Origin of the sequence: Arthrobacter sp. ISL-69 (genome assembly GCF_018613775.1) — a bacterium.
Classification (GTDB): domain Bacteria; phylum Actinomycetota; class Actinomycetes; order Actinomycetales; family Micrococcaceae; genus Arthrobacter.
Genome location: NZ_JAGGPO010000060.1, coordinates 1 through 44,079 on the forward strand (window position 1 = coordinate 1; position 44,079 = coordinate 44,079).

The 44,079-nt window shown below is 63.7% G+C and carries 37 protein-coding genes and 2 pseudogenes; 20 read left to right on the forward strand and 19 right to left on the reverse strand.

The window, feature by feature from the left end:
- Positions 1-189: 189 nt before the first annotated feature.
- Both J7I79_RS23760 and J7I79_RS23765 read left to right on the forward strand, forming a co-directional pair.
- Positions 190-1,011 carry an alpha/beta fold hydrolase gene (locus tag J7I79_RS23760; RefSeq protein ID WP_251043233.1) on the forward strand — a complete coding sequence of 274 codons (822 nt, stop codon included), beginning with the start codon at positions 190-192 and terminating at the stop codon, positions 1,009-1,011.
- Between the two features lie 160 nt (positions 1,012-1,171).
- Positions 1,172-1,606, forward strand: coding sequence for a DUF309 domain-containing protein (locus J7I79_RS23765; RefSeq protein ID WP_214957694.1), 435 nt, complete (start codon positions 1,172-1,174; stop codon positions 1,604-1,606).
- Between the two features lie 62 nt (positions 1,607-1,668).
- Here the strand turns inward: J7I79_RS23765 and J7I79_RS23770 are convergent, their stop codons facing one another.
- Positions 1,669-7,710, reverse strand: coding sequence for an Ig-like domain-containing protein (locus J7I79_RS23770; protein ID WP_214957696.1), 6,042 nt, complete (start codon positions 7,708-7,710; stop codon positions 1,669-1,671).
- Between the two features lie 209 nt (positions 7,711-7,919).
- On the opposite strand from J7I79_RS23770, the gene J7I79_RS23775 reads away from it, so the two are divergent.
- Positions 7,920-9,212: a cation:proton antiporter gene (locus tag J7I79_RS23775; RefSeq protein WP_251043224.1), complete on the forward strand. Its 1,293-nt coding sequence runs from the start codon at positions 7,920-7,922 to the stop codon at positions 9,210-9,212.
- Between the two features lie 79 nt (positions 9,213-9,291).
- On the opposite strand, the gene J7I79_RS23780 is transcribed toward J7I79_RS23775, so the two are convergent.
- Positions 9,292-9,549 (reverse strand): hypothetical protein, encoded by a 258-nt coding sequence (locus J7I79_RS23780; protein ID WP_214957698.1) that lies wholly within the window; start codon positions 9,547-9,549, stop codon positions 9,292-9,294.
- Between the two features lie 157 nt (positions 9,550-9,706).
- On the opposite strand from J7I79_RS23780, the gene J7I79_RS23785 reads away from it, so the two are divergent.
- The 3 genes from J7I79_RS23785 to J7I79_RS23795 all read left to right on the forward strand — a co-directional run bounded on the left by J7I79_RS23785 (position 9,707) and on the right by J7I79_RS23795 (position 10,877).
- Entirely contained in the window at positions 9,707-9,949 is a 243-nt protein-coding gene (locus tag J7I79_RS23785) for a three-helix bundle dimerization domain-containing protein (protein ID WP_214957699.1), read from the forward strand.
- 482 nt (positions 9,950-10,431) lie between these two features.
- Entirely contained in the window at positions 10,432-10,614 is a 183-nt protein-coding gene (locus J7I79_RS23790) for a hypothetical protein (protein ID WP_214957701.1), read from the forward strand.
- A 68-nt stretch (positions 10,615-10,682) separates the two neighbouring features.
- On the forward strand, positions 10,683-10,877 hold the full coding sequence (locus tag J7I79_RS23795; protein WP_214957704.1) for a hypothetical protein: 195 nt from the start codon (positions 10,683-10,685) through the stop codon (positions 10,875-10,877).
- 113 nt (positions 10,878-10,990) lie between these two features.
- Here J7I79_RS23795 and J7I79_RS23800 read toward each other — a convergent pair whose 3' ends face one another.
- Positions 10,991-11,167, reverse strand: a complete 177-nt coding sequence (locus J7I79_RS23800) for a hypothetical protein (RefSeq protein WP_214957705.1) — start codon at positions 11,165-11,167, stop codon at positions 10,991-10,993.
- A gap of 11 nt (positions 11,168-11,178) precedes the next feature.
- Between J7I79_RS23800 and J7I79_RS23805 the strand changes: the two genes are divergently transcribed.
- Positions 11,179-11,544 (forward strand): hypothetical protein, encoded by a 366-nt coding sequence (locus J7I79_RS23805; RefSeq protein ID WP_214957707.1) that lies wholly within the window; start codon positions 11,179-11,181, stop codon positions 11,542-11,544.
- A gap of 148 nt (positions 11,545-11,692) precedes the next feature.
- On the opposite strand, the gene J7I79_RS23810 is transcribed toward J7I79_RS23805, so the two are convergent.
- The gene (locus J7I79_RS23810; protein WP_214957764.1) at positions 11,693-12,748 is read right to left on the reverse strand and encodes a DNA polymerase IV; all 1,056 of its coding nucleotides are present in this window, start codon (positions 12,746-12,748) and stop codon (positions 11,693-11,695) included.
- Positions 12,749-12,947: 199 nt separating this feature from the next.
- Between J7I79_RS23810 and J7I79_RS23815 the strand changes: the two genes are divergently transcribed.
- Positions 12,948-13,760, forward strand: a complete 813-nt coding sequence (locus J7I79_RS23815) for an MBL fold metallo-hydrolase (protein WP_214957709.1) — start codon at positions 12,948-12,950, stop codon at positions 13,758-13,760.
- A gap of 72 nt (positions 13,761-13,832) precedes the next feature.
- Here J7I79_RS23815 and J7I79_RS23820 read toward each other — a convergent pair whose 3' ends face one another.
- Positions 13,833-15,809, reverse strand: a complete 1,977-nt coding sequence (locus tag J7I79_RS23820; RefSeq protein ID WP_214957711.1) for an amino acid transporter — start codon at positions 15,807-15,809, stop codon at positions 13,833-13,835.
- A gap of 323 nt (positions 15,810-16,132) precedes the next feature.
- Between J7I79_RS23820 and J7I79_RS23825 the strand changes: the two genes are divergently transcribed.
- From J7I79_RS23825 to J7I79_RS23840, 4 genes are all read left to right on the forward strand, one after another.
- Positions 16,133-18,112, forward strand: a complete 1,980-nt coding sequence (locus J7I79_RS23825) for an amino acid transporter (protein WP_214957713.1) — start codon at positions 16,133-16,135, stop codon at positions 18,110-18,112.
- 82 nt (positions 18,113-18,194) lie between these two features.
- Positions 18,195-19,547 carry a TrkH family potassium uptake protein gene (locus J7I79_RS23830; RefSeq protein ID WP_214957715.1) on the forward strand — a complete coding sequence of 451 codons (1,353 nt, stop codon included), beginning with the start codon at positions 18,195-18,197 and terminating at the stop codon, positions 19,545-19,547.
- 45 nt (positions 19,548-19,592) lie between these two features.
- Positions 19,593-20,285: a DUF998 domain-containing protein gene (locus J7I79_RS23835; RefSeq protein WP_214957723.1), complete on the forward strand. Its 693-nt coding sequence runs from the start codon at positions 19,593-19,595 to the stop codon at positions 20,283-20,285.
- Positions 20,286-20,538: 253 nt separating this feature from the next.
- On the forward strand, positions 20,539-21,921 hold the full coding sequence (locus J7I79_RS23840) for an MFS transporter (RefSeq protein WP_251043226.1): 1,383 nt from the start codon (positions 20,539-20,541) through the stop codon (positions 21,919-21,921).
- 103 nt (positions 21,922-22,024) lie between these two features.
- On the opposite strand, the gene J7I79_RS23845 is transcribed toward J7I79_RS23840, so the two are convergent.
- Positions 22,025-22,252: a CGNR zinc finger domain-containing protein gene (locus J7I79_RS23845; RefSeq protein ID WP_214957725.1), complete on the reverse strand. Its 228-nt coding sequence runs from the start codon at positions 22,250-22,252 to the stop codon at positions 22,025-22,027.
- 199 nt (positions 22,253-22,451) lie between these two features.
- On the opposite strand from J7I79_RS23845, the gene J7I79_RS23850 reads away from it, so the two are divergent.
- Positions 22,452-25,082: an AMP-binding protein gene (locus J7I79_RS23850; RefSeq protein ID WP_214957727.1), complete on the forward strand. Its 2,631-nt coding sequence runs from the start codon at positions 22,452-22,454 to the stop codon at positions 25,080-25,082.
- A 37-nt stretch (positions 25,083-25,119) separates the two neighbouring features.
- Here the strand turns inward: J7I79_RS23850 and J7I79_RS23855 are convergent, their stop codons facing one another.
- On the reverse strand, positions 25,120-26,025 hold the full coding sequence (locus J7I79_RS23855; protein ID WP_251043238.1) for a LysR family transcriptional regulator: 906 nt from the start codon (positions 26,023-26,025) through the stop codon (positions 25,120-25,122).
- A 273-nt stretch (positions 26,026-26,298) separates the two neighbouring features.
- Here J7I79_RS23855 and J7I79_RS23860 point away from each other — a divergent pair, with 273 nt between their 5' ends.
- Together J7I79_RS23860 and J7I79_RS23865 are read left to right on the forward strand one after the other, a co-directional pair.
- Complete coding sequence (locus J7I79_RS23860) at positions 26,299-27,417, forward strand: PrpF domain-containing protein (RefSeq protein WP_214957730.1); 1,119 nt, start codon at positions 26,299-26,301, stop codon at positions 27,415-27,417.
- A gap of 12 nt (positions 27,418-27,429) precedes the next feature.
- A complete protein-coding gene (locus J7I79_RS23865; protein ID WP_214957732.1) occupies positions 27,430-28,878 on the forward strand; it encodes an SLC13 family permease in 1,449 nt (482 codons plus the stop codon).
- Positions 28,879-29,554: 676 nt separating this feature from the next.
- On the opposite strand, the gene J7I79_RS23870 is transcribed toward J7I79_RS23865, so the two are convergent.
- The 4 genes from J7I79_RS23870 to J7I79_RS24520 all read right to left on the reverse strand — a co-directional run bounded on the left by J7I79_RS23870 (position 29,555) and on the right by J7I79_RS24520 (position 31,999).
- On the reverse strand, positions 29,555-30,568 hold the full coding sequence (locus J7I79_RS23870) for an isopenicillin N synthase family oxygenase (RefSeq protein ID WP_214957734.1): 1,014 nt from the start codon (positions 30,566-30,568) through the stop codon (positions 29,555-29,557).
- Between the two features lie 597 nt (positions 30,569-31,165).
- Positions 31,166-31,558 carry a hypothetical protein gene (locus J7I79_RS24510; RefSeq protein WP_251043227.1) on the reverse strand — a complete coding sequence of 131 codons (393 nt, stop codon included), beginning with the start codon at positions 31,556-31,558 and terminating at the stop codon, positions 31,166-31,168.
- Between the two features lie 13 nt (positions 31,559-31,571).
- Positions 31,572-31,811, reverse strand: coding sequence for a hypothetical protein (locus J7I79_RS24515; protein WP_251043228.1), 240 nt, complete (start codon positions 31,809-31,811; stop codon positions 31,572-31,574).
- Positions 31,808-31,999 carry a hypothetical protein gene (locus J7I79_RS24520; protein WP_251043229.1) on the reverse strand — a complete coding sequence of 64 codons (192 nt, stop codon included), beginning with the start codon at positions 31,997-31,999 and terminating at the stop codon, positions 31,808-31,810. Before J7I79_RS24520 ends, J7I79_RS24515 begins: the two co-directional genes overlap by 4 nt.
- Between J7I79_RS24520 and J7I79_RS24525 the strand changes: the two genes are divergently transcribed.
- From J7I79_RS24525 to J7I79_RS23885, 3 genes and pseudogenes are all read left to right on the forward strand, one after another.
- Positions 31,979-32,614 (forward strand): hypothetical protein, encoded by a 636-nt coding sequence (locus tag J7I79_RS24525; protein WP_251043230.1) that lies wholly within the window; start codon positions 31,979-31,981, stop codon positions 32,612-32,614. The two genes, J7I79_RS24520 and J7I79_RS24525, sit on opposite strands and share 21 nt — an antisense overlap.
- Positions 32,614-32,868 carry a hypothetical protein gene (locus J7I79_RS25080; RefSeq protein ID WP_396020248.1) on the forward strand — a complete coding sequence of 85 codons (255 nt, stop codon included), beginning with the start codon at positions 32,614-32,616 and terminating at the stop codon, positions 32,866-32,868. Before J7I79_RS24525 ends, J7I79_RS25080 begins: the two co-directional genes overlap by 1 nt.
- Positions 32,869-32,874: 6 nt before the next feature.
- Positions 32,875-34,558 (forward strand): annotated as a pseudogene (locus tag J7I79_RS23885) (purine-cytosine permease family protein).
- 18 nt (positions 34,559-34,576) lie between these two features.
- Here the strand turns inward: J7I79_RS23885 and J7I79_RS25085 are convergent.
- From J7I79_RS25085 to J7I79_RS23925, 8 genes and pseudogenes are all read right to left on the reverse strand, one after another.
- Positions 34,577-34,912: pseudogene (locus J7I79_RS25085) on the reverse strand (substrate-binding domain-containing protein); the annotation flags it as partial.
- Positions 34,913-35,044: 132 nt separating this feature from the next.
- A complete protein-coding gene (locus J7I79_RS23895; RefSeq protein WP_214957737.1) occupies positions 35,045-35,269 on the reverse strand; it encodes a hypothetical protein in 225 nt (74 codons plus the stop codon).
- A 38-nt stretch (positions 35,270-35,307) separates the two neighbouring features.
- Positions 35,308-36,351, reverse strand: a complete 1,044-nt coding sequence (locus J7I79_RS23900; RefSeq protein ID WP_214957739.1) for an NAD(P)-dependent alcohol dehydrogenase — start codon at positions 36,349-36,351, stop codon at positions 35,308-35,310.
- 23 nt (positions 36,352-36,374) lie between these two features.
- The gene (locus tag J7I79_RS23905) at positions 36,375-37,358 is read right to left on the reverse strand and encodes a D-2-hydroxyacid dehydrogenase (protein ID WP_214957741.1); all 984 of its coding nucleotides are present in this window, start codon (positions 37,356-37,358) and stop codon (positions 36,375-36,377) included.
- Positions 37,355-38,452 carry a tartrate dehydrogenase gene (locus J7I79_RS23910; protein WP_214957743.1) on the reverse strand — a complete coding sequence of 366 codons (1,098 nt, stop codon included), beginning with the start codon at positions 38,450-38,452 and terminating at the stop codon, positions 37,355-37,357. Before J7I79_RS23910 ends, J7I79_RS23905 begins: the two co-directional genes overlap by 4 nt.
- Positions 38,449-39,873, reverse strand: a complete 1,425-nt coding sequence (locus tag J7I79_RS23915; protein WP_251043231.1) for an aldehyde dehydrogenase family protein — start codon at positions 39,871-39,873, stop codon at positions 38,449-38,451. Before J7I79_RS23915 ends, J7I79_RS23910 begins: the two co-directional genes overlap by 4 nt.
- Before the next feature lie 143 nt (positions 39,874-40,016).
- Complete coding sequence (locus J7I79_RS23920; protein WP_214957747.1) at positions 40,017-41,294, reverse strand: FAD-binding oxidoreductase; 1,278 nt, start codon at positions 41,292-41,294, stop codon at positions 40,017-40,019.
- A 26-nt stretch (positions 41,295-41,320) separates the two neighbouring features.
- Positions 41,321-41,995: a haloacid dehalogenase type II gene (locus J7I79_RS23925; protein WP_214957756.1), complete on the reverse strand. Its 675-nt coding sequence runs from the start codon at positions 41,993-41,995 to the stop codon at positions 41,321-41,323.
- A gap of 406 nt (positions 41,996-42,401) precedes the next feature.
- On the opposite strand from J7I79_RS23925, the gene J7I79_RS23930 reads away from it, so the two are divergent.
- On the forward strand, positions 42,402-43,328 hold the full coding sequence (locus J7I79_RS23930; RefSeq protein WP_214957758.1) for an ABC transporter substrate-binding protein: 927 nt from the start codon (positions 42,402-42,404) through the stop codon (positions 43,326-43,328).
- A 57-nt stretch (positions 43,329-43,385) separates the two neighbouring features.
- Positions 43,386-44,079 (forward strand): amino acid ABC transporter permease (locus J7I79_RS23935; RefSeq protein ID WP_251043232.1); only part of this gene is annotated, 694 nt, incomplete at its 3' end.

Consider the following 44,079-nt stretch of genomic DNA (forward strand, 5'->3'; position numbering starts at 1 on the left):
GTGCGCGCCCTCGCAGCCCGGGAGGAAGAGACAACCCATGTCGCTGAACCAACGGATCCCGGAAGCTAGACGCTGGTGTAGAGAATTCGTTGACCGCCGCTCCCATGGTGGGGCTCGAGACCCTCACCGGGGGGTTGGACAGTGAGCAAGACTCGAGTGATCCACACACGGCTAGGTCCTGTGGAAGTCATGTACCGGCCCGGGGACAAGCCGGCCGTACTGTTCTTTCCCGGTGGACATTGCTCTGCCGCCAGCGATTGCGGTTGGAGCCTTTACACGTCAGAAGGGTACGGGGTGCTGGCGTTCTCGCGGCCCGGCTATGGGAACACGGACGTGGGAACCCTGAATGCCGCGGAGTTTGTTCCCGCGGTGGCTGAGTGTTGCCAGGAACTGGGCATCGACCAGACCGCAGCGGCCGTTGGCGTCTCCTTCGGTGGCATGCAGGCCCTTCACGCCGCATTGTCCCTGCCGGAATTGGTGCCGCGACTGGTCCTGCACAGCTGCGCCCCTTCGACGCTCGCGTACCCAGACACCCGCCTCGAATCACTCTTCGGCCCATTGGCTTTCTCTCCGGCCCTGCAGGGCCTTACCTGGGCGATGGTGGCATGTTTCGTCAGGTCCGATGCCGGGCTGCGTCGGATGGTTGGCGCACTATCAAAGACACCAGTGAACAATTGGTGGCATACCTGGTCCATGGAGGACAAACGTCGGGCACGGGACCTGTTCAGCAGGATGCGCTCCGGTCGCGGGTTCGTCAATGATCTGCAGCAGGCCCGACCCGATCGTGCCTCATACCGCCGGCTGGTCCAAACACGGACCGCCTGCCCGACTTTGGTGACCGGCTCACGCCAGGATGCCGGTGTCGCTTTCGCCCACGCTGAGGACTACGCGGACACCATCCCCGGTGCCGTGCTCGTCGAACTGTCGGTGCCTAGCCACCTGTTCTGGCTCGGACCGGCAGGCGAAGAAGCCCAAGCCGCCGTCAATGCCTTCATGGCTTCCCACGCCTAAACGTCTCCTTTGACTTCGGAGCAGCAGGTGTCTTTGATCCGGCGGGGTCGGAGACCTCCGCTGACATGGCCGAGGAGTGACGGATGTTCGAAGGGCCGGGTCGTAGCATTGGGCGTATGAAGGTTCGTAAAGTCCAGGGACGCTCAGGGCGGAAACTGCAATGACCACCGGTGACAGGGATCGGGACGCTTCAAGGCGTCCGCGACAGGCCCGGCCGCGTGACGCGCTGGGCCGGCCGCTGCCGTACGGAAGCGCTGGCGTCGAACCGGTCTCGGAAGAGCCGCTGCCGCCGGCGCAGACTTTGGTCTCAGCCCGGAGTCTGGTGGAAGCCGGCCGGCCCTTCGCCGCCCATGAGGTACTCGAGGCCCGCTGGAAAGCCGGGCCGGCCGAAGAACGCAACCTCTGGCAAGGACTCGCCCAAATCTGCGTCGGGCTGACACACGCCGCCCGGGGTAACAGCGTTGGCGCGCTCCGGCTTTTCGAACGCGGTGCGGCCCGCCTCGAGGAGTACGGTTCCGGGGAAGGGCCGACCTACGGGCTCGACTTGTCCGCCGTTGTGAATTGCGCACGCGATCGGATGCACACCGGCCACTGAGATGCCGACCAACACCCTCGCGGCCGGCCTGTGTGACATATTCGGCAGATCCGGAAACTGCATCAGCAGGCCGGGACCCCCGAATCCACGGGCCCGTCGGTCGGACGGATCCAGAGGTTGTTGATCACCTTGTACCAAACATTGCTAGTGGCCCCCGTGGGCCGGCCGGTGGCTCCGTCGTAGATGGTGTACGCGGCACCGGTGGTTACGCACTGGACCTGCACGCGGGAGCCCTGGGCCACGAACGTTCCGCCTCCGGCGGCGCAGTTCGCCGGCGTGTCTGACGCTGAAGTGCCGTTTGTGGGCCATTCGCAGGTGCCGGGGCTGGCCGAACCGTTATCCACCGTGAGGTACTTCGCGGGCGCTGTCCTTCCGGTCGCCGACACAGCCGTGCGCTGTCCGAGGTCGTCTACGACAGTGACTGTGATGGAGATGGACTGGTCGTACCCGTTCCCTGTGGTGACAGATCCTCCTCCTGCCCCCAACGCGCCCGACTTCCCGTCGGACGACTGGTATTCCAGCGCCACGACCTGGCGCCCGTTGTTGACCACGGCACCGACATCGAACCTCACCGTCGTGGTGACCGTAACGGGGTTGATGCTCGCGGCGTGCGGCTGGCCATACGGCGCCACCTGATTGGAGTTGGTGACCGGGCCTTCGTAGGTTGCGCCATCCATGCTGTTCACGGCCCGCACGCCAATGGTGTAATTGCCGTTATTGGGCACGCCCGTGCGGATGACCCTGTCCGAGGGCACGGTTTGGAAGGCGCTTCCGTTGACCTGGTACTGGTAGCTCGGGGTTGCGCCGTTGCCCGCGGCCGCCCCAAAGGAAAGCTGCACCGCGTTGTCGAGCGGATCGGCACGGACACTGGGAACGGCGCCGGGAGTGCCGAATGCGCGGCGGGGGTCCGAGGGCGGGCTGGCCGCCGAAGTGCCTGCCTTGTTCTTGGCCACCACCGTGAAGGAGTAATCGCTGGTGGAGTTGCTGACTGTCACGGGCACGCTCAACTGGCTGCCGGACACCGTTCTGCTTGTAACGGTGGATCCTCCCTGAACGGCATTCACGGTGTACGTGTCGATGGAGGCTCCGTTGTCTGCCGCGGGAGCCCATGACACCACCATGATCGATTCCGAGCCGCCCGAAGTGGAACGGGTAACGGTCGGCTTGCCCGGGGCGCCGGGTACACCGGCGGGGATGACCGTCTCTGAATAGGGGCTCCATTCCGAGGGGTCCGGCGCCTTGTTGGAGGCTTGGATCCTGACTTGGTAGGGCGTCCCGTTCTGCAGGCCCGACCATTGGTAGGACGTGCCCGTGAGGTTGCTTGCCCTGATGTTTCCGGCGGGTGGCGCCGGGGAGATCTCCAGGTTGTAGCTCTCCACCGGTGAACCGGGGCTGTTCGGCGGAACCCAGTTCACCGTGAGGGACCGATCGCCAAAAACGAGCGTCGGAGCTGCCGGGGTGTCCGGCTTGGCATCCGGGCGGGCAGGCGCGGAAGCAGGAGACGGCGCGGAGTCGCCAACTTCGTTCGTGGCCACCACCGTGAAGGTGTATTCGACATTGTTGGTCAGGCCCGTGAGGGTGCAGGTGGTGGCGGGACACTGCTGGGAGAACCCTCGGCTGCCGCTGACCTTGTACGCGGTGATCGCTGCACCGTTGTTGGCGGGAGGCGACCAGTTGAGGACAACAGTGCGGTCACGCACCTCGCCGACCGTCGGCGTCGACGGAGCATCCGGTTTGTCCTTGACTGTGAGCCGGATGCGGCCGTCGATTTCGCGTTCGGCGTCCTGGGTCTTGTCCTGGACCCGGTAGCGGACCACCATGGTGCCCACGAACTTCTCTGCGGGCGTGACGATGACTGCATCGCCGTCCACAGCGGCCGTACCGGTTCCGGTTTCGACGGCGGCGCTGAGGATTTTCAGCGGTTCCTCCGGGAACGGGTTGATATCGTTGTCCAGCACCTGCACCCGCTGGGACTGTCCGGCCCGGGCGCCGGCGATGACGTCGTCGTTGGCCGACGCCAGAGGACGTTTGGACGCAACCACGCGGACGTCCACGGCACCCGCAACAGGTGCGCTGCGCCCGTCCGACACGGTGACCGGGACCGAGAGTGTACTGCCCTTGGCTGCGCCATCGACGGTGGCTTTGAAGAGGCTGCCGTCCAGTGCGACCTTGATCCCGGCTGGCGGCGTGCCTTGCAGCGCGAAGGTGAGTTTGTCCTTGTCTCCTTCGTCGATGTCAGAGGCAACGTCGCGCAGCTCCAGGCTGGAGTCCTCGCCCACTGCAGCCTCGAGGGTGCTCGAGGGGATCGTTGGAGGATGGTTGCGGGTGGGGTCGGGCAGGACCGTGATGCCGATCGTGAGTACCGACGTGCGCCCGTCAGGGTCGTCGACGCTGGCGCCGTCGGTAACCTCGAGGGAAACAGCCGCCGGGCCGGTGTAGTCGTCGGCAGAGGTGAACACGATGGTGGTCGCGTCCTTCACCAGCGGCGCTCCGTTGGAAGCGACAGCTTGCACCTTCGAGTCCTGGGTGATGCGGGGACTCTTGCCGGGCCGGACAACCACCAGGTCCTGCAGGTTCAGGGTCAGCTGCTGGCCGCTGAGAACTTCCAGCGGGGCAGTGCTCCGCAGCGCGGGTGCCTGCCCGTCGAGGCCGGGAACAAGGATGAACGCCGTCGAGCTGAGATTGTCGATGTCGGTGACGGTATACGCGATGATTTGCGGTTGGTCCGCGAGCCGCACGGAAACTTTGCCCGGGCCGGAGATGCCCGCCGTCGGTGCGCCCTCCGGGAAAGTTATCCGCAGTTCGCTTGCCACCCCGTCCGGGTCTTCGTCGTTCTTCAGAATGGGAACTTCGATGACCGTCTTGCCCAGGGTCTCGGCGAACGTCACGCGGTCGTCCCGGGCGATGGGCGCCAGAGCAGCAGCATCGCTGCGCACCTGGACCTTAAGGGTGCCGACGGCGGTGCCGCCTCGGCCATCGCTGATCTCGTACCTGACGATCGCCGTCGCGGAGGTCCCGGCAGGCGACGGGGCAGTGAGCTGCACCCGTCCGTCGATGACGTCGGCCTTCAATTCCGCGGCAGCTTCCAGCCGGTTGGCTGCGAGGGTGACGTTGTCGCCGTCGGGATCAGAGTCATTGGCCAGCACGTCCACTGCCACGTGGCGGCCCGGGAGAACGGTGATGCTGTCCTCAACGGCCGTCGGACTCTGGTTGGATCCAGGCGCGGGGGCGATGCCCACCGCCACCAGCGCTGTGGATCGTGCCCCGTACCGGTCCTCAACAACATAGGAGAAGCTGTCCTGCCCTGAGGCGTTAGTCGGCGCCGTGTATTCCACGTAGCTGGCACCCACCACCGCTGTTCCCTTGCGCGGCGCCTGCTCCAGTCCCACCAAGGTGACCGAGTCGCCGTCGGGATCAATGCCGTCCAAGGGAATGGCGATCCTCGTCGTGTTGCCGGCGACAACACGACCGGTGACATGCTGGGGAAGCGGCCTGGAGTTCGTGCCCTCTCCCCGAATGTGGATGGTGACCTGCGCCGAGTCTTCCTGCCCGTCCGGGCCGGTGACTGCGTAGATGGCGTGTACCGTTCCTCCTGCTCCGCCTGCCTTAAAGCGCAGCACGTCCCCCGATACGGCAAGGAGGCCCTGGGCGGGGTCGATTCCCTGCACGAGGACCGGCTTGAGCTGAAGCTTGGCGCCATTGGGGTGGGAGTCATTGGCGAGGACGGCGATGGTGGAGACGTCGTTCGCCCGGACGGTGATTTCATCCGGGGCTGCGACGGGCGGGACCAGTTTGGCGGGCGCCGGAATGGGCAGGATGGTGACTTCGCCGGTGGCGGAGGCAATGCCGTTGGACACTGTGTAGGTCAGGCTGGTGGGCGCGCTGAGACCCCGGACGTCGGTGATGCGCAGGATGTGGTGGTCCAGGACGGCAACCGAGACCGCCGAGTTCCCGGGCAGGCCCACGGATTGGATGACAAGGACGCCGCCGGCCGGGTCGGAGTCGTTGGCGAGCGCGTCCAGCAGCACTTCGCCGCCCACCGGCAGCAGCGCCAGATCCGCGACCGCCACGGGCTCACCCTCCTCTCCGGCTGCGTTGACGTCGATCCTCACGAGCCCTTCAGAGCTGTCCGGTCCGTTCGTTACCAGGTACGTCACGTAGTAGGTTCCAGGGTTTTTCGCACGGAAGGTGAAGGTCCCGGCCTGGTAATCAGGGGTGACTGCCTGCTCCGGAGGTCCTGCCACGCGGGTCAACCGGAGTCCTTCTCCGGTCGGATCCGTGTCATTTTTCAACGGAGAGACCAGGATGTCCTGCCCTGCGACGCCCGAAACGTGGTCTGCGTTTGCCTTCGGCGGAAGGTTGCCCTTGGCACGGACGTCCACAACCACCGTGCCCTCGGACTGGTCACGGCCGTCGGAGACAGTGACTGCTACTTCCTTCTTGCCCAGGCTTGCCCCCACGTCCTGGAACGTCAGGAGGCCGTCGGCCCGGGTCCGCACCTGGTCGCCGTCGCTCGTGGCGCGGGCACCCAGCAGCAGCAGGTCGTCGCCGTCGGGGTCCATCCAGTCGGTGAGGACGTTCTGGGAGATGCTTTTGCCCTGTTCCAGGATGATCGTGGGCACCCGTTTTTGCTTCGGCGCCTCGTTGCTGGCAGGGTCCTTGACGGTCAAGGTGACCTTGGCGCCACCGGTGCCGCCGCGGCCGTCACTGGCTTGGTATTGGAACTGCGACGTGCCGGTGGCGTCGGCCGGAACCTTCACTTGCAGGCCGGTTCCGTTATAGACAGCCTGCACGGTACCGACGGCGGGGTTGTTGCCTTGGACCTGCGCGGTGAGGACGTCGCCGTCGGGGTCGGAGTCGTTGTCCAGGACCGGCAGGAGGGTGGTCCGGCCGGGGCGGACTCCGAACTGGTCGTCAACGGCGGAGGGCGGCCGGTTCTCTTTGGTGCGGTCCGGGAGGGTATTCACCGGGTTGTCATCAGCAGCCGGTTCGTCCTGGTCCTCGGTCTTGTCCGGCGGCGGAATGATGTCGTCCCAGTTGGCTACAAGCCTCATGTTCTCGGTGACCAGCCAGATGTTGCCCGTGGTGACATCGTTGAGGACCACGAGGTCCCGGTTCACCCGGAAAACGAGGTTGGACCGGGCGCTCGCGCCAGGGATATCGGCGTTGCTGTTATCAGCGGGGTTCGTGCATTCGCGGAGGTATTTGCCTGCGCCGGACCAGGCCGCATAGACGCAATCGTTGACGTGGACGGGAGTGGCGGGGGTTCCGGAGGCTCCGAGTTCCACAATGGTTGCGGCTGAGCCGTCCAGAGGCTGCTTGATCAGGCCGGTCTTGGTGGAGACGGCAACGAAGTCGGAGGAGGGCCCGCTCTGCTGCAGTTTTGCATCCTTGGCGTCGGGCAACTGCGCCTGGCGACCGCCGGGAAGGTGGAGTGTTCCGTTCCCGGGCTCGAATAGGACCGGCTTGTCCCCCACTGCGGCGATCTGCAGGTCTTCGACGTCGCGGATGGCCTCAAACTGGACGGTGTCCCGGGAGTCCACCCCGCCGGTCGCGTTCACGCGGAGGGAGGTCACCTCCCCGCGTGCGGGATCCGCGGCGTGGACGACGTCGTCAGTTCCTACCGTCGCGACGATTCCCTCGGCGTCGGTAACCACGGGTTCCTGGGTGTCGTAGTCGATGGAACCCAGCATGTTGCTCTGCGTCACCCAGAGACGGCCCGAGCTCGGATCAGCCACGGCAACCGCTTTTTCCCCGAAGGCCGGGACCGCGGTTCCCGGAAGCTGCTGGGGCTGCTCAAGAGTGACGCTGGAGACCTTGACCCTGCCCAACGAGGCATTGCCGCGATCCGAGACGAGCACACTGCTGCTGTGTTGGAGGACATCGAAGTCGCCACTGGCTGCCATGAGGCCGCCGTCCAGGGTTTTCGACTGGAAGTTCAGGTGGCCCACAAGGTTCTTGCCAGAATTGGTCACCCACACACCGCCGTCGTTCAGGTCTACGTGCGTGGTGGTGAACCCTGGGTGGATAACTGCCGTTGCAACAAGCAGTCCAACTGCGGAAAACGTTGTTGCCGCTGCCAGTGCCCGTTGTTTTGCGCGCACCCATGAACGAAGCCGCATCTGTCCCCCAGTCTCATTATTAGCCCGAAGCCAATATACGCGGGTCGGACCCCACGTTGGCGCCGAGGACGGCAATAGTACGGTCATGGGGTAATCCAGCCTTGGCTACATACAGTTCCAATGCTGAGTGGTCCTGCTGGGGCATTTGGCGGTTGGCTGTTATGGCGCCACCGCTTAGGGTGGCGGTAGCTTTGGATTACCTTTCCAAGGAAGCAGCCGAGGTGCCGGAGGTACCGCTGATGCAAGGGTTGTCCACATCATTGGTTCTGATCGCCTTGCTGGCTGTCGCAGCGCCCCTTGCGGCCCGCTTTCTTGACCGTGTGGTTAAGGTGCCGATCGTGGTGTTCGAGATTGTCCTCGGAATCCTGCTCGGCCCCAGCCTGTTGGGGTGGATACAATCCACCGAGTTCACGGATACGCTGGCCGAATTCGGGCTGGCCATGCTCTTCTTCGTTGCCGGCAACGAGATTGATTTCGCCCTGATCCGCGGCCGGCCCGCCAACCGTGCGTCTGCTGGCTGGGTAATCTCCTTGGCGGCAGGCATTGGCGCCGGCGTCGTCCTGGCCCCCACACCGGAGGCTGCCGTGATCATCGGCGTCGCATTGTGCTCCACAGCTTTGGGCGCGCTGCTGCCTATCCTTCGCGACGCCGGCGAATCGAAATCGCCGATCGGCATCGCGGTCACCGCACTGGGTGCGGCTGGTGAGTTTGGTCCTCTGGTTGCGATCTCACTGTTCTTTAGTGGCAGGCAGTTGGGACCGGCAACAGCAGTACTTCTCGGGTTTGTTCTCCTGACCGGCCTGGCGATTTATCTCGCCTCCCGCGCACGGCACTCACTGCTCCACTCCCAGGTCACCAGGACCCTCCACACCAGCGGCCAGTTCGCCGTCCGGTCCATCATGTTTATCCTCAGCGTGCTCGTTGTGCTGAGCATGGTTCTGGGACTCGACATGCTGCTGGGTGCATTCGCCGCCGGAGTCCTCTGGAAGGTTGCCATCGCGCGCGCTCCCGAACAGGACCGGAAGGTCATCGAGACGAAAATCGACGCCATCGCGTTCGGATTCCTGGTGCCGATCTTCTTTATCGACACCGGAATAGACTTCGACCTACGCGCCCTCACCGCAAGCCCAGCCGCTCTCGCACTGGTGCCCCTGTTCCTGCTCCTCCTGCTCATCATCCGTGGCCTGCCGTCGCTGCTCGCGGCTCCCCCCAACTCCATCCCCGCCAATAAACGGGCCGTCATGCTGTTTGGGGCAACAGGATTGCCGATTATCGTGGCGGTGACAGGCATCGGCCGGGACGAGGGGCTGATCACAGGCGGAATCGCGTCGGCGCTCGTTGGAGCAGGAATGCTCTCGGTACTCCTGTTTCCCCTGCTCGCACTCCGCCAGCATCAACGCAGACCATCGGGACGCCAACGCGGCACCAGGAAATCCCCTAGGAGACCGGACCAGGCCGACGTCGCCGATGGTGCACCAAAGTGAGCCTCTGGTCCAAAAACCGTCGACGCCGTCACGAACCCCGCCGAGTTCATCGACCGGAGCTCCTAGAACCCTGCCCTCATCAGGCAGCGGCCGATTCCGCGCCCGGGGCCTTCGGTGCGGTGATGCCGCTGCCCACAAGGGCGATCTCAAGGTCTGCCATGTCCAACAAACGCCGCCCGCCCGTCAGCTCGTCCAGGATCCAGAACAGGCCGTAGTCCGGGACCCGCTCGGTCACGCGTCCGCGGTGAACGACGGCACCCTTGTACCGCGCGACGATGAAATCCCCGGCGGCGAGTTCATGGCAGGTACCCACAACAGTTTCTTCACTCATGGTCATGAGTCGCATCCTTTCCGAAGCGTTCCGCTCTCACAGAGTGCACGTTCAAGGTTGCACGAAAGTTTCCGCCGCATGATTTCTTCGTGCCCGCGCCTGGGCCGCGGAAACCCTAAGGAAGCTGATGGACGCCTGCGGCCCCGGACATCAAACTTGTCTGATGGACGACACGGAAAAGCACGATACCATCGCCAAAGTCACTGACCGGCTCGCCGCACGCTATCCTGACGCCCCCCGCTCCCGCGTAGCCCGGGTCGTCGCGGAGGAATACGAATCATTGGATGCCAGCAGGATCCGGACTTACATCCCGACCCTGGTCGAACACGGAGCCAAGAACAGACTCAAACGCGAGTTCGGGGCTGCCCCCGGGCAGATCCTTTCTTTAGATCTTCCTAACGTATGAGTGACCTTCGCGGCTGGCATGCTGGCTGGCCCACGGAAGTGGAATCGAAGCCGCCTGCATTCATTCCAGGGGCTTGAGCCGGTGGTGACGACTTCGTATGGTCCGAGGAGTTGATCCGCGTCAAGGCCTTCTTTGAATCGTTACATTCCTTGACTCGCGCTAACCCATGGGCCAGACTTGGGTCGCAGAAAGCGTTTTCTGGACCGGTCACGGATCCATAGCGCTCGTGGTGGCTAGCACGTATCCGTCAGCCCAAAGTGGTACAGCGGGAAAGCTGCCTCGTCGCCGGCCCGGGGCACCGACACGATGAAGCCGGGGCGCAAGCTTGTGCCTACGGGCAGAAACGGAGATCCATTGAAAACACCATCCGGCACCGCCGCCGAGTCACTGTCCCCCAGCGCAGGTCCTGTCCAGCGCCAAGATCCATCGTCCCCGCCATCCGCAGCCGAGCCGGTTCGCCCATCGTACGGAACCGCTTCCTGATGAGTGTCTCCCCCACCCAGGAAGCAATCCCAACCATTACGCGCCAGGGCGAACTCCAGGCTTCCGGCCTGCTGACCGACGGAATCTCGCCCTGCCTCACGGCGTCGCCGCATCCGGTGTTTGGCTGGCAGCTGAGCCAGCCGGAGGACGCCGAGCCTGCCGCCGCCCGGCAGGCGCCATGAGCAGGAGACGCACGGGGCGGGGGCCCAAAGGAACTCGCGGCCCTCTTCCGCCTGGCCTGGTCGATCTGATGGCGGAGTCGTTCGCAGGATTTGTCGAAGCCGTGCGGCTCATCGACCATCACGTGCACGGCGCGTATGGGGTCGACGGCGACGAAGCACGCTTTCAGAATTCGTTAAACGAGGGCAACAGCGAACTCCTCGCAGAACCGTCGGCGGCCTACGACTCCCAGCTGGGTTTCGCCCTCAGCCGCTGGTGCGCCTAGATCATCGACTAGCCCCGGCACGTCACGGCGGAGCTCTACTGGCGGCGCCGCAGCGAACTCGGCGAACTGGAATCAGCCGACGGATGACTCGGGCAGCCGGAGTCAGTCACTGGCTAATCGATGCCGGCTTCAAGACCGGTGCCATGGTCGATCCACCCGGAATGGCGAAAATTACCGGGGCCACGGTCCACGAGATCGTTCGCCTGGAAACCCTCGCCGAAACCCTGATCCAATCGGACCATGATCCGGGCGGCTACGTGGACGCGTTCACCGGGCTGCTGGCCAACCATCACAAATTGTCGTGGGGGCGAAGTCGGTTCTTGCTTACCGGGCCGGCTTCAGGCACGACCTCACCCGGCCGGCCGACCGCGAGGTAGCTGAGTCCGCGAAGCTGTGGCGGCAGCGGATCGACTCCGGTGGGGCGGCGCGCCTTGATGACCTTACCCTCATCCGTTTCGGCCTGCACTGCGCCATCTCACTCGGGCTTCCACTCCAGCTCCACGTCGGGTTCGGGGACCGGGAGCTAGACCTTGACCAGGCGAACCCCTTGCTTCTGCTCGACTTTCTCCGGTCGGTGGAGGCCAGCAAGGTCCCCGTCCTGCTCCTGCACTGCTACCCGTTCGAGCGTGAGGCCGGCTATCTCGCCCAGGCCTTCGACAACGCCTAACTCGACGTCGGCTTGGCGGTGAACCACGTCGGAGTCCGAAGCCGGAGCCTCATCGATGACGAGTGGTCGGAGGCCGATGCCCGCCGCGTTGTGGAGCTTGTCGCGCGGGACAACGCCCGCAGGGTCTACGGACTGCCATAATACGCCGTCACCAACCGCCGCGCGTCGGCGTATGTCCCTTTCGGGCATCGTCGGGCATCGCCATTTCGGCCCGCAGGCCCAGGAGTCGGATCGGACGGTCCGCTTCGATTCCGGCTGCGAGGTCCAGGGCCAGCGCCAGGATTTCGTTCCGGTCGAATGTCTCGGGAATCTTCTTCGCGTGGGTCTTCGTGAAGAACGGTGCGTACCGAACCTTCAGGGTCAGCCCGACGACGGGCCGTCCTTCGGCCACAACATCCTCAAGGACACGCGCTGTCAGCTCCCTCACGGCGTCGACCACCTGGCCGGGCTCGGTCAGGTCCCGCTGGAAGGTGGTCTCCCGGCTATGCCCTCGGGCAACCCACGGGGTGTCGTCCACAACACTGGCGCCGTCCCCGCGTCCAAGCTCCGCGTACCAGGGACCCATCCTGGGGCCGAATTCCGGGACGAGGTCCTGGGGGTCGGACGCGGCCAGCTCGGCGACTGTGTTGATGCCGAGTTTGGCCAGCCGGCCCGACACCTTGCTTCCAACGCCCCACAGGTCCTTGGTGGGCCGACTGCCCATGACCTCGAGCCAGTTCCCGGCAGTGAGACGGAAGACGCCGGCCGGCTTGCCGAAACCGGTGGCGACCTTGGCCCGGACCAAGGTGTCGCCGATGCCCACGCTGCAATGCAGCCGCGTTCGTTCCAGGACAGCGGCCTGCACCTGCCGGGCGTAGGCTTCCGGATGCTCTGTCTCAGTGCCGACAAAGGCTTCATCCCAACCCAGCACCTGCACGGTGGCGCCGGGCTGCGCGCGCAGGGTAGCCATCACTGTTTCAGACGCCGCGAGGTATGCTTCCTGATCCACGGGCAGGATCACTGCGTCGGGCACTTTCCGGGCGGCAATGCGTAAGGGCATTCCGGAACCCACACCGAACGCCCTGGCTTCATAGGATGCGGTGGACACCACAGCTCGTTCCGTGGGGTCGCCCCGACCGCCGACAATGATCGGCTTGCCCGCAAGCTCCGGCCGCCGGAGCACTTCGACCGCCGCGATGAACTGGTCGAGATCGACGTGCAGCACCCACCGGATTCCGTTCACGCCACCAGTCTGCCCTAAACCTCCCCGGCAAAGCATCGGCCCTCCCCGAGCTTGGCTTGATACCTCAGAGGAACTCTCTTCCTAGGAGGCTTTGGCATGCCATAGCATGGGCACGCCAGCCTGCGGCCGAAGGTGAAGAAGGCGGGAAAGCGGGCCACAAGACGCTTGGAAGGGACCAACCATGCTGATCTGCGCAACCTGCGCCGTCGAACGCGACGAACCCACCCCGGGGCTCTGCCCGATCTGCACCGATGAGCGGCAGTACGTGCCCGAGGACGGACAAAAGTGGCTCACACTGGACGCGCTGGCACGGCAGGGCCAGCAGATCTTGTTGAAGGAGAACGAGCCGGGACTTATCGGGATCAGGACGGAGCCGAAAGTCGGGATCGGCCAGACCGCTCAGCTTGTGGTGACACCCGAGGGTTCGCTGCTGTGGGATCCGGTCGGATATGTCGATGACGGCGCCGTGAACGCAGTGCTCGAGCGAGGCCCGGTCCTGGCGATCGCCGCTAGCCATCCGCACATGTTTGGTGTGCAGGTCGAATGGTCGCACCGGCTCGGCAGCGTCCCCGTACTTGTGGCGGACGCAGACCGGCAATGGCTGGGGCGCAATGATCCGATCATCGAATACTGGTCCGGCAGTCAAACCATCGCCGAAGGATTGACACTGCACCAGACCGGGGGGCACTTCCCCGGCAGCGCAGTGGTGCACTGGGATGCCGGAGCGGCCGGCAGAGGAGTTCTGCTCACCGGCGACAGCGTGTTCCCGAATCCAGACCGTCGCTCCATCGCCTTCATGCGCAGCTACCCGAATCATTTGCCACTATCCGGCGCGGTGGCGTTGCGAATCGCCGCGCAGCTCGGCGAGCTCAAGTTCGACAGGATCTACGGCAACTTCAATAATGTAATCGCGTCCGGAGCCAAGGCGGTTCTCCACGATTCCGCCCAACGGCACGCTGCTTGGGCGCGAGGAGACTTCGACCATTTGACCTGAACCGCCCATCCCCACTCCATAGTGTAGGGAAGCCCGCGCGCCAGGGCGATCAGGGTGCCTCAGCGCGGATAGTCAGCCGACGTGGACCCACGGACGGCGGGTGACGTCGGGTTCTGCTTCCCGCAGAACCTCACGGGTGACCGGGGCGATTTCGCCCTCGCCCAGGAAGAGGAACTTCAGCAGGTTCATGACCGGGTTCCCTTCGGTCCAGCGGAAGTAGATGTGCGGCATCAATCCGGTTACGTCGCGGATGTGCAGGAGCACTGAGGCGATGGTGTTGGGGACCACCGGCGCATGGACCTCCAGGATGGGGTAGCCGTGCCTGGTCACGCCGTGCACCTCCAGCTCCGTTTCAAAATCGGAGGAATCGTCCACAATCACTTCCAGGAACAGCGCCTGATAGTCCACCGGCAAGTGGCTGACTTCAATCGCGGACGTCAGTTTGTCCCGGTAGGCTTCGGCGGTCAGCCGAAGCGGCTCATGGGCAATGATGCCGATGGGGCCGGACAGGGTGGTGGACATGAACTCTAGCGCCTGACGGTCCAGATGGACGTGGGTGGCGTGGAGTTCAAAGGACCGCAGGACGCGTGAGAGCAGGGATATCACGATGATGCCCGCGATGAAGAAGCCGGCGATCCGGATGCCTTCGGGCCGTTCAAAGATGTTCGCAACCGTCGTGTAGATAAAGACCACGGCGATGATCCCGAACCCGAAAGTGCGTTTTCCTTGCTGGCGGCGGCGGGCCGAGAGCGTCACGGCTACCGCTGCCGAGGTCATCAGCACCAGCACGCCGGTGGCGTACGCGCCGCCCTGGGCGTCGACGTCGGCCTCGAACAGCCAGGTGACCAGGAACCCGATCAGGGTGAAGACCAGCACCAGCGGGCGCACAGCCCTGGCCCACCCCGGGGCCATGCCGTACCGGGGAAGGTAGCGGGGCACCAGGTTCAGCAGGCCGGCCATCGCGGACGCGCCGGCAAACCAGAGGATGGCGATGGTGCTGATGTCGTAGGCGGTGCCGAACCCGTGACCAAGATATTCGTGCGCGAGGAACGCCAGCGCGCGTCCGTTGGCTTGGCCGCCGGGCTGGAATTCCTGCTCCGGGATCAGGATCACCGTGGTGAAGCTGGTGGTGATCAGGAACGAACTCATGATCACGGCCGCGGTGGTCAGCAGCCGTCGCGTCCCGGCTATGCGGCCTACAGGGTTGTCCTCCGTGTCGTCCGGGCCGCCACTGACCTGGGGCATCACCGCCACGCCGGTTTCAAAGCCGGACAGGCCCAGCGCGAGCTTGGGGAAGACCAACAGCGCGATGCCAACCACCATGAACGGGTTCCCGTGGGACGTCGTCAGCGCCTGCCACCAGTCAGCAACGGCAACGTGATGGACGAATGCCTCCACAATGGTTGTGGCCACAACTACTACGTTCAGGCCGAGGTATGCGGTGACCAGGACGACGGCGACGCCAATGGCTTCCTTGAACCCGCGCAGGAAGACCGCCGCCAGCAGGGCAAGGAGGAAGAGCGTGACCGGGACGTTCTGTCCCTGGAGCCAGCCGGGAGCAAACGGGTTCTGGATTGCGTGGGCTGTCGCGTCGGCGGCGGACAGCGTCATGGTGATCATGAAGTCCGTGGCGGCGAAACCGAGTAGCACCAGGACCAGCAGCTTGCCGCCCCAGCGCGGCATCAGCCGCTCCAGCATGGCGATAGACCCCTCGCCCCTGTGGCTCTCCCCCGCAACCCGCCGGTAGACGGGCAAGGCGCCGAATAACGTGACAGCCACCAGCACCAGGGTGGCCAGCGGGGAGATGACCCCCGCGGCCAGCGCGGCAATGGCAGGCTGGTAGCCCAGGGTGGAGAAATAGTCCACGCCCGTCAGGCACATCACCTGCCACCACGAGTGTTTCTTCAGATGCGAGTCGCTCACCGCACCCGGGCCCTGATGGATGCCCTTGCTGTCCTGCAGCCCGAACAGCAACCAGCCCCTGAACCTGGCCTTCGCCCCGGGGCGCGGTGCCGAAGGGTCCGCCGGGGGCCTGCTCAGCGTTGTCATCGGTGCCTCTCCACGCGATGCGCACCACCGCGATCACTGCCGACGTTAACACCGGCCGGGCCGGTTGCTTCCGGCAGCGCCTGAATCCTTGCGGAACCTTAACGGCGCCGCGGCCGGGCTGCCAGCCCGGCAGCGCGCTGCCCACCGGTCAGAGGGAACCGCAACGGCCGTGCCGACCGCCCTGCCCGCACGACCGCCGGCGTTAAGAAACCGTAAAGAAAATGCCGAAACACGCATTTGCGCCCTGCCCGGGGACTACGTTGAATCGCCGAGGTGTCGGACGTTTTGGAACAGCTGCGCCCCCGGCAACAGAGGAGACGCACATGAGCGATACAGGCCACCAGACCATTCCCGCAGAAGTCAGACGGCCGGGGCCGCAGACCAGCACTGAAAACGGGCTGGTGCGGTGGTTGCTGAAACACCGGGTCCAGCCGGTGATAGGACCGGAAAGCCCTGAAGACCACGCCCGGCCGCAGGCATGGTGGAAGGTCATGTGCCTGACCGGAGTCGACTACTTCTCCACGCTGTCCTACCTGCCGGCGATCGCAGCCCTCGCCGCAGGAGCCCTGTCCCCGCTGGCTACGCTCCTCATCGTTGCCCTGACGCTCCTGGGAATGCTGCCGATGTACCGCAGGGTCGCCCACGAGAGCCCGCACGGACAGGGGTCGGTGGCGATGCTTGAAAGCCTCCTGCCATTCTGGCGGGGGAAGCTCTTTGTCCTGATCCTGCTCGGATTCGTGGCGACATCCTGGATCATCACCATCACGCTCTCGTCGGCAGATGCCACCGTGCACATGCTGGAGAACCCCTACCTCCCCGAGTTCCTCGACGGACAGGCCGTCCTCATCACTGTGGTCCTGCTGCTGGTATTGGGCGGCGTGTTCCTGCTCGGCTTCAGCGAAGCCGTCGTTGTGGCCATTCCGCTGGTGGCCGTCTTCCTGCTCCTGAACGCGGTGGTCATCCTCGCCGGGGTGGCCAGGGTCATCAGCGATCCCGCAGCCCTGGCCACCTGGACCGGGGACCTCACAGCACGCGGCGGCATCGGGGACATCTTCGGCCCGGCCGTGATTGCCTTCCCGCTGCTGGTCCTCGGACTGTCCGGATTCGAAACCGGCGTCAGCATGATGCCCCTGGTGGCCTCCGACGGCAAGACGACCGAGGAACGCCTTGCCTCCAGGGTGCGGAACACCCGCAAGCTGCTCACGGCGGCCGCTGCCATCATGAGCGTCTACCTCCTGGGCAGCAGCTTCGTCACCACGGTTCTGATCCCGGCCGAGGCGTTCGAAGCGGGGGGTGAGGCCAGCGGACGGGCCCTGGCCTACCTGGCGCACCAGCAAATGGGCGACACCTTCGGCACGGTCTACGACATCAGCAGCATCCTGATTCTGTGGTTTGCGGGCGCGTCGGCAATGGCCGGGCTGATCAACATCGTCCCGCGCTACCTCCCCGCCTACGGCATGGCCCCGGAATGGGGCCGCGCAGTGCGACCAGTAGTCCTCGTGTACACGGCTGTCAGCATCCTGATCACCATCGGCTTCAATGCCGACGTCAACGCCCAGGCCGGCGCGTACGCCACCGGAATCCTGGCCATGATGGTCTCCGGATCCATCGCCGTCACAATCTCCGCCCTCCGGCGCCGCCAACGGTTGGCAGGGGTGGGGTTCGCACTCTTGTCCCTGATCCTGCTCTACGCGCTGGCCGCAAACGTCATCGAGAAGCCCGACGGGCTGACCATCTCTGCCTTCTTTATCCTCGGCATCATCGCCATCTCGCTGGTGTCCCGCGTTGCACGGACCACGGAACTGCGTGCGGATGTGATCAGATTTGACGAGAACGCCCGCCGTTTTATCGCTGACTCCCTGGATTACGACGGCGCACTGAACCTGATCGCCAACCGCCGCCAGGCAGGCGACAACCAGGAGTACTCCGAGAAGGAATATGAGCAACGCGGCCAGAACGCCGTCCCCGGGACCGCCGACGTCGTCTTCCTCGAAATCGACATCATCGACCCCTCCAACTTCGGCGGGACCCTGGACGTGCACGGTGTCGAAGTCGATGGCCACCGTGTCCTGCGGGTCGAAAGCCCGGCCGCCCCCAACGCCATCGCGGCGGTCCTTTTGGCCCTCCGGGACACCGCAGGCGTCATCCCGCACGCGTACTTCGAATGGTCCGAAGGCAACCCGCTTGCCCACCTGATGCGCTATCTCCTCCTGGGCCGCGGCGACACGCCACCGGTTGTGAGAGAGATCCTTCGGAAGCACGAATCGAATCCCGTCCGGCGTCCACGCATCCACGTAGGGTGACGGCGTTCCTGTGAACATTGGTCTTGCAGGCCAAACCCCGCGCGGGTGGCGTCAGGGGATCGCATTCCGGCCCAGGAACGGTATGAGACGGCCGGACGGGCGCTTCAAGCGGTTGCTGCTGCACCCGGTCCGCTCCCTGCCCGTCGGCTTCCTGGCGGTCATCCTGCTGGGTGCAGGCCTGTTACTGCTGCCACAGGCGAGGACCGACGGCGATGTGGATGCGCTGATGCCGGCGCTCTTCACGTCCGTCTCGGCCGTCTGCGTCACGGGTTTGACCACGGTGGACACCTCGACGTTCTGGACGCCTTTCGGCCAGGCGGTCATCCTCGGACTCGTCCAGGTGGGCGGGTTCGGCATCATGACGCTGGCAACGCTGCTCGCGCTGCTCGTCCGCAAGAATCTGGGCCTCCGCGGCCAGTTGGTGGCCCAGTCCGAAACCCAAACCGTGAATTTTGGTGACGTCCGCACCGTGCTCGTCCGGGTGGCGCGAATCATGGGCATCTTTGAGGTGACCACAGCCGCTTTCCTGGCCGTCCGGTTCTGGATCGCCTACGACAGCAGCCCCGTAACTGCCCTCTGGCACGGCATTTTCCACGCCGTCTCGGCATTCAACAACGCCGGGTTCTCCCTCTACAGCGACAACCTGATCGGTGTAGCCCAAGACCCCTGGATCATCGTTCCCATCTGCGCGGCCGTGATCGGCGGCGGACTCGGGTTCCCCGTGATCATCGCCCTGATGCGCGACGGCGTCCGGTTCAAGGTCTGGAACGTCCATGTCCGCCTCACCGTCTACGGAACGCTCGCACTCCTGGTGATGGGTTTCACGCTCTTCGCAGCCTTCGAGTGGAACCGGCCCGAAACTCTAGGCGGGCTCAGTACAGGCGGGAAATTCCTCGCTGCCCTGGCAGGCACTGTATTTCCTCGCACCGCAGGCTTCAACAGCATCGACTACGGCGCCGCAACGCCCGAAACCCTCATGGTCACCAACGTCCTCATGTTCATCGGCGGCGGAAGCGCGGGCACAGCCGGTGGCATCAAAATCACCACCTTCCTGATCCTGGGATTCGCAATCTGGAACGAGGTCCGCGGCCGCGATCAAGTCACCATCGCACACCGGTCCATCAGCTCATCAGCCCAGCGACAGGCCCTCTCCGTCGCCCTGCTTGGCGTTGCCGCCGTCATCGGCGGAACACTGCTGCTCCTCATGCTCACCGACTACAGCCTGGAAAAGGTCCTCTTCGAATCCATCTCCGCGTTCGCCACGGTGGGAGTGAGCACCGGAATCACCTACCACCTGCCGCCCGGTGCCCAATGGGTGCTGATGGCCCTGATGTTCATCGGCCGCATCGGAACCATCACCGTGGCCTCCTCCCTGGCCCTGTCCGCGAAGCCCAGGCTCTATCACTTGCCGGAGGAGAGGCCGATCATCGGGTGAGCTGCCAGCCTCAGGCAAGCATCTGGTAGTACTAGGCTTCACCTTGTGATCTCGAACTCTGCTCCCGGACGGCGTGCGCGTGGACGTCGTCGTGTCAGGATGGCCGCCGCGGCGGGCATGATCGGGGCAGTCCTTTTCGTGTCCGTCTTCACAATTTACGGGTGGCTGTCCCCCGGATACTCCCCGACGGGCATGTTCGTCAGTGAACTGTCCCTTGGCGCCTACGGCTGGGTGCAGATCCTCAACTTTGTCCTCACCGGCGCGTTGATGCTGGTGTTCGGAGTCGGGCTCTCCGCCTACTTCAGCACCGGCGCGGCGTCCCGGTTCGGCCCCGCGCTGATAAAAGCAATCGGAGTCAGCCTGATGGCCTCCGGACCATTCACCACCGACCCGTCCGTGATGTTCGACCAACATAGCGTCCATGGCATCGTGCACGGCATCTTCGGTGCCTTGGTATTCACATTCGCGCCGATCAGTTGCTTCGTGTTCTACCGGCGCTTCCGCAGTGACCCGGTCTGGCGCCCGCTGGCTGGATGGACACTGGCCGGCGGCATCGTCCTCACCCTCGGAGTAGCCGTGCTCAGAATCAGCCAGCAGCCCGGGAACGGACTGTTTGAATGGAAAGGCCTCGTCCAACGGATCATTCTGGTCACGTTCATGACGTGGATCTTCGCGGTCGCATTCCGCCTAGGCAACCGCTACCCGGGCCGGGCAGCCATCCGCCAAGCGCAGCCCTAGGTTCAGATCCCGTTCTCCGAACCCGAAAATGGTGTGCCATGGCGACGTCCCGGCGCCGAATCCCACCGCGGCGACCGGCGCCTTCGCCTTGGTGCAGTCGTGCGAACGTTGACGTAATGCGCATCACCTCATATGCTAAATGAATCGATTCAAGGGAAAGGGCTTTCCAGCCCCTTCGACAATCGTGATCACGAAGCACACCCGCAGAATGGAATTCCGGTTCCTTGCCAAAGACGACGAAGGATCTTATCGAATGAGCACCGCCCCCGGAGACATCCGCGCAGACCTCAAAGCCGACGCCGGCCGGAGGGACCCGAAGAAAGCCGCGATGAGCGGTTGGATCGGAAGCGCCCTTGAGTACTACGATTTCGCGTTGTACTCGTTGGCCGCGACGCTCATTTTCCCCGCCATCTTCTTCCCGTCCGAGAACCCGACCGTAGCGATCATCGCCTCGCTAGCGACCTACGCGGTGGGTTACCTCTCTCGTCCGGTTGGCGCTGTTGTCCTGGGCGCGTATGGCGACAGGCGCGGCCGCAAGCAGGTGCTCGTCTTCGCGATGCTGCTAATGGGCTTCGCGACCTTCGCCGTCGGACTCTTGCCCACGTACGGACAGGTCGGCATCCTGGCACCCGTCCTGCTGGTGATCCTTCGCCTGATCCAGGGTTTCGCGGTCGCAGGCGAGCTCGGCGGTGCTAGCGCGATGATCGTCGAACACTCCCCAGATGCCAAGCGCGGCTTCTTCGCCAGCTTCAGCCTTCAGGGCACGCAGGTCGGCTCCATCTTGGCCACGGCTGTTCTGCTTCCGCTCGCCGCTTTTCTTCCCGACGACCAGTTCGAAACCTGGGGCTGGCGCATCCCGTTCCTTCTTAGCGCCCTCGTGATCCTGGCCGGCTACCTTATCCGTCGTCGGGTACAGGAGCCGCCGGCGTACCTGGCGCAGTCCGATAGGAGTAAGGCGAAGCCCCGGTTCCCGCTCGTTGACCTCCTGCGCACCCACCCATGGGTCCTTGTCCGCTGTGTCATCATGACTTTCACTAACGTGATCGGCATGGCGACTCTCATCTTTGGCGTGTCCTACGCGACCCAAGAGGGCTACGGCATCGGATACTCCAGCAGCGAGTTCCTCTGGGTAACCCTCGTGGCTAACGTGGCTGCCGTAGCGACGATCCCGCTGTTCGGCGCTTTGTCCGACAGGATCGGCCGGCGTGGGCTCATGGTGGCTGGCGGGATCGGTGGCGGTCTGCTGGCAGGGGGATACTTGTGGGCAATCGACCAGAGGAGCCTGCCGCTGGTCTTCGTGTGCATCGTAATTGTGCAAGGAATCTTCTTCCAGATGTGGAACGCGACATTCGCCACGTTCTTCCAGGAGCAGTTCCCTATGCGGATCCGAGTGACCGGGTTCGCGGTGTCGCAGAATGTAGGCCTGATGATCGCGTCGTTCTTCCCGAGCATCTTCACGGCGGTCGCTCCCCCCGGGTCAACGAACGTTCCTTTGGTCATCGGGCTCACCACGTTCGGCATTTGCCTCGTCGCGGCGCTGGCCACCCTTCTGTCCCCCGACACTAAGGGCAAGTCCCTCGAGGACCTCGAAGCTCACAACGCCAATTCGCAGCCGCTTAGGAGCTCCCGCGCATGAAGTGAACTCCTTTGAGCAGGTGAAGGCAGCGGCGCCGAGCTCGACCCATTCCCGGGCCTGGGCAGGGTTGGCCTCGATGACGAAGTTGTGCGGTTCCCGACCATCACGCTCTGGCCGTGTTCCGGGCGGGCTGGTTGGCGGCCTGTCGGTGTCGGGCGACTGCGTCGGTGTTTCCGCACCGGGCGCTGCAGTAGCGCTGCCTGCCGGCCTTGGAGTTGTCGATGAACGCCCTGACGCAGGCCGGCCGGGCGCAGGTGCCGATCCGGAGCCCGCCGCTCCAGGCGATGAACAATGCCAGGCCGCCAGCCGTGACGGCCTTGACCCGGGACACAAATGCCTGATGATGACGGGGATCTGTCGTTGTGGCGGTCGCGGCGAAGAGTGTCGTCGCCTGCGTCGTGCTCGCTGTGGTGGGGTTCGGCCTAACCGCGCCGCCCTCAGGGGTCGGTGTCTAGTCTGCCGCGTAACGTTCGCGGCCGGTGACAAAGTCCACTTGAGTTAGGTTAGCTTTCCCTTCTAGTGTGCAGGGCGTGGATGTACAGCCAGACTTGGCCGGCGTCTCGTTCGCCGCCAAGCTGGCCGGCTTCGGAGACCGCCCCGCCATCAGGACCAACGACCAATCAGTGAGCTACAGCGAACTGGCACGACGCGTGGAGGACACGACCCGTACCTTCGGCCCCGGCCGGCGGCTGATTGCCCTCGAGGCCGAGAACTCCCTCCCGTCCCTGGTGGTCTACCTCGCCGCCCTGTCTTCCGGCAATCCATTGCTTATCCTGCCCACGGGCGGCGGGACGGCCACCGAGACGCTCGTTGCCGCGTACGATCCGGATGTCGTGGTCCGCACATCCGACGGTGAGGCGGTACTGGACGTACGGCGGGAAGAAACCCGGCATGAGCTGCACCCGGAGCTGGCGCTGTTGCTGAGCACCTCCGGATCCACCGGTTCGCCCAAACTCGTTCGCCTGTCCGGTGACTCCGTGCAAGCCAATGCGTCAGCGATCGCCCAGTACCTGCACCTGCGTCCCAGCGACACCGCGGCCACCACGCTCCCCCTCTCCTACTGCTACGGGATGAGTGTGGTGAACAGCCACCTCCTGGTGGGCGCGTCCCTGGCGCTGACCGACCTCTCAGTGGTGGACCCGTGTTTCTGGGAACTGGCCCGCACCGAAAAAGTGACCTCCTTCGCCGCCGTGCCCTACACCTTCGATCTCCTCGACCGGGTGGGATTTGAGCACATGGACATACCCAGCCTGCGCTACATCACCCAGGCCGGTGGGCGGCTGGATCCGGACCGTGTCCGTTCCTACGCAGAACTGGGCCGGCGGCAGGGCTGGGACCTGTTCGTCATGTACGGCCAGACCGAGGCCACCGCCCGCATGGCCTACCTGCCCCCTGACCTGGCAGCAGAGTACCCCCATGCCATTGGAGTGGCCGTGCCCGGCGGATCCTTCAGGCTGGAGCCCGTCCCCGGTCTGGACGCCGGCGAGCTCGTCTACTCAGGTCCCAACGTCATGCTGGGGTACGCCGAACGGCCCGAAGACCTTGCCTTGGGACGGGTCATCACAGAGCTTCAGACCGGTGACCTGGCCAGTTGCGGGTCCAATGGCCTCTACGAAATCGTTGGCAGGCGCAGCCGTTTCGTCAAAATCGTAGGTCTGCGCGTAGACCTTGGCCAGGTCGAACGGCTGTTGGCCGACCTTGGCCTGACCACCGCGGCTACAGGCTCGGACGATGCAGTGGTCGCCGCGGTGGAAGGCAACCACGACCTTGCCCTGGTGGCCAAAACGCTTGCCCAGGACCTGGGCCTGCCGCGCTCGGCATTGCAGCTTCATTCCGTGGACTCCGTACCACGGCTCGCCAACGGAAAGCCGGATTACCCCGCCGTCCTGGCCTTGGCGACCCAAAATGGTGACGGCGGCAGCGGCACTGTCACTGGACCGGAACCGGTAGCACACCCGGCTGACGCCCGGACGATCTTCGCGGAGGTCCTTGAACAGGAGGACATCGCCGATACGGACACATTCGTTTCCTTGGGCGGTGACTCACTGTCCTACGTGGCAGCGTCGGTCCGGCTGGAACGTGCGCTCGGATACATCCCCCAGGGCTGGCACCTGATGCCTGTCTGCGAACTTGCGCCTGCCCCGCACCGCCCGCAGAGTCCGGCGGCCGCGACCACAGGCGGGTCTGCTGGCCAGCCGGGCGGTCGGACCGCGCGCACTTCGCGGGGCTGGTACCGGCGGATGCTTGCCCCCATGGAAACAGGGATTGTCCTCCGCGCCGTTGCCATCATCTTCATCGTCTCGACACATATAGGCTTCTTCCACTGGGAAGGCACCGCCCACGTACTCATCGCCGTCGCCGGCTATAACTTTGCGCGCTTCCAGCTGACCGGCACCCGCAGTGCCCGGCTCCGACGGCAACTGCGCAGCATTGCACGGATCGTCGCGCCCAGCGTTGTGGTTATCGGCTTCGCCTTCGCAGTGACGGATACCTATGCTTGGGCAAATGTCTTCCTGCTCAATCCCCTGCTGGGTCCGGAGGGATGGACGGACTATTCCCGCTTCTGGTTCATCGAGATCCTGGTCCACATCCTGCTGGGTCTCGCCGCCCTGCTGGCGATCCCTGCCGCCGATCGTGCCCAGCGCAGATGGCCGTGGGCCTTCGCCCTGGCATTGATAGCCGTTGACCTGCCGTTGCTCTTCGACCTTGTCGACACCCGCTATCCGGGCCAGGGCCCAGTCCTATGGCTGTTCGGTCTGGGTTGGGCCGCTGCCGCGTCGCGGACGCTGTGGCAGCAGGCAGCCGTGACAGCAATTGCCCTGCTCACAATCCCTGAATCCTTCGACGACCAGTACCGTAGCGCAACGATCCTTGCGGGCTTCCTCATCCTGCTCTGGCTTCCCACCCTGTCCGTCCCGCGCGGACTCCACCGGCTCACCGCCCTGCTGGCAAGCGCGTCCCTGTACATTTACGTCACTCATTGGCTGGTGTACCCGCTCGTGGATCCGGCGCAGAAGGGCATGGCCGTCATCGCTTCCCTGGCAGCAGGCACCCTCTACTGGGCCGCAGCCACCCGGTCCATGGGCCTGGCGGAAAAGTGGATCAGGAGACGCCAAGTACCACAGCTGAAAATACGGGCGGGAACCAGCCTGCACGTATGAGCACGCTGGCTAGCACCGGTCACGCGGCCTCTGTCGTCTAGAGATAATCGCTGGCCCGTTCGCGGGCGATTTCCAGCAGCGTGGAGTGGAAGGCGACTTCTGCCGGGGCGTAGACCTTGTCCTCCCGTTGTGCCAGAAGCACCCGCCGAAGCGGGGCGGTCGGACCGAGGCTGAGCACCCTCACGTCGGGGTGTTGGAGGGCTACGGCTGTCTTTGGCACCAAGGCGACGCCCATTCCGACGCTGACCATGGCTTGGGCCTCCTGGTAGTCGTTGGCCAGGAAACCAATGGTTGGTTCGAACCCGGCGTCGTGGGCGGAACGCTGCAGCACCTCCACTACCGGGTGGGCCTCCGCGCGCACGATCCACGATTCGTTGCGCAGATCCTCCATGCTTACCTGTTCCCGGTTGGCCAGCGGATGACTGCCGGCTACCAGGATCACGGTGCTCTCGCGGAATACTTCTGTAACCCGGATGGACTCATCGTGGAAGCGATTCCAGGGGTAGTCCCACAGCAGGCACAATCCGGTGACCCCGGACTCCAGGTCCGCCACGAGTTCGTCGAAGCGTGCGCTGCGCAGCGAGAGGCTGATGGCCGGGTAGCGCTTCTTGAAGGTCCTGATGACGATGGGCAGGAAGGACCCGGCGAGGGTGGGGAAGGTGCCGACGGTCAGGGACCCGCGATTGAGGCCTGCGATCTGGTCCAGATCGGATTGGGCTGCCCGCATTTGCCGCACGATCTTGCGGGCGTGGCCCGCCAGGACCTGGCCGGCTTCGGTAGGCACCACCCCGCGGGACCGGCGGTTGAGCAAAGGCTGCCCCACCTCTTGTTCGAGCTTGCGCAGCTGCTGGGATACGGCCGACGGCGTATACATCATGAGCTCGGCCGCGGCCGTGATCGATCCCTGCTCGACCACCTCCAGCAGCAAGGCCAGCCGTCGCATGTCGAACAAAGAATGATTTTCTTCGTGAAGCAACGCTTTACCCTTCTGATAGTTTCCTTAATTTCCTGCACTAGTAACGGCATCCGCGCGATGGCGGGCCGGTCCTGTTGGCCATCAGCCCCCGGTTAGCACTCCGGCGTCCCCTTGGGACCAATGATTTAAGAAATTCTACCTTCCCCCTAAAATATTGAACATTGTCTTAATTTGTGATGTGGCTCAATCTCTTCTCAGGCCCTGGACGACTTTCAGGCAAACGAGGAGATACGAGGAGCGATGAAGATCCAAGCGGAGTGGATGCGCGGAGGCACCAGCAAGTGCTGGGTGTTCGAGGCCGAGCATCTGGAGGAAAGCCGAACCAGCCCGGACATGCTGCTGCCACGGCTGTTCGGCAGTCCCGACTCCCGTCAGATTGACGGTGTCGGAGGGGCGACGTCGACCACCAGCAAGGCAGTGATCCTGCACCGCCCCGCCCAGGAGGACGTCGACGTCGACTTCACCTTCGCACAGGTGGGCATCGAAGAGGCAGCGGTGGACTGGGGCAGCAATTGCGGCAACTGCTCCGCGGTTGTGGGCCTGTACGCCATCGAAAAGGGGTGGGTGATCCCCAATGGAGACATCACCCGGATCGTCACCCGCAACACCAACACGGGACAGGTCATCGTCCAACGTGTAGCCACCCCCGCAGGCGCCCTGCCGATCGTTCCGGACGCCCAGATGCCCGGCGTGCCCTTCCCCGGCTACCGGGTCGGCCTCGGCTTCCAGGACCCTGCCGGCAAGACCACCGGCAGCCTGCTGCCCACTGGCGCGGCGACCGACACAATAACCGCCGGCGGAACGCGCTGGACGGTATCAATGGTCGACGCCGGAGCGCCGGTAGTGATCGTCCGCGCTGAGGAGCTTGGCCTGGACCCAGCCCGGTACGACAGCTGGGTCGCCGGGGTGGAGCTACAGCTGGAAACCCTGGAGCACATCCGTCGACAAGCTGCCGTGCGGATGGGGCTGGCACCAACGATCGGCGAAGCTGCCCACGCCATCCCCAAGCTCGCACTCATCGCCTCCCCCACCCAGTCGGACCCGGCCAGCGACGTCAACGTCATGATGCTCTCGATGGGCAAGCCCCACCCGGCCCTGGCCATCACCGGCAGCATCGCCCTGACTCTCGCCGCACGGACCCCGGGCACCGTACTCAACAACATCACAGGCGACACGCCGCCGGCCACCCTGAGACTACGCACTCCCGCGGGAGTGATCGAAACCTGGAGCGAAGAGCGCGACGGGTCCCTGCTGGTCGGTGTCGACCGAACGGCCCGCACCATCGCCACCACCATCATCCACCTCCCGGAGGCCCTCGGCAGCGCTGTCGAAGCCTCACTAGCATCAGCCACTCAATGAGGAGCCAAGATCATGACTAAGACTATTTACCAACCTGCTCCCGAGGCAGAGGGCGAAATCCGGGAAGACCGTTCCAAGCGTCCCAACCGCCGCCGCCGTATCCTGCTGATATCGGTAGCCGCGATCGCGATCCTGGGTCTGGTCGCCCTCGTGTTCGGGGGTGCCATCTTCAACCCGGCGGCCACCCCGGAATCGGAGCCGACCATGACCGCTACCCAGATCATCCCGCTCGTCATACTTCTCGTGATGTTCGTCGTCGCCACGAAATGGCCACTGAACATCGGGGTGATGGGTCTGGTGGCATCGTTCGGCGTCGGGTACTTCATGCTTGGAATGAGCGACAAGGAGATCCTCGAAGAATTCCCGGCCAGTATCGTTCTGACGATCATCGGGGTCACCTACTTCTTCAGCATGGCCCAGAGGAACGGCACCATCGACATCATCGTCCAGACCTGTGTGCGCCTGGTCCGGGGTAAGACACTGCTTCTGCCTTGGGTGTTCTTCCTCATGGCTGCCGCACTGACTTCACTGGGTACCTTCTCCCCCGCCGCCGTCGCACTTCTGGCGCCCGCTGCCATCGGCTTCGCCTACGAGTCGCGCATCCACCCCGTACTCATGGGTGCGTTCATCATTAACGGGGCCCATGCGGGCGGATTTTCCCCGTTGTCCGTTGCCGGCGTGCTGGTACACGACATCGCGCTGAAAAATGGCTTCCCGATCTCTCAAGGCGGACTCTTTGCCGCCAGCTTCGCCCTCAATCTCATCCTTTCGGCCCTGACCGTCGCACTGTTTGCCCTCCTAGGCAAACTGCGGGACGGCGAGGGTGCCCAGCATGTCGACGCTGACGCGCCCCGCACCACGCGTCCCCACGGCCAGCAAATCCTCACGCTGGTTCTGATCGCTGCGATGCTTATCTGCACCCTTGGCTTCCATATGCCCATCGGCTTCGTCGCCCTCTCCGCCGGCCTCCTGCTGGCACTGATCAACATCAAAGAACACCGGACCTTCATCGGCGGTATCTCCTGGTCTACCGTCCTGCTGGTGGCCGGCATGATCACCTATGTCTCGCTGCTCCAGCACGTCGGCGTCATCGACACCCTTGCTGAGCAAGCCCTCGCCCTGGGTGCGCCCCTGCTGATCGCACTGGTGCTCTGCTACGTGATTGGCGTCGGCTCAGCCTTTGCCTCCTCCACGGCGTTGCTGACCGCATTCATCCCCCTGGCCGGTCCCCTCTTGGCGTCCAGTTCGCTGAGCGCTTCGGGAACTGTCGCTGCACTCGCCATCGCCGCGACAGTGGTGGATGTCTCTCCCTTCTCCACCGACGGTGCCCTCGTTGTAGCCAACGCCCGCGAGAACGACCGCCAACGCGTCTACAAGCAGCTGATGATGTACGCCGGTGGAGTGGTTCTGGTGGCCCCGGCGCTGGCATGGGCCTTGCTGGTACCCACCGGCATCATGTGACCGGATCACGCCGCCCGGGCAACCCAGTCGACACCACCCACGGCCCCGGACAAGCTCGGAGGAAACGCCACATGCGCCCGGACACAACGTCCGGCACGCGTGCTGCCGTTCCCGCACTCCATCGCAACAGGTAGCCCGAAAGCCGGGCGCGGGAACTGCGCAGCATGCACAGGAGGCAGGGTGACCACTAGGTCACCCTGCCTCCTCCCACAACCGTCCCCGGACGTAGTCCATCAGCCCGGCCCGCCCCGCCCCAGGAGAAAACCAATGAACTTCCGCCCTTACGCCGCCAATCCGCTTACCGGATCCCCGGACTCCAAACCAGTTCCCAACTGGTGCAAGCTGTCCCGAGCCGACGAAGTAGAGATCCACAGTCATGGACAGCCCATAAGCTCAGGACACATCGACATGCTCGCCCTCGACGGCAGCGTCCTCTGGCTTCAGCAAAGTGAGGGAAAGGGCCGCTCACTGTTTCTGCGTAGCGATGGCGCTCGCGTTTACCGTCGACCCGCAAACAGCAACAACTAGATTTGGCCGCCCTGCGCCACAATCCAGGCTTCGGCCAACGCCGCTCGTCCGGGACGCCACCCCGAGCACCGGAGTGTCTGGATCATATTTCGAGGCAACACGGGAATCCAAACAGCAGCGGCTGATCCAAGTCCAGCCCTTGGCGCTGTCAGCGTTGCATCAGGTCCGCGTGGTGCACCGTTACTACGTTCGGGTGGGCCCGAAGCCGGTAACGAAGGGCGTTATCCCCGTAGGTTTCCAGAATCGGGCTGTTCGTCGGGTCAACTGACAGGCCGCGAGCCTTGGTTTGGAACTCAGGGCTCACCGCGAGCTGCGGCATCCTCGCGTCCAGTGCCGGGTTGTAGAAGAACGGAAGAGAGACCCTGTCAGTGCCGCGCGGCGGCGAGACCACGCGGTGCAAGGTCGCCTTCAGATAACCGTTCGTTGCCAGTTCGAGCATCTCGCCGATGTTGACCACGAAAGTTCCGGGCACCTGAGGTGCGTCAATCCACGTGCCCTGGTACTCGACTTGGAGGCCCCCCTTGCCGGGCTCCACCAGGAGGAGCGTCAGCACGCCGCCGTCGCGGTGGGAGCCGACACCCTGCTTGGGTTCCTCGTAGGATGACCCCGGATACCGTACAACTTTGAGCATGGGGAAAGCCCGTGCGGCGAATGCCTCATCGAACGTGTCTTCGGGCGCGCCGAGGGACACGGCCAGAGCACGCAGGAGAGTCAATGAGATAGTGCTCAGCCGCTCCGTCCACTCGGCGACAATCTCCCTCATTTCGGGCAACGCCTCCGGCCACAGGTTGGGCCCCTCGAGGCGCCAATAGTCCGCGACGCCCGGGCCTGGCGCCACCGCGTCCCGCTCTACGCCGATGTCGATCTGCTCGCGCCAGTCAACTGCACCGTCCGTAAGTTCCCCGCCCACACGGGTGTAGCCACGGAATTGCGGGCTGTGGACATTCTCGATCGCGAGCTTCTGTTCTTCGGGCAATTCGAAGAACCGGCGGGACACGTCCAGCATTGCGTCCGTGAGCCCCTGCGGGACGCCATGGCCAGCCAGATACAGGAAACCGACCTCATGCATGGCGTCGCGCAGTTCGTCACGAAACCGGGAAGCCTCCTCCGCACCCGCGTTCAATTGGGAGAAGTCGACTACGGGCAGTGTTTCGAGTGGCAACGTCTCCAGTCCTTTTCAGCGAACTTGGCAAGCAGGCACATGTGTCTATTTTCATGATAAGGCCGGGCAACTACGTCGGGCATGAACGTGCCGAAACGACGCATCACAAAGCAGCATGTGGCTCGGGCTCCGCATCCGTCCGAACTCCGCTACCAAAGAATCAGACCCGGTAGGTCACTGGCGGCGGCCCGAGGGCGCCCTTAAACTGGCCTTGACAACACGGATTGTGGGCGCCCTCAGATCGGAGAAGCTCATGCTTTCGGCTCTGCTGTGCAAGTTGAATATCCGCCACGAATGGCACGTAGAGAACACCGAAGACGGTGGCCTGTACAAGCGATGCAGGCGCTGCGGCAAGGATGACGACCGCGGCGGTGGCGGGACAGGCGCCGGCGGCGCTTGGGCGGGCCCCGCCGGGATGGGCTAAACCCGTAGACGGAAGAGCGACTTCCGTTGGCTGCCCCTGCCGGAGACTCGGTTGCGACGTCCGTGCAATGGACTGTCCTGGCGTCCCTGCTGTCTCGCTCGCCAACGGTAGGCGGGCCACCCACGAGTTCCACGAGAACCCGAGGTGACCCGCCGCCGTCGTACGCCAAAAAGTCAGTCGTTGATCAGTTCAGGGGTCGCACTCACGGGCGCCACAGCGTCGCGGACCTTCTTGCCGCGGGCATAGCCAACGAGTCCCAAGGCCAGGATGCAGCCGAGTGTGCCGAGCGCGAAGGCCTCGAAGGTGAACTGAGAGACGCCCCAGGTTGCCTCGAAGTCGTACTCCAGGCCGAAGCGGACCTCGAGTGTTCCGGGGAAGATCGCCACCCAGGAGCCGATCAGGATCCAGATGAAACAAATGGCACCCAAAATGCGGAAACCGGTGTCGGATACCGGAACCTTGAAGGGCCTATCAGCGAGGGGATATTTGCTCCGCAGCCGGACTGCGGCCGGGATAGCCAGAAGGTAGGTGAGCAGGAACGTTGAGATGGCGATGGTCAGGACCACCCCGAACAGTGCGCTACTGGTCTGCCATGGCTTGCATGCGGTCGCTGATGATCATCCATGCCGCGCCTTGCGACACAAGGACGAAGCAGAAAATCACCGCTGAAATGTCCATCATGACCTCAGCGGCCGGGCCGAACACCGTGTAGACGGTGGCCACTGCGCCGAACACGCCACCGATGCCCGTGATCTGGTCGAGCGGCACCACCAGCAGGATGGCCAGGATCGGCAGGAGGTAGCTCGCTGCGGCGATCATGGAGGAGCGTGCGATCGAGAGGCAACATCCTTGGCCGGGTTCTTCATCTCCCCCGCGGCGCTGTTGCCGGACTCGAAGCCAAGGAATGAGAAAAGCAACAGTGGGGTGACGCCAAGGAAGCCGGCCAGGGTGGGTGAGAAGAAACCGAGTTCGAGTCCGTTGAATCCGTGCTGCAGCCCATAGGCCATCTCTTTTCCTTCACGCGGCCCGACAGCAGCAGGGTTGCGCTCCTCAGAACCGTGATGGATGCCGCCGTCATATCCTGCGCGGTCCTCAATGTCAGCTGGCACACGGTGCTCGGGCCGGTATTCGGTTCGAAGAGCGATGACCCCCTCGCCCGGTTCACGGGCCTGGCCTACCCGGTCGTTGACGTCATCATGACCTCTTTGGTCCTGGTGCTCGCGATGCGCAGGCAGCCCGGGGAACGGCTGCCTTGGCTCTGTTTCGGGGGCGGCCTGCTCATGCTCACCGTTACAGACAGCATCTATGTGAGGCTGACCTTCGAGGGTGTCACCGGGGTCACGGGTTCGCCCCTGGCCGTTGGTTGGATCACGGCGTTTCTGCTCATCGCACTCGCGCCGCTGACGCCGCAGGCCGAGACCACGGGCCCGGACCGTCGGGGGTACGCCCTGGCCCTGGAGCTGTTACCGTACCTGCCAATCCTTGGCGCCGTTGTCTTGTTTGCTGCCCCGCATGTGAACGAGCTCGGGACGTTACTTCTGGCCCTGGGCATCGCGATGGAGCGGAACTGCAATACAGGTACACGGCCGCTGACGCGATCGGGCGCGACATCACGTTCCTGATTCCGCCTGACCGCCGGGAAACCGAAGCCGGAATTCCCGCATCGATCGGCGCCGGCGGGGAAGCCAGGAGCTATGAAACGGAACGACTACGGAAGGACGGGACTTCCGTTCCGGTATCCCTGACCATTTCCGTCTGTGTTTGGGGGTGGCGGGACGAGTGGTTCAGAAGTTACAGGTGTGAAACACGCTGGAGATCGGATCGTTGCCGCACGTGGCTAGTGTCGGGGGCGACGACGCACCCCCGACGAAAGTGATGACGCATGAGCGAGGACCTGACGAGTACCAGAACACTTGAGCCGACGACGACGGCGGGTAACGCCGACGCGATGAGCGCAGCAAAGGAGCCTGGAGGACTACACGCTCCGGTTCGCTCCGCGCTCGTACCGGAAATGGAGCGCCGGGGTTGTGGCCACGAGTGCCCTGGGTGGCATCGCATACCTGGCCGACTTCTCCATCGGCGCCAACATCGGCATCGCATACGGCACGGCGAATGCCATCTTCGGCATCGTCGTGGCCGCCGTGATCATCTTCGCCACGGGTTTCCCGCTCGCCTATTACGCCGCCCGATACAACATCGATCTTGACCTCATCACGCGCGGGTCCGGATTCGGCTACTACGGTTCGGTGGTCACGAACGTCATCTTCGCGACCTTCACATTCATCTTCTTCGCGCTCGAAGGCTCCATCATGGCCCAGGGCCTGGAATTGGGGGTCGGAGTCCCGCAGTGGCTTGGCTACGCGGTGTCCACGGTCATCATCATTCCGCTGGTGATCTACGGGATGAAGACACTGGCCACTTTGCAGGTCTGGACCACGCCCCTGTGGCTGCTGCTCATGGTGGTTCCCGTTGGCTACCTATTGTTCTCCCACCCGGAGAGCATCGACGACTTCTTCGCCTATACCGGCGCTTCCGGTGAGGATGGCACAAGCCTCGCGTCGGTGATGCTGGCCGCCGGTGTTTGTCTTTCACTCATGGCCCAGATCGCCGAGCAGATCGACTACCTGCGGTTCATGCCGCCCAGGACCGCAGAAAATAAGGGCGCCTGGTGGCGTGCTGTGATCCTAGCCGGACCGGGCTGGGTCATCTTCGGCGCCATCAAGCAGATCGTTGGCATGTTCATTGCCGTCTACCTCATTGCCACCCTCGATCCCGCAGCATCCATCCACGCCAACGAGCCCGTCCACCAGTTCCTTGGCGTGTACCAGGAGATGATGCCCGCGTGGCTGGCGATGTCCCTCGCCGTGGTGCTCGTGGTCATTTCACAGATCAAAATCAACGTCACCAACGCCTACTCAGGTTCGCTCGCCTGGACCAACAGCTTCACCCGTATCACCAAGACTTACCCGGGCCGCATGGTGTTCGTGGTGGTGAACTTGGTCATCGCGCTGATACTCATGGAGTCGAACATGTTCGAATTCCTGAATACGATCCTTGGCTTCTACGCGAACTGCGCCATGGCCTGGGTGGTGACAGTGGCTTCGGACATCGCCATCAACAAGTACCTGCTCAAGATCTCGCCGAAGGTCCCAGAATTCCGCCGCGGCATGCTCCACGCAGTGAATCCAGTTGGCTTCGTGTCCATGTTGGTCTCGGCCGGAGTTTCCATCGCCGTGTTCTTCGGGGCGTTCGGCGCCGGGGTCCAGCCGTACTCGCCGATTTTCGTCGTGGCGTTGGCGCTCATACTCCCGCCAGTCCTCGCGCTGGCGACGCAGGGCCGCTACTACCTTCGGCGCACCGACGACGGCATTGACCTGCCAATGTTCGACGCCGACGGCAACCCGAGCGATGCAAAGCTGCTCTGCCACGTCACGGGACTTGAGTTCGAACGCCCGGACATGCTCCGCTCAGGTCAGAACGGACCCGACGGCGAACCCCGGTTCATCTCCTCCCTCGCCTTGTCCACGGACAAGTCGGGCGAGTTCGTGCTGCCCGCCCGGAAGTAGGCCGGTTACCGTCCCAGCTCACCCACTTGGCCCTGCGCGCCCCGCGGGCCCCCGGGAGCCCTTGCGGCTGACGTCTATTAGCTTCGCTCGGGCGGGTCGCCTCCAGCGGGTCGCCGACTCCCTCCGGACAAGTGATGCCGCTCCACTGGGAGGTTCAGGCAGCGGATGGCCTTCGGCGAGGTGCAGTGCCACGCCCGCCATGTACAGACCCAGCCGTTCCATATCGACCGCCACGCTTGAGATGGAAGGCATGTAGCGTGCCGCGAGGGGAGAGTTGTCATGGCCAACGACTGAGAGGTCCTCGGGGACCCTGATACCGGTTCGGACCGCGCTGGCAATGACGTCTGCGGCGGTCTCGTCGCAGGCCTGGCCCGGGACTGCAAGTTCGAAGTCGAGGTCACCGCAGCCCGCTAGAAGTCTCGGCGGCGTGACAAGGTAACGAAGACCAGCTTGCGCCCCCGGTTCACGTGCCGGGGCGCAAGCTGGCTAATACGCCGAGGCAAGTCGAAGGCCCCGGAGGCGCGCCTCTGCGCATAGTGTCCAATGTGTGGGCATGCCGTTGATCGCCGGCATCACGTCGCCCTCGGAGACGAATCTCGGGTGGAGGTCTTCATCCGCTAACCACCAACCGGTCTGCGGGCAATGATGACCAGTCAGGGATGCCACGCGGGCGTCATAGGTCGGCAGCGAGTCCAGTGGTCTCTTCTTCATGACGTTCCTTCGGAGAGGGCATTGATTGCAACAAGGGCTTAGAACGTATGTGCGTCGATGACGAAGCGGTACCGCACGTCACTGGCGAGGACGCGTTCATAGGCGTCGTTGATTTTGCTGGCGGGAATGACTTCCACCTCTGCCCCGAGCCCGTGGGCAGCGCAGAAGTTGAGCATCTCCTGCGTCTGCCGGATGCCGCCCATCTTGGACCCGGCGAGGCTACGGCGGAAGCTGACCAGTGACCAGGCGCGCTGCGTCAGCGGCATCGAAGGCAGCCCTACGAGAACCAGGGTGCCGTCCAAAGCCAGCAGCGAAAGGTATTCGTCGATGTCGATATCCGCGGAGACCGTGTTGACGATCAGGTCGAAATGACCTCTCAGGATTTCGAAGGTGGAGGGGTCGGCCGTGGCATAGTAATGCTTCGCCCCAAGGCGGATCGCGTCCTCTTGCTTCTTGAGGGACTGACTCAGCACTGTGACCTCCGCGCCCATGGCTGCTGCGATCTTTACGCCCATGTGGCCGAGCCCGCCCATGCCGATAACGGCCACGCGCTTCCCAGGTCCGGCGGCCCACGTGCGCAGCGGCGAGTACATGGTGATACCGGCGCACAGCAGGGGCGCGGCAGTCTCAAGCGGAATGCCGTCAGGAATCCGCAGGACATAGTTCTCGTCCACCACAATGCTGGTGCTGTAGCCGCCGGCCGTGGGCAGGCCGTCCCTGCCAACCGCGTTGTAGGTGCTCGTCGGCCCGGACAAACAGTGCTGTTCCTCGCCAGCACGGCAGTTGACGCACTCACGGCAGGAATCCACAAAGCAGCCTACGCCCACACGGTCCCCCACTGAATGACGCGTCACCTTGGCTCCGACAGCCTCCACGACGCCGGCAATCTCATGCCCAACGACCAGCGGGTAATTCACGCCCGACCAGTCGCCCCGCGAGGTGTGGATATCGGAATGGCAGATCCCTGCGAATTTGATGGCGATCTGCAACTCGAACTCACCGGGTTCACGGCGTTCGACGGTGCCGGGCTGCAGAGGTGCCGTGGCCGAGACTGCGATATAAGCTTTGGCGAGGGTAGGCATAAGGGTTCCGTTTCTACAGTGGTTCAGGAAGCGGCGACGAAGCCAAGTTCCTTATCGACGACGTTCTGCAGTGGCTCGCCTGCGCGGTACCGCGTCAGGTTGTCCAGAAACAGCAGGCCAAGGTCGTCAATATGGTCTTCGGTGTCCCCGCTCATGTGCGGAGTGATGATGACGTTCTCCATGCTCCACAGCGCGTGGCCGGCAGGGAGCGGTTCCGGGTGGACAACGTCCAGCGCCGCGCCTGTAATCGAACCCGACGCCAATGCTTCAGCCAGGGCATCGGTGTGCACCAGCTCGCCGCGCCCTACGTTGACCAGGTGTGCAGATGGTTTCATGGCCGCCAGGACCTCCGCGTTCACCAGTCCCTTGGTCTCTGAAGTCAGCGGAGCGGCGAGCACAAGATAGTCGTAGTCATGGACGATTCCGGCCAGATCTTGTGAGGAGTGGATCCGTTCGAAGTCATCGTCCCCTGCCCGGCTTGTACGGCCCGCGCCGCTGATCTCCATTCCTACAGCGCGGAAGAGGCGGGCAATTTCACGCCCGATGGAACCGGTGCCGACCACCAGGGCCCGTTGTCCCTGGACCTTGCGAGTCACCCTGTGTTGCCACCGCTGTTGCTGCTGCAGCCGGAACGAGACCTGCGCATCCTTGGCCGTGTCCAGTACGAAACCGAGGGCAAACTCTGCGATGGCCCGGCTGAGGACTCCGCGGGAGTTGGTGTAGACGACATTGCTGCGGATCAGCTCATCAAACAGCAGCTGGCTCACCCCCGCCGCCGAGACATGAACCCACCGAAGGGACGATGCCGCATCCCAGTTCTCCCGCAATGCCGGGGAGAACGAGTGCCACTGGTAGAGCACATCGGCGCCGTCCAGCGCGTCGGCGAGACCATCAGCTTTGGTCAGCCGGACCTCTGCAAGCTCCTCGATCTCCGATAACCGGGGTGGCAGCGCCTCCCTGTAAAGGACCGCGACGACGGGCCGCTTGCGTTCTGCTGCCGCGGTCATGACGCCGCTACTGCAGTCGGGCTGCCCGCCTGTTCCGTGGCCAGGGTGTCGATCGCGGCAAGGACCGCCGCGGTGAATTCCGACGTCGACGACGTGCCGCCGACGTCGCGGGTGCCGTGGCCGTCGCGCAGGGCTGACTCGAATGCATCCTGGAGGTGGGCGGCTGCTTCGCGGTGTCCGAGGTGCTCCAGCATCATGGCGCCGGACCAGATCTGCCCCACGGGGTTTGCCAGGCCCTTTCCGGCGATGTCCGGCGCCGAGCCGTGAACGGGTTCGAAGAGGGACGGGTAGTCGCCCTCCGGGTTCAGGTTTGCGCTGGGAGCCAGACCAATGGAGCCTGTCACGGCACTGCCAAGGTCCGAGAGGATGTCGCCGAACAGGTTGGAGGCGACAATAACGTCCAGGGTCCAGGGCTTCAGGACTAGGTGCGCGGCGAGTGCATCCACCAGTTCGCTGGTGAGGCTGACGTCCGGGTACTCGCGAACCGTTTCGGCAACTACCTCGTCCCAGAACGGCATGGTGTGCACGATGCCGTTGCTCTTGGTGGCCGAGGTAAGCTGTCCCCGCCTCGTCGCGGCCAGTCGTGCCGCATAGTGTGCTGCCCGCAGGACGCCCAAACGGGTAAAGACGGTGGTCTGCATGGCGCTTTCCTCGGGCAGGCCGCGGTACATCCGGCCGCCGATTTCGGAATACTCCCCTTCATTGTTTTCCCGGACAATGAGGAGATCGATCGGATGCCCGGCCGCAAGAGGAGACGTGACGCCGTCGAGCGTTTTGACGGGGCGGAGGTTGATGTACTGCTGGAACTCCCGGCGGATGGGGATCAGCAGCCCCCACAGGGATTCCGTATCGGGGACCTCCGGCGAACCGACAGCGCCCAGGAAGATGGCGTCGTGCCGGGCGAGCTGCTCTAGCCCGTCCTCGGCCATCATCCGACCGTGCCTGGCGTAGTAGTCGCATCCCCAGTCAAAATAGGTGAACTCCAGGTTCAGGGAGTGGATCAGCGCAATCCGCTCAAGGCATTCGATCGCTGCCGGGACAACCTCGTTCCCGATCCCGTCACCCGCGATGACCGCGATTTTGTGGGTGCTCATGTTGCACTCCCTTCTGTGGTGCCTGTCAGCTGCTGCCACCGGGAAGCTGGCTCCAGCAGTTTGATGATGGTGCTCTTGGGTTCGGTCATCTCACGGACGGCGTGCTTGACGCCTTCCCTGCCCACACCGGATTTCTTGAAACCACCAAATGGCATGGAATCGATCCGCACGTCGCTGGTCTCATTAATGACAACGGCGCCTACGTGCAACCGGTCGGCGATGGCCATGGCAAGGTCGATGGATTGTGTGAAGACACCTGCCTGGAGACCGTAATCGGAGCTGTTCGCCGCAATAATGGCGTCCTGGGCTTCAATGAACGGCAGGATGCTGACTACTGGCCCGAACACTTCCTCCCGGATCACCCGGCATTCCGAAGGCACATCGGTCAGGACCGTGGGTTCGTAGTAGGCGTTACGGCGTTTGCCTCCGGCGTGTACGGTGGCGCCGGCAGCTTTCGCTTCCTCCACCCATTCCTCGACCCGCCGGGCCTCTGCTTCGGAAATGAGGGGACCGACGTCGGTGTTCCGGTCGAGCTTCGACCCGGTCCTGAGTGCCTTGGTGCCCGCGGTGACACGTTCGAGGACCTGCTCGAAGATCGAGATGTGTACGTACACGCGCTGCACGGACAGGCAGTTCTGGCCTGCAACACCGAACGCTCCGGCCACAATCGCCTTGGCTGCCTGGACTGTGTCAGCGTCCGGGCAGACAATCGTGGCGTTGTTGCCGCCGAGTTCGGAGATGATCTTCTTGGCGCCTGCGGCGACGGCAATGCGGTCCGCGGTCTGGGGACCGCCGGTGAAGGAGATCAGATCCACCTGCGGATCCGTCACCAGTGCTTCGGAAACGCCCGGACCGGACACGATCGCCGCAATTCGTCCGGACGGAACACCCGCTTCGAGCAGCAGTTGGACCAGTGCCAGCCCCGACAGCGGGGTGCGGCCGGAAGGCTTGAGCACGACGCCGTTGCCCCCGATGATTGCGGGACCCAGCTTGTGTGCCACGAGGTTCAGTGGATCATTGAACGGTGTGATGGCCGCGACGATACCTACCGGCTTACGGCTGTACCAGCCGAGCGTGTTTCCTCCGGCCATGCTGTCATCAAAGCCCAGCGTCTCCCCCGTGAGCTCGCTGGAAGCGGCGGCAGAAAGCCTAAGGGTTTCCATGCAACGCCGCACCTCACGCTCGGCCTCGACGATCGTCTTGCTACTTTCCGCGGAAATGATCTTCGAGAACCGCTCAGACTGTTCGCCCAGAAGCTGTACAGCATTCTCCAGCGCCACGCGGCGTGAACGGAGCGGCCATTCGTCAGTCTGGAGGTGGCGATGAATGTGCGCGATCGCGCGCCGCACGTCCTGCCGTGTTGAGGTGCGGACCCGGCCAAGCAGGATGCCATCCTCAGGGTCCCGTATTTCCAGGGTCATGTCAGTGGTTTGCCACTGCCCTTCAAAAAAGGCACCGCCAGGAAGGTTGGCGACGTTTACCCGGCCATAACCCGTTTCCTCAGCTGTTTTCGGGCGCGCCTGAGCCGCGGTCGTTGATGAAAGCATATGAACCCTTATCCTGCCTATTTGACCCGGTCGATGATTTTTGCGGCTGCGCCGATGAACGGCAGGAACCACGGCGGACCGAAGTGGCCCGGCACCGGCGGGTTCTTCAGGTCTTCCCACACATTGGCGCTCTTGTCTCCGGCCATGTAGTGGGCCATTCTCTTGCCCATGTGCGCGGCCATCTGGACTCCGTGTCCGCTGTAGCAGAGGGAGTAGAAGAGCCCGTCATGGACACCGGCGTGGACCATCTGGTCCATTGACAGGTCCACCAGACCTCCCCAGATGTAGTCCACCTTGGCGTTGGAGAGATAAGGGAACAGCTCGAGCATGGCCTTGCGCAGGATCTCGGCGCTCTTGACGTCCGAGTCCGGGCTGGACAGCGCAAAACGGGCGCGACCGCCGAAGAGCAGCCTGTTGTCCGGCGTGATCCGGAAGTAGTAGGTGAGCATCTTGCTGTCGGACGCCTGGCGCCGGTTGGGGAGGATCCGGTTGACCACGTCTTCGGGCAGTGGTTCGGTGCAGATGATGAAGCTGCCAACGGGGATTACGCGGCGCTGCATCCACGGCGTGATCTTGCCGGTGTAGCCGCTGGTGGCGACCAGGACCTGCTTGGCCCGGGTGATGCCCCGGGTGGTGTGCACGTCGTGCACCGTGCCGGAGACCTTCTTCAGCTCGGTGACACCGGCGTTCTCGCAAATATCCACTCCGCCGGCAGCGGCCGCCCCGGCCAAACCATGCACGAACTTGCCCACATGCAGACCTGCCCCGAGCGGATCCAGCATCGCTCCCTGGTAGAAGTCCGTGCCGATTTCGCTGTGGATCTCGGACTTCGGGATAACGGTGACATGGTGATCGGCCAGAGTGGCCAGCTTCTCCTGCGACCTCAGAAAACCCTCGTAGTGGGACTTGTGGAAGGCAAGAGAGAGCTTTCCGAACCGCTTGTAGTCGCAATCGATGGCATTGTCGTGCACCAGCTTTTCGATGCTGTCGATGGCGTCGTTGTATTCGCGGAACATCTCCACCGCACGGGTACTTCCGTACCGCTTGACCGCGGCGCTGAAGCTGATGGCCAACCCGGTCGTCGCCATTCCCCCGTTGCGTCCCGATGCGCCCCACCCCACGGTGTGCCGTTCGAAAACAGCAACGCTCGCGCCTTGCTTGGCAAATTCCAGGGCTGCGGACAGCCCCGTAAATCCGGCGCCGATGATTGCCACATCGACATTCTCGGGTACCGGAGTCTGCCGGTAGTCTCCGGATGCTTCGGCTGTGTCCAGCCAGTAAGGAATAAGTTTCACGTTTGACCTTTCGCCTCGAAGCCGGTTTAGAGACCGAGGTGCTTGTTGATCTCGTCCAGGGACTTAACAGTGGTGAGGCCGTAGCCCTCGCCAATGGGGTCATAGCCACGGTCCAGCATCCAGAGGTTCCGGAAGCCCATGTCGTGCATCGGGTGCATGTCGTAGCGTGTGTGCGAAGAGATGTGCAGGAAGTCTTCCGGCTTGGCGTTGAGGGTATCGAGCATGTACTCGAAGGCCTGGTAGCGGGGCTTGTAGGCCTGGGCCCGCTCAGCGGTCAACACGGCGTGGAAGTCAGCACCAAGCTTCGGAATGCTGATGTCCAGGAAGCTGTCGTCCGCGTTGGACAGAGCCACCAGCTTGTAGTTGTCGCCCATGAGCTTCAGCGGAGCCGGCACGTCATCGTGGGCAACCCAGCCGCGTACAGCGTCAGCGAACGCTGCGCCGGCGCCTTCGGTCGGCCCAATGCCCCACCGCTTGCATACGCGGTCAAAGGAATCCTGAAGGATCGCCTCGTAGGGCTTGTAGTCGCCGCAGACCTCGTCGAACCGGTACCCGCGGAACTGCTTCTTGAACGCAGGCCACTGCTCTTCAGAGATGCGGCCATCAAGCAGGCGACGCGTGGTGGGGTCGATGTCGAAGTTGATCAGCGTGCCGTAGACATCAAAAGAGATGTACTTCGGCCGGGTGTTCGTGTCTGCCATGATTCGTCCGTTTCATGAAGTCGTGTCGAAGGCCCGGATGCCGAGCCTCCTTTTGGTTCTAGGGCATGTACAGAGCGAGGTGGATTCTTCCCCGTGGCAGGGGACTCTGCTGCCCGATACATCGACTCTAGAACCGAAAATTGTAAATTGTCAACAGTTCGAGCCTCCCCTTCGGGAGTGGTTAACCCATCATTTTTCTTTTCGTCAATTGTTGACAATCGAGTCTGGAGGGGGTTGCATAGTGGCTTAGATGCGGAGGAGATCCGGATCACAACCCCGCATGAAGCACAACACGTCAGTGCCGGCCCCGACCTCGAAGCAGGGGGACGCCGATCGGGCGGTACTGCGAAATATGCACTCGTTTTGGCGGATCCAATTCAGCCGAAACCATTCGAAGGGAAGCACCATGAAGACCATCAACAAAGTCCAGACCGCAGCTGCAGGCTTGGCAGTTCTATTGGCGCTGAGCGCTTGCGGCGGCACTGCCAACAGCGAGCCCGCCGCGGGCGACTCCAAGACGTCCAACACTGCTGATATCTCGGAAGGCGTCCAGCCTGACGAGGCAGCGGTCAAGCTGCTGCCACAGTCCTACAAGGACAAGGGCGAACTCACGGTGGCCATGGACCTCCATTACCCGCCGACCACCTTCCTTGCCGATGACAACACCACCCCGATCGGTTTGAATCCAGACATCGCACGCCTCGTGGCGAAGAAGCTTGGGCTCAAGCTGAAGTTCGAGAACACTGCGTTCGACACGATCATTCCCGGCATCGACGGCGGCCGCTACGACTTCACTGCCACCACCATGTCCCCCACCGCCGAACGCCTGAAGGTCCTGGACATGGTCGACTATCTCGATACCGGCGTCTCGGTGGCCGTGGCCCACGGCAATCCGCTGAACATCAGCAACGACGACATGTGCGGTAAGAACATCGCGGTCACCAAAGGCTCCAACGCCCAGCTGAAGCACCTGCCGAACATCTCGAAATGGACCTGTGAGGACAAAGGCAAGCCGGCCATCAACGGCGTCACCCTTCCCAACGTCCAGGAAGCCCTCACACAGTTGGCCTCCAAGCGCATCGACGGCGTCTTCTATGACACTCCGGCGCTGGTCTGGGCAGACCAGCAGCAGCCGAACACCTTCACTGTCCTGACGCCGCAGGTGGATACCCGCTCGGACCACACCGTTGCCATTGGCCTGAAGAAGGGATCACCGCTGTCCCCGGCTCTGCAGGCAGCGACTCAGTCCGTCCTTGAAAGCCCGGAGTACAAGAAGTCACTCGACAACTGGGGCCTCGACGGTCTGGCCATCACCGACGCCAAGCTCAATTAGCGGGGTACTTCCATGCAGCCAGTGATTATCGAAAGAAGTGAAACCACAATGAGTGGGATGGATCCAGCCCTCAAACCACGGCTACGGCGTCGAAGCACCTTCGAATACGTCGCCTGGGTGGTCTGCAGCCTCGTAGGCTTGGGCATACTCGTTTCCGTATCAACCAACCCCAACTTCAAGTGGGGTGTGGTCGCCAAGTATTTCACCCATGAATCCATCGTCCGTGGCCTGATGCTCACGATCTTTTTGACACTTGCCAGCATGGCCCTCGGAACTCTCCTGGGCCTGGCGCTGGCGGTCATGAGGTCCTCGAACATCAAACCGGTTGCGGCCACGGCAGGGGTGTACATCACGCTGTTCCGTGGCACACCGGTCCTGGTGCAGCTGATCTTCTGGTTCAACGTCGCCGCACTGTACCCGAACCTGTCCATTGGAATCCCCTTCACGGACATCGGCACCGCGATCGACGTAAACGCGCTGATGGCGCCCATCACCGCAGCCCTGGTCGGCCTGACCCTCAACCAAGCCGCCTACATGGCCGAGATCATCCGCGGAGGCTTCACTTCCGTGGGCAAGGGCCAGATCGAGGCCGCCGACTCGCTGGGAATGAGCGCCGGGATGAAGATGCGCAAGGTCATCATCCCCCAGGCGATGCCCTCGATCATCCCGGCAACCGGCAACCAGTTCATCGGCATGTTCAAGGAAACCTCCCTGGTCAGCGTCCTGGGCGTCGCGGAACTGCTCCAAAGCG

Bases quoted from the DNA above. Each gene is read 5' to 3' on its own strand.
- J7I79_RS23910 (WP_214957743.1), bottom strand. From the start codon at position 38,452: ATGAGCACCCACAAAATCGCGGTCATCGCGGGTGACGGGATCGGGAAC.
- J7I79_RS23895 (WP_214957737.1), bottom strand. From the start codon at position 35,269: ATGAAGAAGAGACCACTGGACTCGCTGCCGACCTATGACGCCCGCGTG.
- J7I79_RS23800 (WP_214957705.1), bottom strand. From the start codon at position 11,167: ATGGTTGGCCAGCAGCCCGGTGAACGCGTCCACGTAGCCGCCCGGATC.
- J7I79_RS23860 (WP_214957730.1), top strand. From the start codon at position 26,299: ATGAAGATCCAAGCGGAGTGGATGCGCGGAGGCACCAGCAAGTGCTGG.
- J7I79_RS23820 (WP_214957711.1), bottom strand. From the start codon at position 15,809: ATGACAACGCTGAGCAGGCCCCCGGCGGACCCTTCGGCACCGCGCCCC.
- J7I79_RS23840 (WP_251043226.1), top strand. From the start codon at position 20,539: ATGAGCACCGCCCCCGGAGACATCCGCGCAGACCTCAAAGCCGACGCC.
- J7I79_RS23780 (WP_214957698.1), bottom strand. From the start codon at position 9,549: ATGACCATGAGTGAAGAAACTGTTGTGGGTACCTGCCATGAACTCGCC.
- J7I79_RS23785 (WP_214957699.1), top strand. From the start codon at position 9,707: ATGGACGACACGGAAAAGCACGATACCATCGCCAAAGTCACTGACCGG.
- J7I79_RS23855 (WP_251043238.1), bottom strand. From the start codon at position 26,025: ATGCGACGGCTGGCCTTGCTGCTGGAGGTGGTCGAGCAGGGATCGATC.
- J7I79_RS23760 (WP_251043233.1), top strand. From the start codon at position 190: ATGTACCGGCCCGGGGACAAGCCGGCCGTACTGTTCTTTCCCGGTGGA.
- J7I79_RS23765 (WP_214957694.1), top strand. From the start codon at position 1,172: ATGACCACCGGTGACAGGGATCGGGACGCTTCAAGGCGTCCGCGACAG.
- J7I79_RS24520 (WP_251043229.1), bottom strand. From the start codon at position 31,999: ATGGCCTATGGGCTGCAGCACGGATTCAACGGACTCGAACTCGGTTTC.
- J7I79_RS23790 (WP_214957701.1), top strand. From the start codon at position 10,432: ATGAGTGTCTCCCCCACCCAGGAAGCAATCCCAACCATTACGCGCCAG.
- J7I79_RS23825 (WP_214957713.1), top strand. From the start codon at position 16,133: ATGAGCGATACAGGCCACCAGACCATTCCCGCAGAAGTCAGACGGCCG.
- J7I79_RS23815 (WP_214957709.1), top strand. From the start codon at position 12,948: ATGCTGATCTGCGCAACCTGCGCCGTCGAACGCGACGAACCCACCCCG.
- J7I79_RS23915 (WP_251043231.1), bottom strand. From the start codon at position 39,873: ATGACCCTGGAAATACGGGACCCTGAGGATGGCATCCTGCTTGGCCGG.
- J7I79_RS23865 (WP_214957732.1), top strand. From the start codon at position 27,430: ATGACTAAGACTATTTACCAACCTGCTCCCGAGGCAGAGGGCGAAATC.
- J7I79_RS23930 (WP_214957758.1), top strand. From the start codon at position 42,402: ATGAAGACCATCAACAAAGTCCAGACCGCAGCTGCAGGCTTGGCAGTT.
- J7I79_RS23925 (WP_214957756.1), bottom strand. From the start codon at position 41,995: ATGGCAGACACGAACACCCGGCCGAAGTACATCTCTTTTGATGTCTAC.
- J7I79_RS23830 (WP_214957715.1), top strand. From the start codon at position 18,195: ATGAGACGGCCGGACGGGCGCTTCAAGCGGTTGCTGCTGCACCCGGTC.
- J7I79_RS23905 (WP_214957741.1), bottom strand. From the start codon at position 37,358: ATGACCGCGGCAGCAGAACGCAAGCGGCCCGTCGTCGCGGTCCTTTAC.
- J7I79_RS23900 (WP_214957739.1), bottom strand. From the start codon at position 36,351: ATGCCTACCCTCGCCAAAGCTTATATCGCAGTCTCGGCCACGGCACCT.
- J7I79_RS24515 (WP_251043228.1), bottom strand. From the start codon at position 31,811: ATGATCGCCGCAGCGAGCTACCTCCTGCCGATCCTGGCCATCCTGCTG.
- J7I79_RS23795 (WP_214957704.1), top strand. From the start codon at position 10,683: ATGGCGGAGTCGTTCGCAGGATTTGTCGAAGCCGTGCGGCTCATCGAC.